Raw genomic sequence first — 56,696 nt, 5'->3', positions numbered from 1 at the left:
CCAAGTACCGAACGCGGCACAATCGCCACGCCAATGCCGGCTGCCGCGCAGGCAATGATGGCGTGATACGAGCCCAGCTCCAGCACCCGGCGCGGCGGGCTGCCGCTGGCGCCGAACCAGGCTTCGAGCCGGCCGCGGTAATTGCAGCCGGACTCGAACGACAGCATGGTGCGGGTTTCCAGGTCGGCCGCGCTGTGGATGGGCGCATGGCGCTCGCGGGCGATCAGCACCAGTTCTTCCTCGAACGCTGGCAGCGACGCCAGCGCCGGATCATCCAGCGGCTGGGCCACAAAGGCGCAGTCCACTTCGAAGCGCGCCAGCGCCTGCAAGGCCTGGCGCGTGGGGCAGGTCACCAGTTCCAGTTCCACGTCCGGCCACGCCTGGTGATAGGCGGCCAGCACGGCGGGCAGGCGGCTGGCCGCCGTGCTCTCCATCGAGGCGATGCGCAGGCGGCCTTGCGGCCTGGCTGGCAGCACGGCCTGGCGGGCTTCTTCGGCCAGGTCCAGCACGCGGCGGGCGTAGTTGAACAAAGTCTGTCCGGCCGGCGTCAGCACCATGCGCTTGCCGTCACGCAGGAACAGATCGACGCCGAGCGAGGCCTCCAGCTGGCGAATGCGGGTGGTGACATTGGACTGCACGCGGTGCAGGCGGGTGGCGGCGCGGGTGATGCCGCCTTCCTCCACGACAGAGCGAAAGATTTCCAGGGAAGCCAGGTCCATTGCGATCCCCTTGCAGGATGTGACGATGAAGTGACGGCGAACAAAAGATCATCTCAAAAAAAGATGATTTAGTTCTCAATTATTCATTTTTCGGTTCGCCGGCCCGAGCGTAGCATGCGCCTATGAAATCCACATCCACACTGGCATCACGCGCCGCCGCCGCGCCGGCGCCGGCACAGCCTGGCGTGCGGGCCGTGGCCCTGGCGGGGCTGGTGGCGCTGGGCGTGGCGATGGGCGTTGGCCGCTTCGCTTTTACGCCGCTGCTGCCCATGATGCTGCACGACGGCAGCGTCACGCTGGGCGAGGGCGGCTGGCTGGCTACGCTGAACTACCTGGGCTACTTCGCCGGCGCGGCCGCTTGCCTGTTCATCCGGCCCGACCCGGCGCGCATGGTCCGGCTCGGCATGGTGGCTACCGTCGCGCTGACGCTTGGCATGGCGGCGCCCGGCGGCATGGCGGCCTGGGGCCTGTGGCGCGCCGCGGCCGGCGTGGCCAGCGCGATGGTCATGGTCTACGGCTCGGCTTGGTGCATGCACCGGCTGGCCGAACTGGGCCGGGCGTCGCTGGGTGGCGTGATCTTTTGCGGGCCGGGCATTGGTATCGTCATCACGGGCGTTTCCGTCTTTGCCATGGTGAGCGCCGGCTGGCGGGCCAGCTGGGGCTGGCTGGCCTTCGGCGCGCTCGCGGTGCTGCTGGTCAGCGCGGTCTGGCATGTCTTCACGCCCGCGCCGCGCACCGCGCACGCAGCCGGCCCGGCCGCGCCGGCGCAAGCGGCGCCGCGGCTTGGCCGCGAGACCTGGCTGCTGACCTTCGCCTACGGCCTGGCGGGCTTCGGCTACATCATCACGGCCACGTTCTTGCCGGTGATCGCGCGCCAGGCCATGCCGGACTCGCTGTGGGCAGACCTGTTCTGGCCCATCTTCGGCGTGGGGGTGACCATTGGCGCTTTCGTCGCCTCGCGCGTCAGCACGGAGCGCGACAATCGCCGGCTGCTGGTCTTTACCTATGTGATGCAGGCGATCGGCGTGGCCATCGCGGTGGCCTGGCCAACGGTGGCGGGTTTCGCGCTCAGCAGCATGCTGGCCGGGTTGCCGTTCAATGCGCTGGTGTCGTTCGCCATGCGCGAGGCGCGCCGGTTGTGGGGCGCACAGGCGCAGCGCCTGATGGGCCTGATGACCGCCAGCTACGGCCTCGGCCAGATTGTCGGGCCGCCGCTGGCCACGGCGCTGGTGGCACGCACCGGCGGCTTCGCCGCCTCGCTTGGCTGCGCCGTGGCGGCCCTGTTGCTGGGTGGCGCGATCTTCGCCTGGATGAGCCGGCAACAACGCAGATAATCCGGCTCTTCCAAGCTGCCGGCGCACGCCCTGACGCGGCGCCGGCCTTGCGCTACAGTATCGCCTTTGCCGCCCCCGGCGCCGGTTGGCTGAACCGGCGCGCGGCATCCGCGCGGCGCAGGAGCCGAATCATGTCCTTTGCCTTGCAGCCCGCCCGTGCCGCGGGCGCCACTCAATCCGTCACGCAAGCCGAGTCGCGCATGCGCGTCGACCTGGCGGCGGCTTACCGCCTGTGCGCCCGGCAAGGTTGGGACGACCTCATCTACACCCATATCTCTGCAGCCGTGCCGGATGAGCCCGATCACTTCCTGATCAATCCGTTCGGCTTTGCCTTCGACGAAATCCGCGCCAGCGACCTGGTCAAGATCAATGGCCGCGGCGAGGTGGTGGGCGACAGCACGCATGCGGTCAACGTTACCGGCTTCGCGCTGCATGGCGCGGTGCATGCAGCGCGCCCCGATGCGGTGTGCGTGATGCACCTGCATAACAGCGCTGGCGTGTCGGTATCGGCCCAGGCCTGCGGTCTGCTGGCGCTCTCGCAGCACGCTTTGCGCTTCTATGGCCGGTTGGCCTATCACGACTACGAAGGCCTGGCGTTCACGCCCGCCGAGGGCGCGCGGCTGACCGCGTCGCTCGGCCAGCATCCCGCCATGCTGCTGCGCAACCACGGCACGCTGACGGTTGGCCGGACCGTGGCCGAGGCGTACGTGCTGATGGCGACGCTCATCAAGGCCTGCGAGATCCAGCTTGGCGCGCAGGCTGGCGGACAGGTCGTGCAGCCGCCGCATGCGCTGGCACAACGGGCGTCCGAGCAGCTTGACGACGGCGGCGCCGTCGAGGGCGAACTGGAATGGCCGTCGCTGTTGCGCAAACTCGATAGAATCGATGTTTCGTACCGCGATTGACTTTGACGGGTGCTGGCAGATCCCTGCGCGCATCGCCAGGGCAATCCGCAACGGACAACGAAAAACAAAACGACAACAGGAAACAGGAAGCAAGCCATGCCGACTTACCACGTAGAACTCTTCGAAGGCCGCACCATCGAGCAAAAGCGCAAGCTGGTCGAGGAAGTCACCCGCGTCACCTGCGAGACGCTCGGCTGCTCGGCCTCGGCCGTGGATATCATCATCACCGACATCAAGCGCGAGAACTGGTCCACCGGCGGCCAGCTGTGGGCTGACAAGAAGTAAGCCACGCGCAGCGACGCAACAAGCCCCATACCAGAAACCGCCCCGGGCCAAAGGCCACAAGCCCCGACGCCCATGGCATGCGCCACGCCACCCGCCACGGATCACCCCATGCAGCATTTCGCCTCCGATAACTACGCCGGCTTCTGTCCGGAATCGCTCAAGTATTTCCTCGAAGCCAACGGCAGCGGCCACGAGCAGGCCTATGGCGACGACTCTTGGACGCAAAAAGTTTGCGACCGGATCCGCGACCTGTTCCAGACCGATTGCGAGGTGTTTTTCGTCTTCAACGGCACCGCGGCGAACTCACTGGCACTGTCCGCGCTGTGCCAGTCCTACCACTCGGTGATCTGCCATGAGCTGGCACATATCGAGACCGATGAGTGCGGCGGCCCGGAGTTTTTCTCCAACGGCTCCAAGCTGCTGACCGCGCCGGGCGCCAACGGCAAGCTCACGCCCGATGCGGTGGAAGCGCTGGTGACGCGCCGCTCCGATATCCACTATCCCAAGCCCAAGGTGGTGTCGCTGACGCAGTCGACCGAGGTCGGCACGGTGTACACGGTGGAGGAAGTGCGAGCCATTGCCGCCATCGCCAAGCGCCGCCAGTTGCGCGTGCACATGGATGGCGCGCGCTTTGCCAATGCCGTGGCTTCACTCGGTGTGCATCCGTCCGAGATCACCTGGCGCGCAGGGGTGGACGTGCTGTGCTTCGGCGGTACCAAGAACGGCCTGCCGGTGGGCGAGGCCGTGGTGTTCTTCGACCGCAAGCTGGCCGAGGATTTTGCTTACCGCGTCAAGCAGGCCGGGCAACTGGCTTCCAAGATGCGTTTTATCTCGGCCCCGTGGCTGGGCTTGCTCGAGAACGATGTGTGGCTCGGCAACGCCCGCCATGCCAACGCCATGGCGCAGCTGCTGCATGAGCGCATTGCCAGCATCCCGGGCGTGCGCATCCTGTTCCCAACCGAGTCCAACGCTGTCTTTGCCGAGCTGCCGCTCGCGGCCATCGAGGCGCTGCGTGCCAAGGGCTGGCGCTTCTATACGTTTATCGGTGCCGGCGGCTGCCGCTTCATGTGCTCGTGGGATCTGCAGCCGGAAACCGTCGAGGCGCTGGCCGCGGATATGCGTGTGGCCTGCGGCGCGTGAAGGCCGCCGCCCTTATAAAATGACAACATAACAAGACGACAAAAACAGGAGCTCCCGCATGGCCGTTTACCGATACTGTCCGCAATGTGGTTCGCCGCTGGAATTGCTGCCGCATTCCGGCCGCGAACGTGATGCCTGCATCCAGCCAGAGTGCGGCTTTGTCCACTGGAATAATCCGCTGCCCGTGCTGGCCGCGGTGGTGGAATATGAAGGCAAGCTGCTGCTGGCGCGCAATGCCGCGTGGCCGGAAAAAATGTTCGCGCTGGTGACCGGTTTCATGGAGCGCGACGAGACGCCGGAGCAGGGCGTGGCGCGGGAGCTCAAGGAAGAAACCAACCTGGACGCGCACTCGGTATCGCTGATCGGCGTGTACGAGTTCATGCGCAAGAACGAGCTGATCATCGCCTACCATGTGCAGGCGAGCGGCACCATCGCGTTGTCCGAGGAGCTGGCCGACTACAAGCTGGTGGCGCCCGAGGACATGCGGATCTGGTCGGCGGGCACGGGCTTCGCGGTGGCCGACTGGCTGGCCTCGCGTGGCCATCCGGTGCGGTTCTTCGATCGCCAGACCGGCGAGGACATTCCCGACCCGCGCCGGCGCGAAGGCCTGGGGCAGCCGGGCGTTTCGCTACAATACCGGCCATAATCATCAGTCATCGATGCGACAGCGGCAGGCACGGTCCCAATGGCCTGGTGGCTACTAGCGGCCACAATGGGCCATGCCGGGCCCTGAGCGCACAGAACCAAGGAAGAGAGGAATGGAGTTCCAGAAAGAAGTGGATGCGCGCGGCCTGAACTGCCCGCTGCCGATCCTGCGCACCAAGAAGGCGCTGGCCGACATGCCCAGCGGCGATGTTCTCAAGATTCTCGCTACCGATCCCGGCGCCACGCGGGATTTCCAGGCGTTCGCCAAGCAGACCGGCAACGAGCTGCTGTCGCACCAGGAAGTGGACAAGGTCTTTGTGTTCTACATGCGCCGGCGTTAATTCAACGACCGCTCGATGCGAGCGCCCCCCGCGCCAAATGAAAAAAGCCGCGTTTGCGGCTTTTTTCACGGTTCCGGATCTTCAGGTGCTCAGATGCTATCAATGCGCGCACGCAGGTAGGTGCTGAATTCGTCCATCACCTCCGGGTGCTTGAGCGCAAACTCCACGGTGGCCTTCAGGTAGCCCAGCTTGCTGCCGCAGTCGTAGCGCACGCCCTTGTAGCGGTAGGCCAGCACCTGTTCCTGGCTGAGCAGGGACTGGATGGCATCGGTGAGCTGGAACTCGCCGCCCGCGCCCGGCTTGAGGTTGCGGATATGGTCGAAGATGCGCGGGGTCAGGATGTAGCGGCCGACCACGCCCAGGTTGGACGGTGCGTTCTCCGGCGCGGGCTTCTCGACGATGTTCGAGACCTTGATCACGCCTTCGTCCCATTCGCGGCCATCCACCACGCCGTAGGAGCGGCTCTGCTCCGGCGCGATCTCTTCCACGCCCAGCACCGAGCAGTTGTAGTGGCCGTACAGGTCCACCATCTGCTTCATGACCGGCGGATTGCCATCCAGCAGGTCATCGGCCAGCATCACGGCGAACGGTGCGTCGCCCACCAGCTTTTCCGCGCAGAGCACGGCATGGCCAAGGCCGAGTGCCTCGGGCTGGCGCACATAGAAGCATTCCACGTGCGACGGCTTGATCGAGCGCACCAGGGAGAGCAGCGCCTGCTTGTTCTTTGCCTCGAGCTCCGCCTCGAGCTCATAGGCCTTGTCGAAGTGATCTTCGATGGCGCGCTTGGAGCGGCCGGTGACGAAGATCATCTCGGTGATGCCGGCAGCCATGGCTTCTTCCACGGCGTACTGGATCAGGGGTTTGTCGACCACCGGCAGCATTTCCTTCGGGCTTGCCTTGGTAGCCGGCAAAAAACGAGTGCCGAGACCGGCTACCGGGAAGACAGCCTTGGTGACGCGGGTTTCCATATCGGTTTTCCTTATCAATTCGGTGTAGACAACCCTGCTGGTAATGCAAAGCTCATGCCGGCAATCGCTGTAGTTGATCCTGCAGCTTGACCAGCGTCTGTTCGAAATCCGACAGACGCTGGGTTTCTTGCGCGACGACGGCGGGCGGTGCCTTGGCGACGAAGCTCTCGTTGGACAGCTTGCCACGGCACTTGCCGAGTTCGGCGCTGATGCGCTCTATTTCCTTGGACAGGCGCACGCGTTCCGCGGCCACGTCGATTTCGATCTTCAGCAGCAGATGGTTGCCGCCGACGATGGCCACCGGCGCGCCGGCACCTTCCGCCATCAGGGCATTCTGATCTTCGAATACCTTGACCTCCGAAAGCTTTGCCAGCGCCTGCACATAAGCCTGGGCCGACGTCAGGAACGCGCTGTCGCCCTCAGCGTACAGCGGAATGCGCTGGGCCGGCGAGATGTTCATTTCGCCGCGCAGGTTGCGGCAGGCGTCGACCACGGCCTTGAGCTGAGCGGTCCATTGCTCGGCGGCCTCGTCGATCTTTGCCATGGCGGGCAGGGGATAGGCCTGCAGCGCCAGCGTCTCGCTGCCGTCGCCCTTGGCGCGGCCGGCCAGCGGCGCTACCTTCTGCCACAGTTCTTCGGTGATGAAGGGGATGATCGGGTGGGCCAGGCGCAGCACGGTTTCCAGCACGCGCAACAGCGTGCGGCGGGTGGCGCGCTGCTGCGCTGGCGTGCCGTTCTGGATCTGGACCTTGGCCAGTTCCAGGTACCAGTCGCAGTACTCGTCCCAGACGAATTTGTAGATGGCGCTGGCGATATTGTCGAAGCGGTACTCGGCAAAGCCCTTTTCCACTTCGGCTTCCACGCGCTGCAGCAGCGACACGATCCAGCGGTCCGGCTGCGAGAAATGCAGGTAGCCGTCGGGGCCGCAGTCGTTGCTGCACGGGCCCATGCCGCAGTCGTGCCCTTCGGTGTTCATCAGCACGAAGCGCGTGGCGTTCCACAGCTTGTTGCAGAAGTTGCGATAGCCTTCGCAGCGGCCGGTGTCGAAGTTGATGTTGCGGCCCAGCGTGGCCAGCGAGGCGAAGGTGAAACGCAGTGCATCGGCGCCAAACGCCGGAATGCCCTCGGGGAACTCCTTCTTGGTCTTTTTCTCGATCTTGGGCGCGTCCTTGGGGCGGCGCAGGCCGGTGGTGCGCTTCTTGAGCAGCGGCTCGAGCTCGATGCCGTCGATCAGGTCGACCGGGTCCAGGGTGTTGCCCTCGGACTTGCTCATCTTCTTGCCTTCCGAATCCCGCACCAGACCGTGCACATAGACGGTATGGAACGGCACCTTGCCGGTGAAGTGCTTGGTCATCATGACCATGCGCGCCACCCAGAAGAAGATGATGTCGTAACCGGTAACAAGTGCCGACGACGGCAGAAAGTGTTGCAACGCCGGCGTCTCGGCGGGCCAGCCCAGCGACGAGAAGGGCACCAGGGCCGAGGAGAACCAGGTGTCGAGCACATCGTCCTCGCGGCGCAGCGGCCCGGTGCTGCCGGCCGCGCGCGCCTGGGCCTGCGCCTCTTCCTCGGTACGGGCGACGAAGCACTTGCCGGCCTCGTCGTACCAGGCCGGGATCTGGTGGCCCCACCACAGCTGGCGCGAGATGCACCAGTCCTGGATGTTCTCCAGCCACTGGTTGTAGGTGCTGTTCCAGTTATCGGGGATCAGCTTGATCTCGCCGCTCTGCACGGCGTCCAGCGCCACTTCGGCAATCGAGCGGCCCGGGTGGTAGGTGCCTTCCGGCGCCGGCTTGCTCATGGCGACGAACCACTGGTCGGTCAGCATCGGCTCGATGGCGCTGCCAGTGCGCTCGCTGCGCGGCGTCATCAGCTTGTGCTTCTTGACCTCGGCCAGCAGGCCCTGGGCATCCAGGTCCGCCACGATGCGGGTGCGCGCCTCGAAGCGGTCCAGGCCGGCATAGGCGGCGGGCGCGTCGGCGACGATCTTGGCGTCGAGCGTCAGGATGGACAGCTGCGCCAGCTTGTGGCGCTGGCCAACCGCATAGTCGTTGAAATCGTGAGCGGGAGTCACCTTGACCACGCCGGTGCCGAATTCGCGGTCGACGTAGTCGTCGGCGATCACCGGGATATCGCGCCCGGTGAGCGGCAGGCGTACAAACTTGCCGATCAGGTGCGCATAACGCTCGTCTTGCGGGTGCACCATCACGGCCACGTCGCCCAGCATGGTCTCGGGGCGGGTGGTGGCCACCGTCAGGTGGGTCAGGCCGTGCACGGTATCGGCCTCGGCCAGCGGATAGCGGATGTGCCACATCGAGCCATCTTCCTCGACGTTGTCCACTTCCAGGTCCGACACCGCGGTGCCCAGCACCGGGTCCCAGTTGACCAGGCGCTTGCCGCGGTAGATCAGGCCTTGCTCGAACAGGCGCACGAAGACTTCGGTGACCGCCTTGGACATTTCCGGCGACATCGTGAAGTACTCATGGCTCCAGTCGATCGAGGCGCCCATGCGGCGGATCTGGCGCGTAATCGTCGAGCCGGACTCTTCCTTCCACTCCCACACCTTCTCGACGAACTTCTCGCGGCCCAGCTCATGGCGCGAAACGCCTTGCGCTTCCAGTTGGCGCTCCACCACGATCTGGGTGGCGATGCCGGCGTGGTCGGTGCCCGGCACCCACAGGGTGTTTGCGCCGCGCATGCGGGCATGGCGGGCCAGGCCGTCCATGATGGTCTGGTTGAAGGCATGGCCCATGTGCAGCGTGCCGGTCACATTGGGCGGCGGCAGCTGGATGCAGAAGTCCGGACGGTCCGGATCGAGGGTCGGCTTCGCGATGCCGCGCTTCTCCCACTCTGGGCCCCACTTGGCCTCAATGGCGGCGGGTTCGAAGCTCTTGGCAAGGGACTGGTCTTGGGCGGTCATGCTCGGATGTCGATGATTACGTCGGATTCTGCGGGCCAGGCGGGCAGGGGCAACGCGCCGGGAAAACGTCAAATTATAGGGGAGGCGGGTGGGGGGTGCGCGATTTCGGCCCTGGCCCGGGCGAGCGGCGTCATTTTGCCGATGCTTTGCGCTGCGTGAAAGTGCTCTGCTTACCTCTCGCGAGGGGATCCGCCGCGCTTTTTTGCGCCATTTTGCTTGGTTCCCGGCCCCCCTGCCGGACGATCCCCCTGTCCGGCGGCCGGGGCCGCGCGGGCACGAGGGGCGCCCCGGTATAATTCGGGGCACTCCACAAGGCCTCCCCGATGTCCGACCTGCTTGCCAATCTCAATGCCGAACAACTAGCCGCCGTCACTTTGCCTGACGAGCCGGCGCTGATCCTGGCTGGCGCGGGCAGCGGCAAGACGCGTGTGCTGACCACCCGCATCGCGTGGCTGATCCAGAACGGCCGGGTGTCACCCGCCGGCCTGCTGGCGGTGACCTTTACCAACAAGGCCGCCAAGGAGATGATGACGCGGCTGACGTCAATGCTGCCGATCAACACGCGCGGCATGTGGATCGGCACGTTCCACGGGCTGTGCAACCGCATGTTGCGCGCGCATTATCGCGATGCCGGCCTGCCGCAGACCTTTGCCATCCTCGACAGCCAGGACCAGCTCTCCGCCCTCAAGCGCCTGCTCAAGTCGCTGAACGTGGATGATGAGAAGTACCCGGCCAAGAACCTGCAGTACTTCATCAACAACGCCAAGGAGCAAGGCCTGCGCCCGGCCGATGTGGAGGCCAACGACGACTTCAATCGCCGCTTTGTCGATCTCTACGCCGCCTACGATGTGCAGTGCCAGCGCGAGGGCGTGGTTGATTTCGCCGAGCTGCTGCTGCGCTGCTACGAGCTGCTGCGCTACAACGACGCGATCCGCCAGCACTACCAGCACCGCTTCCGCCATGTGCTGGTGGACGAGTTCCAGGACACCAACGTGCTGCAGTACCGGTGGCTCAAGATGCTGGCTGGCTTTGGCACGCAGAACCCGGCCGCGGTATTCGCGGTTGGCGACGACGATCAGAGCATCTACGCGTTCCGTGGCGCCAATGTCGGCAACATGCGCGACTTCGAGCATGAGTTCCGCGTGCGCCACATGATCAAGCTGGAGCAGAACTACCGCTCCCATGGCCACATCCTGGATTCGGCCAACCACCTGATTGCCCACAATTCGCGCCGCCTGGGCAAGAACCTGCGCACCGATGCCGGCCACGGCGAGCCGGTGCGGGTGTACCAGGCCGGCACCGACGGCCAGGAGGCCGGCTGGATCGTGGAGGAAATCCGTGACCTGATCGCACAGGGCATGAGCCGCTCGGAGATCGCCATCCTCTACCGCAGCAATGCCCAGTCGCGGGTGATCGAGCACGCGCTCTTCTCGGCCAGCATTTCCTATCGCGTGTACGGCGGCTTGCGCTTCTTCGAGCGCGCCGAAGTCAAGCACGCGCTGGCTTACCTGCAGTTGCTGGAGAACCCGCGCAACGACGCTGCCTTCGGCCGCGTGGTGAATTTCCCCACGCGCGGCATCGGCGCGCGCTCGCTGGAAGCCCTGCAGGATGCGGCGCGCCAGTACAACTGCTCGCTGGCCGAAGCCGTGGCCTTCGTGCCTGGCAAGGCCGGCAGCACGCTGGGCGCCTTTGTGCGGCTGATCGAGCAGATGCGCGCCGAGACGCGCCGCATGACGCTGCCGGAAACAGTCGAGTACGTGACCAACACCAGCGGCCTGATCACGCACTACCGCGCGGAAAAGGAAGGCCAGGACCGCATCGAGAACTTGCAGGAACTGGTGACGGCGGCGCAGGCGTTCGTGACGGAGGAAGGCTTTGGGCTGGACGCACTGGCCAGTGCGATTCCGGTCGGGCGCGATGGCGCGCAGCCGCTGCCCGCGCTGGCCGAGGGCGACCAGGCCCAGCAGGTGCTGGATCCCGAGGCGCTGCCGGTGGTGATGACCCCGCTGGTGGCCTTTCTCACCCATGCCTCGCTGGAAGCCGGCGACAACCAGGCGCAGGCGGGCCAGGACGCCGTGCAGATGATGACGGTGCATGCCGCCAAGGGGCTGGAGTTCAATGCGGTCTTCATCACCGGGCTGGAAGAAGGGCTGTTCCCGCACGAGAACAGCGCCACCGAGGCCGACGGGCTGGAGGAAGAGCGCCGCCTGATGTACGTGGCCATCACGCGCGCGCGCGAGCGGCTCTATCTCTCGTTCGCGCAAAGCCGCGTGCTGCATGGGCAGATGCGCTACCACGTGCGCTCGCGCTTCTTCGAGGAGCTGCCCGAGGAATCGCTCAAGTGGCTGATGCCGCCTGCGCAGGCCTATGGCGGCGGCGGTTCGCAGCGCCGCCAGCAGAACGAGGGCGGCTGGGGCCGCGACTGGTTCAAGAAGGCCGAGGACGTTCCCTATTCGGGCACCCAGCCTACCGGCGGCATGGACACCGGCAACGGCTATGCGGATGCCAAGCGCCAGGCCGGCTCCGGTTTGCGTATCGGCCAGAGCGTGTTCCACAACAAGTTTGGCGAAGGCGTGATCGCCGGGCTCGAAGGCGAGGGCGATGCCGCCCGCGCGAACATCAAGTTCAAGCGCCACGGCGCCAAATGGCTGGTGCTGTCGGTCGCCAAGCTGGACCCGATCGACTGAGCGGGCGGGCTGGCGGCCAGGCAGCGAGCGGGATGGGGTTTAGTCCAGCTGGATGTTGCCTTCCTTGATCACCTTGGCCCATTCGGTGGTCTGGGCCTGGACGAATTTCGCCGCCTCGGCGGGCGTGCCGGCCACGATTTCCCCGCCCAGGCTGGTCACGCGCTCGCGATTCTCCGGCAGGTTGATGACCTTGCGGATCGCATCCGACAGGCGCTTGACGATCTCCGGCGGCGTGCCCGCCGGCAAGAACACGCCATTCCACTCGTAGACTTCATAGTGCGGCACGCCTGCCTCGGCCAGCGTCGGCGTGTCCGGCAGGATGGCCGTGCGCCTGGCGCCGGTCACGCCGAGCACGCGCAGCTTGCCCGCGCGCACATGCTGCAGGCCCGACGCCGTGTTGGCGAAGAACACCGGCACCTGCCCGGCAATCACATCGGCCATGGCCGGGCCGCCGCCCTTGTACGGCACGTGCAGCAGGTCCAGTTTCATGCGCTGCGCGAACAGCGCGCCCGCCAGGTGCTGGGCCGAGCCATTGCCCGAGGACGCATAGGCAATGCTGCCAGGCTTGGCGCGTGCCATCGCGACCAGCTCCTGCGTGGTCTTGGCCGGGAACCGCGGGTTCACGACCAGCATGTTGGGATACAGCGCCAGCACCGAGACCGGGATGAAGGACTTGACCGGGTCGTAGGGCAGCCGCTTGTAGAGCGAGGGGTTGGCGGCAAACGAGGCGGCGTCGAGCAGCACCGTATAGCCGTCCGGCGCTGACTTGGCGACCAGGTCCGTGCCGATCTGGCCGCCCGCGCCGGGACGGTTGTCCACCACGATGGTCTGGCCCAGTTCCTGGCCCAGGCGCGGCGAGATCATGCGGGCCATGGTGTCGGCGCCGCCGCCGGGCGCGTAGGTGACTACCAGCCGGATGGGCTTGGCCGCGGGCCAGGCCTGTGCGTGCGCAAGACTGCTGGTGCCGGCGGCGAGCCAGCACAGGGCGGTGGCGCAAAGACGGATCGGGAATCGCATGGGTCTCCTCGGAGTGTGTAGGTCTGGGTGCTGCGCCGGGCCGCGCTTGCGGTGGCGTGGCGCGCGGGTTCGGCGCGGGTTCAGCGAACCTCGGCGCGATAGTGGAAATCGTCGGCATTGCCCAGCGTCTGGCGGAACTCCACGCGCCGGCCAGCCAGGTCAAACGCCACGCGGCTGACCGCCAGCGCGGGATGGCCTTCTGGCAGGCTCAGTTGAGCAGCCTCGCGCGCGCCAAGCCGGGTGAAGCGCAGGTCGTCGACGGCGCGGCCGACCGTGACGCCGCAGCGCTCGGCATACATCGGGTAGAGCAGGGGCGCGAACTCGGCCGGCTTGAGCGCGGCCAGCGCGCCGAACAGCGGCGCCGGCAGCCAGATGGTCTCGAGCAGGCGGACCTGGCCTTCCCAGCCGCGCTGGCGCAGTACGCGCAGCACCGGCGTGCCCGCAGCCAGGCCAAGCTGCATGGCGACATCCGCTGGCGCCGCCAGCGTGCGCAGCGACACGATGCGCGACTCGGGAATCTCCGAGCCGGCGTCGCCAAAGCGGAAGAACCGCGCCATGGTGGCGCCGGTCAGCGCGCCGCGCACAAAGGTGCCGCGGCCATGCACGCGCTCCAGCAAGCCTTCGTCCACCAGCGCCTGGATGGCGGCGCGCATGGTGCCCAGCGCCACGCCGTAGTGCTCGGCCAGTGCGCTCTCGGCCGCAATGGCGGTGCCGGAAGCCCATTCGCCGGCCAGGATGCGGCCCTTGAGCGCGGTCGCGATGCGGGCCCAGCGCGGTGCCGCCAGGCTGGCTGGCGTGGCGTCGAGGCCGGCTCCCGTCGGTTCGGGCAGGGCGGAACGGTCTGGCATTCGTGTCTCCATGCGTGCCCCGGCGGCGGTGCCTTTGCGGGGAGAGCGGTGGCTCTAGTCATCTATAGGACTAGAGCATAGAATGGAGGGGCGCAGGTGTCAACCGGCGCTACCATTCATGGCGGCATGCGCCGTTCCTTGGGTCAGAACATGTTCCAGATCGATTCCCATTTCCACGTGTTTTCCGCCAATGCCCCCGCCGTGGGCGGGGCGCGCTACCGGCCCGCCTACGGCGCAAGCCTGGCGCAGTGGCAAGCCATCTCCGGGGCGCATGGCGTGCGCGCGGGCGTGGTGGTGCAGCCAAGTTTTTTCGGCTGCGACAACAGCGAGCTGGAAGCAGCGCTGGCGGCTTCGCCCGCGCTGCGCGGTGTTTGCGTAGTGGGCCCGGAGGCATCCGCTGGCGAGCTGGCGCGGTTGCACGGCCTGGGCGTGCGCGGCCTGCGCTGGAATATGGTGGGGCGGCACGACGACGCATCATGGCGCGATGCGCGCTGGCCCGCGCTGCTGGAGGCGGCCCACGCGCTGGGCTGGCACCTGGAGCTGCACACCGATCCGGGCCGGCTCAACGAGCTGCGGGCCTGGTTGCCGGCGGTGCCGATCGCGCTGGTGCTGGATCATTTCGGCAAGCCCGCGCCCGGCGCGCAGGCAGACGCGCCGATGCTGGCTTGCGCCGCGCACTGGCGCGGGCAAAGGGAGGTCTACGTCAAGCTGAGCGCGCCGTATCGCGTGGCGGCGGACCTGGCCGGCGTGGTGGCTGGCTGGCACCACTGCCTGGGCGAGCAAGGCTTGCTATGGGGATCGGACTGGCCCTGGACCAATCACGAGGCCGAGGCCGGCTATGCCGGCCTGCAGCGCAAGGTGTGGGAGTGGCTGGGCCCGCTGTGCGAGGCGCCGGACCGAAACGCGGCCCGGCTGTTCGGCCTGCGAGCCGCGTGACCAGCCTTCAGGCGGCCAGGTCCGGCCTGCCGGCGGCTTCTTCCGGCACGACATTGAAGCAGCCGCGGTAGGTGGCGTAGAACGAGCAATACATGATCGCCAGCATCAGCAGCGAGTACGGCGTGACCAGGAAGGACAGCACCGCTTCAGCCCCCAATGCGCCGAACAACGCCTCCAGGAAGAACGGTACCGCCACCAGCAGGACCGCGAACACCACGCCATAGGCCAGGAACGCGCCACGGTTGCGCCAGCACGCGGTCCAGCTGAAGAATAGTGCCTTGACCGGCGGCACGTTGTGCCACGCGGTGAGCAGCGGCGCAAACCAGAACAGCATGGCAATCGGCGTATACAACGCGGCCCCGATCATCAGCGCGAAGTAAAGCTGCCGCACGGATTCCGCCGACGGCGCTTCTTCCTTGAGCAGGATCGGCACCAGCGTGCTGATGTCCACCAGGCTGCCCGCGATGAGGCTCAACACGAAGACCAGGCCTGCATAGATGCCGCCCAGCACCAGCAGGTTGCGGCTTGCCTGCTTGCCGTTGCCGCGAAATCCCGCCAGTAATACGGTCGGCAGCACGCGCTTGTTCAGGATCACCTCGCGGCAGGCGGTCATGATGCCGACCGACAGGCCCGGGGTGACCACCAGCAGCGCGATGATGCCGATCAACGGCACGAACACGGCCAGTTGCGCCGCGATCAGGTAGACAAACAACAGCATCAGGAAGGCGAGCGGGTTCTTGCGGAACAGCCAGACACCCTGGCGGAACCAGACATAACCTTCCTTGGCGGAGACTTCCAGTAATTGCATGACGGTCAGGTCCAGGGCAGCGCGGCAGCTTCGATGCGCCGGCGCAGGATGCGTTCAAAGTGGGTCGGGTCATGCGGTTGCAGCATGTCGGCCTCGCGTGGCAGGTAGAAGTCCCACAGGCGGGAAATCCAGAAGCGCAGTGCGCCGGCGCGCAGCATGTCGCGCCAGTGCCGCGCCTCGATGGGGCCCAGCGGCCTCACGGCATGATAAGCCCGCAGCAAGGCCTGGCCACGGTCGGCGTCGAGCGCGCCGCTGGCCAGGTCGATGCACCAATCGTTGACGGTGACGGCCAGGTCGAACAGCCACTTGTCGTTGCCGGCGAAGTAGAAATCGAAGAAGCCGCCCAGTTTCTCCTGCCCGGCGGGGCCGTCCTCGAACAGCGCGTTGTCACGGAACAGGTCGCAATGGCAAGGGCCGCCGGGCAGCGCCGCGTAGTCCGCGCCGCCGAAGAAAGCGGTCTGGTGGGCCAGTTCCTCGCGCAACAACGCTTGCTGGCCGGCATCCAGGAAGGGCAGGATCTCGCCTTCTGTTTGCTGCCACCACGGCAGGCTGCGCAGATTGGGCTGCTGGCGCGGATAGCTCTGGCCGGCAAGGTGCATGCGGGCGAGCATGTCGCCGACTTGCGCGCACTGCCCCACGCCTGGCGCCAGCTGCGAGCCGCCCGGCAGGCGCGTGACGATGGTCGCCGGCTTGCCCTTGAGCGCCCGCAGGATCTCGCCGTCGCGGCCCGGGATGGGCGCCGGCACGCGGATGTCGTGCGCGGCCAGGTGGGCCATCAGGTGCAGGTAGTACGGCAGTTGCTCGAACGTCAGGCGCTCGAAGATGGTCAGCACGTACTCGCGCGTGACGCCGTCCTGCTCCATGGTCAGGAAGAAATTACTGTTCTCGATGCCCGAGGCAATGCCGCGCAAGTCGCGCATTTCGCCCAGGTTGTAATCAAGGAGCCAACTGGCGATCTCGTCCGGCGAGACCGTGGTGAATACGGCCATACTTTTTGTGTGAATCGAAACGGATGGTGGCGGGCGCAAGCAGAGCTTGGCTTTCGCGGCATGGATGCCGGAAGCGCCGGCGCGGCCCCGCCGTGATCATCTGGCGGGGTCGTGTGAAATCGGAAAACAGAAAACGAGAAGCAGAAAGCGAAACCCAGGACCCGGGAGCCGGGGTGCTAAAACCCGGCACGCCGATGCTCAGAATTGCAGCACTTTGACCGATGGTACGCGGTTCGTGTCGTGGTCCCGGATCTTTGGCGAGCTGTCTTCCGGCTTGCTCATCTGGTATTTGGTGCCCATGCCGGACTTGACCTCGATATCGGTGGCCTGGCCTTTGTTCTTGTATTCCCGGATCTGGGTGCCATCCCGCTCATTGAGCTGGAAGCTCGGTTCGCGCGGCTGGTTCAGCTGGGTCTTGGCCGGCGAGGTGATCGGCCGGTCATTGATCTGGTTCAGCTCTTGCTGGGTCAGCGCGCCGCCTGCCTGCTCGGCCGGCTGCGCCATCACCGCGGCCGGGGCGCCAAGCGCCACCAATGCCGCAAAAGCCAGCGCGCGCAGGGCGGCCGGACGGGGGGCTCCAAGCGGCTCCGGCGCTTGCGCGCGGGCGGTGGCCAGGAGTGAGGGGGAGGTCATTGAAGGCTCCTGCGCGGTGCAGCAGGCCGGGGGCATGCTGCGCCACAAATGGCGCTGCAGCCCGGCGGCGCCGGGCTTTGGCAGTGTGTCAGGCTTCCATTCTAGCAATTCCTGCCCGCGCCGGGCCCCCGCGGTGACCCGACGGGCACCTTTGCGGGGCGGGCGGCGCGCCCGGAAGCCGCCTGGCGGGCTTGTCCTGCCTGGCTTACAGGTAGAACATCTCTTCCTTGGGAGGAATCGGGTTGTCGCCGCCGCGCTGCTCGTAGTACTCATACACCGCTTCGAGCACTTCGTGCGGCTCGTCCACGATCTTCATCAGGTCGAGGTCGTGCTCGGCGATCAGGCCCATCGGCAGCAGCGTGAAGCGGAACCAGTCAAGCAGGCCCTTCCAGAAGCGGCTGCCGAACAGCACCACCGGCACGGCGCGGGACTTGCCGGTCTGCACCAGCGTCAGCACTTCGGCCAGCTCATCCAGCGTGCCGAAACCGCCCGGCATCACGATAAAGGCGTCCGAATTCTTGACGAAGGTGACCTTGCGCGTGAAGAAGTGGCGAAAGCGCATGGCGATGTCCTGGTAGGGATTGCCTTGCTGCTCGTGCGGAAGCTCGATGTTCAGGCCCACGCTGGCCGACTTGCCCGCGTGGGCGCCCTTGTTGGCTGCCTCCATGATGCCAGGGCCGCCGCCCGAGATCACCGCGAAGCCAGCGTCGGAGAACAGGCGGGCGATCTCGATGGTGCGCTGGTAGTAAGGCGAATCCTCGCGCAGGCGCGCGCTGCCGTAGATCGAAACCGCCGGGCGGATCTCGGAAAGGTACTCGGTCGCCTCGATGAACTCTGCCATAATCGTGAACATTTGCCACGAAGCGCGCGCCTTCTTTGCTGTCGCGCGGTCTTCGTCGGCCAGCGCACGCAGGCTGGGAATCATCTTGCGTGGGTTGGCGCGGATGCCGGCGGCGGGAGACGTATCTCCCGGGCCATCGGCAGCGGCGCCGACCGTCACGTTCACGTCCATATCGGCCGCGGTGGTAATACCGCCTTGCGCGGCCTGCTTGAGGGCCGCCGCCGGATTATCGGCGCCGGCTGCGTCGGAAGGGGGGGCGGCGTTCGCACCGCCTGCGGCGGCACCAGTCAATTTTGAGTCCATGGGAATGTCGGATAGTCCAAAAACACTCTTGCTCGTCGATGGGTCGAGCTATCTGTATCGTGCGTATCACGCTCTGCCGGACCTGAGGAACGCAGAGGGCCTGCCCACAGGGGCAATCTACGGCATGATCAATATGCTGCGCAAGCTGCGCAGCGATTTCCCGGCAGAGTATAGCGCCTGCGTGTTCGACGCCAAGGGTAAGACCTTCCGCGACGACCTGTACCCGGCCTACAAGGAGCATCGCCCGTCGATGCCCGAGGACCTGGCCAAGCAGATCGAGCCGATCCACGAAGCGGTGCGTGCGCTGGGCTGGCCCATCGTGGTGGTGGAAGGCGTGGAGGCGGACGACGTGATCGGCACGCTGGCGCGCCGGGCCACCGCCGAAGGCATGCGCACGGTGGTCTCCACGGGTGACAAGGACCTGGCGCAGCTGGTCGACGGCCATGTCACGCTGGTCAACACCATGAGCGGCGAAATCCTCGACCCGCCCGGCGTGGCCGCCAAGTTCGGCGTGCCGCCGGCGCGCATCGTCGACTATCTCTCGCTGATTGGCGACGCCGTGGACAACGTGCCCGGCGTGCCCAAGGTGGGCCCCAAGACCGCGGTCAAATGGCTGACCGAGTACGGCACGCTCGACGATGTCATGGCCAATGCCCCCGGCATCAAGGGCGTGGTGGGCGAGAACCTGCGCAACACGCTGGCGTGGCTGCCCAAGGCGCGCGAGCTGGTGACGGTCAAGACCGATTGCGACCTGACGAGTTCGTTGGCCGACTTCCACCGGCTCGAGGGTGGCAGCGAGGACAAGGACAAGCTGATTGACTTCTTTGCGCGCTATGGCTTCAAGACCTGGCTGCGCGAGGCCACCGGCGAAAGCCTGCCCAACCCGCGCGCCCAGGCACGCGCAAGCGCGGCGCCGCCCGCGGCCGGCGGTGCCGCGGCGGGAGCCGACGCGGGTCCGGCCCAGGGCGGCCTGTTCGACAGCGCCCCGGCCCCGGCCCAGATCCGCTACGAAACCGTGGCCACCGAGGCGGCGCTGGAGGCCTGGATGCGGCGCATCGAAACCGCGCCGCTGGTGTCCATCGATACCGAGACCACCTCGCTGGAGCCGCTGCAGGCCCAGCTGGTCGGCATCTCGCTGTCGATCGAGCCGGGCGAAGCCTGCTATATCCCGGTGGCGCACCGCGGCCCGGATGTCGTGGGCCTGGAAGCCTATGGCCAGCTCACGCGCGAGGCCGTGCTGGCGCGCATGCGCGCCTGGCTCGAAGACCCGTCGCGCGGCAAGGTCGGCCAGAACCTGAAGTACGATTCCCATGTCTTTGCCAATCACGGCGTCAGCCTGCGCGGCATCGTGCACGACACCATGCTGCAGAGCTACGTGCTGGCGTCCCACCGCAATCATGGCATGGACAGCCTGGCCGAGCGCCTGCTCGGCCTGAAGACCATCAGCTACGAGGAAGTGTGCGGCAAGGGCGCGAGCCAGATCGGCTTTGACCAGATCGACATCGCGCGCGCCACGGAGTACGCGGCCGAGGATGCCGACGTCACGCTGCGCCTGCATCGCAACATGTACCCGCAGGTCGAGGCGTTGCCGGGGGTGCATTACGTCTACGAGAAGATCGAGATGCCGGTCTCGGTGGTGCTGCAGAAGATCGAGCGCAACGGCGTGCTGATCGACGCCGAGCGCCTGGGCGCGCAAAGCACGCAGCTCGGCCAGCGCATGCTGACGCTGGAGCAGGCCGCGTACGAGGCTGCGGGCCAGCCGTTCAACCTGGGCTCGCCCAAGCAGATCGGCGAGATCCTGTTCGGCCAGATGAAGCTGCCGGTGGTCAAGAAGACCGCCAGCGGCGCGCCGTCCACTGACGAAGAGGTGTTGCAGAAGCTGGCCGAGGATTACCCGCTGCCCAAGCTGCTGCTGGACTACCGCGGCCTGGCCAAGCTCAAGTCCACCTACACCGACAAGCTGCCCAAGATGGTCAACCCGGCCACCGGCCGCGTGCATACCAGCTACGGGCAGACCACCGCGGTGACCGGCCGGCTGGCTTCCACCGAGCCCAACCTGCAGAACATCCCGGTGCGCACCGAGGAAGGGCGGCGCATCCGCGAGGCCTTTATCGCCGGGCCGGGCAACGTGATCGTGTCGGCCGACTACTCGCAGATCGAGTTGCGCATCATGGCCCATATCTCTGGCGACGAGAACCTGATGCGCTCCTTCGCCGAGGGCGAGGACGTGCACCGCGCCACCGCCGCGGAGATCTTCGGCGTGGCGCCGGATGCCGTCAGCAGCGAGCAGCGCCGCTATGCCAAGGTCATCAACTTCGGCCTGATCTACGGCATGAGCGCTTTCGGCCTGGCCGGCAACCTCGGCATCGAGCGCGAGGCTGCCAAGCACTACATCGACCGCTATTTCATGCGCTATCCCGGTGTGGCGCGGTACATGGAAGAAACGCGCCAGACCGCGCGCGAGCAGGGCTTCGTCGAGACCGTGTTCGGCCGCCGCCTGTGGCTGCCGGATATCAATGGCGGCAATGGCCCGCGCCGCCAGGGCGCCGAGCGCGCCGCCATCAACGCGCCGATGCAGGGCACGGCCGCCGACCTGATCAAGCTGTCGATGATCGCGGTGCAGGACTGGCTGGAACGCGACGGCCTGGGCACGCGCCAGGTCATGCAGGTGCACGATGAACTCGTGCTGGAAGTCCCGCAGGCCGAGCTGGAACTGGTCAAGGTGAAGCTGCCGGAACTGATGTGCAACGTGGCTGAACTGCGTGTGCCGCTGGTGGCCGAGGTTGGCAGCGGCAGCAACTGGGAGGAGGCGCACTAAGCTCGCGGGACGGCTTTCGGGGCCGCCCCGGGATTGCACCCGTCCCGGTATTCCTGCATCCTGGTTTCGATTGAAGCGACCGCTGAATCGGTGAATGGCGTCTTGCCAGTTGTGCTGCTGTGCAGCAGACTGATGAAACGCCGAGGTCACTGGCTTGCGTCAGGCCCCGCAAAAGAATATCGACGACACTGGGTAGATCATGAGCACAGAGGGAAGGGCGCATCGCATCATCGTAGTCGGAGGAGGAGCAGGCGGGCTCGAGCTGGTCACGCGGCTGGGCGACAAGCTCGGCAAGGGCGGGGCCGCGCAGGTGGTACTGGTGGACCGCTCCCCCACGCATATCTGGAAACCGCTGCTGCATGAAGTTGCCGCCGGCAGCATGGATCCCCACACCCATCAACTCGAATACGTGGCACAGGCCCGCTGGCATCACTTCGAATTCCAGCAAGGCGAGCTGACCGGCATCGACCGGGGCCGCAAGACCATCTCGGTGGCGGCCTGTGTCGACCTCGACGGCACGGAGCTCTTGCCCGCCCGCGATCTTTCCTATGACACGCTGGTGCTGGCGATTGGCTGCGTCACGCATTTCTTCGGCGTGCCCGGCGCTGCCGAGAACGCCATCGCGCTCGACACCGTGGACCAGGCGGAGCGCTTCCGCCGCAAGCTGATCTCGGCCTGCGTGCGCGCCCAGAACGGGCGCGGGCGCATCGGCGAGGACGGCCGCCCGCGCGTGGACGTTGCCATCATCGGTGCCGGCGCCACCGGTGTCGAGCTCTCTGCCGAGTTGCGTAATACCGCGCACGTGCTCAGCGCTTACGGGCTGCATCAGCTCGATCCGCGCCGCGATGTGCGCATCCACGTGGTCGAGGCCGGCCCGCGCATCCTGCCCGCGCTGTCCGAGCGCGTGGCCACCGAAACCACCAAGCTGCTGCACAAGCTCGATATCGAAGTGCTCACCGCCGAGCGCGTGACCGAAGTCACCGAGGACGCGGTGCTGACCGCCAGCGGCAAGCGCATCGACGCCGACCTGACGGTGTGGGCCGCCGGCATTACCGCGCCGGCGGTGCTGTCCACCCTTGGCCTGCCGGTCAGCCGCATGGGCCAGATCATCGTCAAGCCCACGCTGCAAAGCGAGGCCGATCCCGATATCTTTGCCTTTGGCGACTGCGCCAGCTGCCCCTGGCCCGAGAAGCAGGGCGCGGTGCCGCCGCGGGCCCAGGCCGCGCACCAGCAGGCCACGTTCCTCTACGGCGCGCTGCGCGCGCGCCTGGCCGGCAAGCCGCTGCCGTCGTTCGGGTTCAAGGACCTGGGCTCGCTGGTGTCGCTGGGGCATTTCAGCGCGGTCGGCAGCCTGATGGGCGGCCTGATCGGCGGTTCCATGTTTATCGAAGGGTTGATGGCGCGCGTGATGTACAGCTCCCTGTACCGCATGCACGTCATGGCGTTGCACGGCGCCGTGGGCATGGGGCTGGATACCGTGACCCACTGGCTGCGCAGCAAGACCAGCCCGCGCGTCAAGCTGCACTGACACGGGCCGGTGCGGGGCGAATCGGACTGCGAATCGCCCCGCTTGCCGGCTGCGTGCGCTGAACTCCATGTTTGCTTAGAATCGGATCTCGCCACGGCGGCGGTGCCACCCCGTGCGCTGTCCATCCAGATTCGCCATCCATGCCAGACAGGAGACCGCATGCTGAAGCCAGAAGTTGAAAGCCTCGTACCCAGCCAGTCCTTTGACCGCCGCGCCTTCGTCAAGACGGCGCTGGGTTCGGCTTTTGCCGCAGCAGCCTTGCCCGTGATGGCACAGGCCATCAAGACCGATTTCGCAGGCCTTGCCGCCGGCGAGGTGACGATTCCCTCGGGCGGCTTCAACATGCCGGCGTACCGCGCCCAGCCGGAAGGCAAGACCAACCTGCCGGTGGTGCTGGTGGTGAGCGAGATCTTCGGCGTGCATGAGCACATTGCCGACATCTGCCGGCGCTTTGCCAAGCTGGGCTATCTCGCCATCGCGCCGGAGCTGTTCGCGCGCCAGGGCGACCCGAGCAGCTTCGGCACCATCCAGGAGCTGCAGGCGAAGCTCATTTCCAAGGTGCCCGACGAGCAGGTGATGGGCGATCTCGATGCTGCCGTGGCTTGGGCCAAGGGCAACGGCGGCGATACCAGCCGGCTCGCCATCACCGGTTTTTGCTGGGGCGGGCGCATTACCTGGCTGTACGCCGCGCATAGCCAGCAGATCAAGGCCGGCGTGGCCTGGTATGGCCAGCTGGTGGGCGAGCCAACCCCGATCAAGCCACGCAACCCGATTGACCTGGCCGGCCAGCTCAAGGTGCCGGTGCTAGGCCTGTATGGCGGCAAGGACACCGGCATCACGCAGGAGCAGGTCGAGAAGATGAAGGCAGCGCTGGCGGTATCGGGCGACCCCTTTGCCAAGGCTTCCACCTTCGTGGTCTACCCGGAATCCGGCCATGCCTTCAACGCGGACTACCGTCCGAGTTACCGGGAAGCCGATGCCAAGGACGGCTGGCAGCGCTGCCTGGCGTGGTTCAAGCAGCACGGGGTTTGAGGCGCGGCCCGCCCTAGCGCACGTTTGCAGCCGTGGCCCGGCGCCGCCGGCCACGGCTTGTGCCGCGGGATTTGCAAAACCGGCTGCAATCTACGTACAATGCGGGCTTCGTTTCTTGCAACAGTGTTGCGTTTGAGGTCGATGCTGCTCTCCAAGAGCGGAATGCCGATCCCAGGAGCCCATCATCGATTCCACGCTTGTCTACATCCTGCTTGCCGCCACCATCTCGGGGGTGGGCAGTATCTTTGGCGCGGCGCTGTTGTCGCTGACCGTGGCTTCCCGCGTGGTCGAGCGCATGGTGAGTTTCTCGGTGGGGGTGCTGCTGGCCACGGCGCTGCTGCATTCCCTGCCCGAGGCGTTCGAGTCCGGTGCTGATCCGCGTGCCTTGTTCGGCACCTTGCTGGCCGGCCTGCTCGGCTTCTTCCTGCTGGAGAAAGTCGCGCTGCTGCGCCACTCGCATCATCACGAGGGCGATGGGCACCACCATCACCACGGCCATGACCGAGAGGAGGCTGGCCGTAGCGGCATGACCATCCTGGTGGGCGATACCTTCCACAATTTCGCCGACGGCATCGTGATCGCCGCGGCCTTCCTGGCGGATCCGCATATTGGCCTGGTTACCGCGCTGGCCATCGCCGCGCACGAGATCCCGCAGGAGGTGGGCGATTTCATCGTGCTGCTCAATGCCGGGTTCTCGAAGGCGCGTGCCTTTGCCTTTAACCTGCTGTCCAGCCTGGCGGCCATCGCCGGCGGCGTGGTGGGGTATTACCTGCTCGACCAGATGAGCGGCTGGATTCCCTACGTGCTGGTGATTGCTTCAAGCAGCTTCGTCTATATCGCCGTAAGCGACCTGATGCCGCAGATGCAGCGCAAGCCGCGCTGGCGCGAATCGATCATCCAGGTCGTGCTCGTCGCCACCGGGATCTGCGCCATCTTCTTCATCACCAATGGCGTGCACGAAGTGCATGGCCATGGCCATGCACATGGCGTGGCGGCTGCCGCCAGATAAGCTGGCCCGGGCGGCTTGCGCCGCCCGCCATCAGGACCCGCTTGCCACTGGCCGCGCCGGGTCGGCGCACCACTCGCTCCACGAGCCCGGATAGAGCGCGGCGCCCGGCATGCCGGCCACCTCCAGTGCCAGCAGGTTGTGGCAGGCGGTCACGCCCGAGCCGCACTGCATGATCGCCTCGCTGGCCGGCTTGCTGCCCAGCACTTGCCCGAACTCCTGGCGCAACGCGCTAGCCGGCTTGAAACTGCCGTTTCCCTCCAGGTTGTCCTTGAAGAAGCGGTTGGCCGCGCCGGGGATATGCCCACCCACCGGGTCCAGCGTTTCGTTCTCGCCACGGAAGCGGTCTGCCGCACGGGCGTCCACCACCAGCCGGGTCGGGTTTGCCAGGTTCGCCAGCACGGCATCGGTATCCACCATGGCGACCAGCGAGGCCTTGCGCGTCAGGTTGCCCGGGGTTTGGGGCTCTGGCGTGCTGCCCGACTCGAGCGGCAGGCCTGCCGCCACCCACGCATTCTTGCCGCCATCCAGCACGGCCACCGCGCTGTGGCCCAGCCAGCGCAACAGCCACCAGGCGCGCGCTGCGTACATGCCGCCCTGCGCGTCGTAGGCAATGACCTGGGTGTCTTCGTCTACGCCCAGCACGCGCAGGCGCGCGCTCAGCGTGTTCGGGTCCGGCAGCGGGTGCCGGCCGTTGGTGCCGGTCTTCTCGCCGGACAGTTCGTTGTCCAGGTGCAGGTAGAAGGCGCCGGGAAGATGGCCCAGGTGATAGGCCTCGCGTCCGGCGGCCGCGTTGGCCAGGTCGAAACTGCAGTCGATCAGGACGCTGTGGCGGCTGCCGTCGTCGCGCAGCGCGCGCAGGTCCTGGCTGGAGATCAGGGTGGTGAACATGGCGTAACCTTGGATTGGGATAGTCGCGCTGCAACGGCACAGGCGGGCGCGGGCGGCGGGGTGAGCACGCTCCGCCACCCCAGATCCTACACCTCGGGGTGCACTTCCGCCTCGGCCGACTTGACCGGGGTATCGGCGGTTGGCTGCCGGTTGGAGCCTTCGCGCGCCCGCGTCAACGTGGTGGCGATGCCGCTGGCAATGATGAGTGCCATGCCAACCCAAGACAGCCAGTTGAGCTGGTCGCGCCAGACAATCATGCCCCACAGGCTGGAGAACACGATGCCGGCGTATTGCAGGTTGGCGGTGAGCAGCGTGTTGCCGCGCTTGTAGGCGCGCGTCATCGCGGTCTGGCCGAGCGTGGCCAGGATGCCGATGGCCAGCAGCAGGCCCGCGCCGCGCCAGGTGTGGGTGCTCGGGCCGGTGTACAGCATCCACGCCAGGCCTACCACCATCCCGACTGCCGAGAAATAGAACACGATGCGGCCTTCGGGCTCGCCCAGCTGACCGAGCTGGCGCACTTCGACATAGGCCAGCGCGGTGAACATGCCGGAGATCAGGCCGATCAGGCCGCCGGTGAGCTGGTTATGGCCGACGGAAGGCTGCAACAAGCAGATGACGCCGCCGAACGACATCAGGATGGCGCCGATCAGCTTGCGGTCCGCGCCGCCGGTGCCGGTCAAGGCCGCGCCGGCGCCCAGGATCAGCGCGATCCAGACCGGCGACATGTAATTCAGGGTCATTGCCGTGGCCAGCGGCAGCATGGTGATCGAGGTGAACCACAGCAGCAGGGCGGTCACGCCGAACAAGCTGCGCTTGATATGCATGGCCATGTGCGGTGTGCGCACCGACGTGCCGGATGAAGCCAGCACCGTCCACATGATGGCCACGCCGATCAGGCTGCGGTAGAACACGATCTCGCCCGTGGCATAGATCTCGGATGCCAGCTTGACGCCCACCCCCATTAACGAGAAGGCGAAGGCGGCGAACAGCATCCAGAGCGATTGCATGGTGGGGCGAAAGGAAGAATGGACAGCGCGCGAAACGGCTCCTGGCGGGGGCGGGGAACTGGATCGCGAAAGGCTCCGCATGGGGCGGATGGCCGGCATGGCAGGCGGCGAGGCGCCGGGCGCACACCGGGAGCGGCGATTGTATCAGCGAGTGTGCACCGCACCAAAGGCAAAACGGACCGCCTGGGCGGTCCGTTTTGCTTGCTTGCTTCGTCGCTGCGCTGCGCTGTCGATGCCGTGGCCCGCTGGGCCTTGGCTGGCGGGTCAGTCCGTAAAGGACATGGCGCGGCGATACCATTCATGAAAGTGCTGCATACCGTCCTCCATGGGCGACTGGTACGGGCCGGTCTCGCTGACGCCGCGTTTGGCCAGCGCCCGGCGCCCGGCATCCATGCGCTCGGCGATCTCGTCGTCCTCGATGCAGGTTTCCATGTAGGCGGCGCGCTCGGCCTCGACGAACTCGCGCTCGAACAGCGCGATTTCCTCGGGGTAGTAGAACTCCACGACGTTGCGCGTCTTGTTCGGCCCGAGCGGGTGCAGGGTGGAGACCACCAGCACGTTCGGATACCACTCCACCATGATGTTGGGGTAGTAGGTGAGCCAGATCGCGCCGTACTTGGGCAGCACGCCGTTGTTGAAGCGCAGCACGGCCTCATGCCACTTCTGGTACGTGGGGCTGCCCGGGCGCTTCAGGCCCGCGTGCAACCCAACGGTCTGGACGCTGTGCCAGTCGCCGAACTCCCAGCTCAGGTCGTCGCAGGAGACAAAGCTCCCGAGGCCCGGGTGGAACGGCACGACGTGGTAGTCCTCCAGATACACCTCGATAAAGGTCTTCCAGTTGTAGTTGCACTCGTGGATCTCGACGTGGTCGAGCAGGTAGCCTTCGAAGTTCAGGTCTTCGGCCACGCCCAGGCGTGCCAGGTCGGCCCGAACGTCGCGCTGGCCCTCGAACAGCAGGCCGTTCCAGTTCTGTAGCGGCGAGCGGTTCAGATGGACGCACGGACGCTCGGCGAAATGCGGCGCGCCGAGCAGTTCGCCCTTCAGGTCGTAGGTCCAGCGGTGCAAGGGGCAGACAATGTTCTTCGCATTGCCGCGGCCATTGAGCATGATGGCCTGCCGATGGCGGCAGACATTGGACATGAGCTCGATCCCGTCGGCATTCCGTACCAGGATGCGGCCCTCGTCCTCGGCGGCCAGTGCCTGAAAATCGCCCGCTTCGGGGATCATCAGTTCGTGGCCGACATAGCCCGGGCCCTTCTTGAACAGCAGTTCCAGTTCTTGTTGATGCAGTGCCTCGTCGATGTAGACGTTTACGGGCAACTGCGTATCAGCCGGCACCAGTTTCAGCGCGGTGCTGAGATTGGACATTATCCCCACTCCCTATGACAGGCGAAAGCAGTGAACAACCCAACCATCGAAAAAGAAATCGATATGGGAAAGACAGTCAGCCGCGCCCTGGCCCGCTTCTGGACCGACAGATGGAGATCGCGCTGACGAACCGCGGATTGTACCCGAGCGAAAAAGTTAAGGGACTGATTATTTAGCCTTTTTAGCGAAAAAGTCGACCCGGGTCGTCATGGAGGTGTCGTTCGGGGCGCATTCGGAAAGACGACCCAAGCGCACAAGTCACTTTCCGGCAACGCTGTCCATGCCCCTTGTTGCATGGGATGCGGGCAATGTCCCGCTTTGGCGTAAAATCCCAGCTTCCCCAGATTCAATGTCCGCAATGCCAAAGACTACGAGCTCCCCGGCCCAGGCCGATCCGGCCGCGACCGACCAGCGGTCCGCCTCCGCGCCGCCCGCCTCCTACGAGGCCGCCATGGCCGAACTGGAGGCACTGGTAGCCAGCATGGAGGGCGGCGCCTTGCCGCTGGAAGATTCTTTGGCCGCGTACAAGCGCGGGGCCGAACTGGTCAGGTACTGCCAGCAGATGCTCGAACGCGTGGAACAACAGGTTAAAGTGCTGGAGGGCGATGTGCTCAAGCCCATGGCCGCCGACGCCGGAGACCTGGAATGAGCGAATCGCATCAAACTACCGAAGCTACCGAAGCCGGCGATTTCGCTGCCTGGATGCGCGCCACGGGCGCCAGGACCGAGGCCGCGCTCGACGCCGGGCTGCCGGCTGCGCAAACAGTGCCTTGCACGCTGCACGAAGCCATGCGGTATGCTGTGCTCGGCGGTGGCAAGCGGGTTCGCCCCTTGCTGGTGCACGCGGCGGGTGAAGTGGCGGGCGCTGCCCCCGAGGCCTGCGACGCGGCAGCCAGCGCGGTGGAGATGATCCACGCGTACTCGCTGGTGCATGACGATATGCCCTGCATGGACGATGACGATTTGCGTCGTGGCCGTCCCACCGTGCACAAGGCCTACGATGAAGCGACGGCGCTGCTGGTGGGCGACGCGCTGCAGACCCAGGCCTTCGTGGTGCTGGCCGAATCGGCCTTGCTGGCCTCGCTCGATGCTGCCGCGCGCCTGCGCCTGGTAGCGGAACTGGCCCGGGCCTCCGGCTCGGTGGGCATGGCAGGCGGGCAGGCGATCGACCTGCAGCATGTCGGCCTGGCCATGTCGCTGGAAGAACTGGAAGGCATGCATCGCATGAAGACCGGTGCGTTGCTGCGCGCCAGCGTGCGCATGGGCGCCTGCTGCGGTGCCGTGGACGAAGCCGGCCTGGCCGCGCTTGACCGCTACGCCGCAGCCGTGGGCCTGGCGTTCCAGGTGGTGGACGATATCCTCGACGTGACCGCGGATACCGCCACGCTGGGCAAGACCGCCGGCAAGGACGCCGCAAACGACAAGCCGACCTACGTGTCGCTGATGGGGCTCGAGCCTGCACGCCAGTTGGCGCAGCAGCTTCGGGCCACGGCGCACGAAGCGCTGGCGGTGTTCGGCGCGCGCGCCCGACGCCTGGGCGAACTGGCCGATCTCATCGTGCTGCGCTCGAATTGAATGGATACGCAGGAAAAACCGACAACCGGGCACAAGAATCCGGCCGCCGAACGGACATCATGACCTACGCACTGCTCAAAACTATTGACGACCCCGCAGCCCTTCGCAGGCTGGACCGCCGCCAGCTCAAGACACTGGCTGACGAACTCCGCGCCTACGTGCTCGAATCGGTGTCGCAAACCGGCGGCCACCTGTCGTCCAACCTGGGCACGGTCGAGCTGACCATTGCCCTGCACTATGTGTTCAATACACCGGACGACCGCGTCGTCTGGGACGTGGGGCACCAAAGCTATCCGCACAAGATCCTGACCGGTCGCCGCGACCGCATGCATTCGCTGCGCCAGTGGGGCGGCATCTCGGGCTTCCCGCGCCGCTCGGAGAGCGAGTACGACACCTTCGGCACCGCGCATTCCTCCACCTCCATCTCGGCTGCGCTGGGCATGGCGCTGGGCGCCCGCACGCTGGGCGAGAAGCGCGTTTCCATCGCCGTGATCGGTGACGGCGCGATGACCGCCGGCATGGCCTTCGAGGCCATGAACAACGCCGGTGTCTACAAGGACCTGCCGCTGCTGGTGGTGCTCAACGACAACGACATGTCGATCTCGCCGCCGGTGGGCGCGCTCAACAGCCACCTCGCGCGGCTGATGAGCGGCAAGTTCTACGCGGCCACCAAGAAGGGCATCGAGCGCGTGCTGTCGGTTGCCCCGCCGGTGCTCGAGTTCGCCAAGCGCTTCGAGGAACATGCCAAGGGCATGATGGTGCCGGCGACGCTGTTCGAGGAGTTCGGCTTCAACTACATCGGCCCGATCGACGGCCATGATCTCGAATCGCTGGTGCCGACGCTGCAGAACATCCGCCAGCGCGCCCTCGAAGGCGGCGGCCCGCAGTTCCTGCACGTGGTTACCAAGAAGGGCCAGGGCTACAAGCTGGCCGAGGCCGACCCGATCCTGTACCACGGTCCCGGCAAGTTCAACCCGGCCGAAGGCATCCGCCCGTCGACCAAGCCCGCCCGCAAGACCTACACGCAGGTGTTCGGCGAATGGCTGTGCGACATGGCCGCCGCCGACCCCAAGCTGGTGGCGGTGACGCCGGCCATGCGCGAAGGCTCCGGCATGGTCGAGTTCGAGAAGCGCTTCCCCAGCCGCTACTACGACGTGGGCATCGCGGAGCAGCATGCCGTGACGTTCGCCGGCGGGCTGGCCTGCGAAGGGCTCAAGCCCGTGCTGGCGATCTACTCCACGTTCCTGCAGCGCGGCTATGACCAGCTGATCCACGACGTGGCGCTGCAGAATCTGCCGGTGGTGTTCGCACTCGACCGCGCCGGCCTGGTCGGCGCCGACGGCGCTACCCACGCAGGTGCCTACGATATCGCGTTCCTGCGTTGCATCCCCAACATGATGGTGATGACGCCGGCCGACGAGAACGAATGCCGCCAGCTGCTGACCACCGCGTACCAGCAGGATTGCCCGACCGCCGTGCGTTACCCGCGCGGCGCCGGCACCGGTGTGGCGACCGGGGCCGCGCTCACCGCGCTGCCGGTGGGCAAGGGCGAGATGCGCCGTACGGGCGGCGCGCGCGCCGGCCAGCGCGTGGCCTTCCTGGCATTCGGCTCGATGCTGCATCCGGCGCTGGGTGCGGCCGAGGCGCTCGACGCCTCGGTGGCCAACATGCGCTTTGTCAAGCCGCTCGACGAAGAACTGGTGAAGAAGCTCGCGAGCGAGCATGACTACCTCGTCACCGTTGAAGAAGGCTGTGTGATGGGCGGCGCAGGCAGCGCGGTGCTCGAAGCGCTGGCTGCCGCCGGTATCGCCATGCCGGTGCTGCAGCTCGGCCTGCCTGACCGCTTCGTCGATCATGGCGACCCGGCCTTCCTGCTGTCGCAGTGCGGGCTGGATGCCAAGGGCATCGAGCAATCGGTGCGCGAGCGCTTCAACCTGGCCCAGCCTGCCGTCGCCACCCGCGCGGCCTGAGCCAACGGCGCGCCCGCGGCTTGCGGGCGCGCCGGTTTTCCTGATGGTTTCCCGATGCCATCACCCGTGCTCCCCGTACGGGTATCGTCCCGCTCGTGGGCAGTCAAAGGCAAATTCCCTTAGAATCCAAGGTTCTGTGTTCGCAGCTGCGGGAAGCCATCGGCTTTGCCATCCCCGCGGTTTCACACTCGTTGCGCGGCAAGGTTGACTGCGAAAAATGCCGCGACCGTAGAGGAAACCTGATCGATATGAATGACATCAATCCCGCCTTTGTGATGCCCGACGTGCAGTCGAGCCTCGATACCCGCCAGATCCCCATCCAGCGGGTTGGCGTGAAGGGCGTGCGTTACCCCCTGTCGCTGAAGACGCCGGCCGGCGTACTGGCCACCGTCGGCACCTTCAATCTCGACGTGCATCTGCCTGCCGACCAGAAGGGCACGCACATGTCGCGTTTCGTCGCTTTGCTGGAAGAAGAACGCGAGCCGCTGGAACTGGCGAGCTTCCGCACGCTGCTCGACAAGATGCTGCTCAAGCTGGAAGCCGAGGCTGGCCGCATCGAAGTGACCTTCCCGTATTTCATCAACAAGACCGCGCCGGTATCCGGCGTGCAATCGTTGATGGACTATGAAGTCACGCTGATCGGCGAAGTGCGCAACGGCGCCACCAAGGTCTTCCTGAAAGCCCTGGTTCCGGTCACCAGCCTGTGCCCGTGCTCGAAGAAGATCTCGCAGTACGGCGCGCACAACCAGCGCTCGCACATCACCATGAACGTCGAGCTGGCGGCCGACCTGCCGGTCGAGGCGCTGGTGCGCATGGCCGAAGAAGAAGCCTCGTGCGAGTTGTGGGGCCTGCTCAAGCGCCCGGACGAGAAGTTTGTCACCGAGCGCGCTTACGAGAACCCCAAGTTCGTCGAGGACCTGGTGCGCGATATCGCCATGCGGCTGAATGCGGACGATCGCATCGTGGCCTATGTGCTGGAGGCCGAGAACTTCGAGTCCATCCACAATCACAGCGCCTACGCCGTGATCGAGCGCGACAAGCGCGCGCAGTAAGCCCGCTGTGCCTCAGTAAAAAAGCCACCGTGAGGTGGCTTTTTTACTGCATCGAGGCGTTCGCTTCAGGCGGCGGGGCGCTCCGGCAGCCGGATGTCCGACAGCTCCCAGCGCGGCGTCACGCCGTAGCCGTAGTCGCGCTTGGCCAGCTCCGGCGCGGCTTGCAGGCGCATGGCGCCGGCGAAGGCGATCATGGCGCCGTTGTCCGTGCAGAAGGCCAGGTCCGGATAGTAGACCTCGATCTTCTTCTGCGCGCCAAGCTGGTTCAGCCGCTCGCGCAGCTGCCGGTTGGCGCCCACGCCGCCGGCCACCACCAGGCGCCGGTGGCCGGTCTGCTTGAGCGCGGCCATCGACTTGGCGGCCAGCACGTCGACGATGGCATCGACAAAGGAGCGCGCCAGGTTGGCCCGGTCCTGCTCGCACACATTGCCCAGCTTGCGGGTTTGCGTGAGCACGGCGGTTTTCAGGCCGGCGAAGGAGAAATCGAGGGTGCCCGAATGCAGCATCGGACGCGGCAGGGCGTATGTGCCGGGCACGCCGAATTCAGCCAGCCGCGAGACTTCCGGGCCGCCCGGGTAGCTCAGGCCGAGCAGCTTGGCGGTCTTGTCGAACGCTTCTCCGGCGGCATCGTCCAGGGTCTCGCCCAGCAAGGCGTAATCACCGATGCCGCGCACTTCCATCAACTGCGTGTGCCCGCCCGAAACCAGCAAGGCAACGAACGGGAATGGCGGCGGATTGGCTGTCAGCAGCGGCGACAGCAGGTGGCCTTCGAGATGGTGCACGCCCAGCATCGGCACGTTCAGTGCGAAGCCCAGGGCGTTGGCCACCGACGCACCCACCAGCAGCGCGCCGGCCAGGCCGGGGCCTTGGGTGAAGGCAATCGCGTTGATGTCGGCGCGGGTGCGGCCGGCTTCGTCAAGCACCTGCTGCAACAGCGGCAGCACGCGGCGGATATGGTCGCGCGAGGCGAGTTCAGGCACGACGCCGCCGTAGTCGCGGTGCATGGCGATCTGCGAATGCAGGGCGTGGGCGAGCAGGCCGGATTGCGTGTCGTAGAGCGCGAGGCCGGTTTCGTCGCAGGAGGATTCGATGCCGAGGACAAGCATGGGAGAGGCAAGGCCGGCATCAAGCGAGGCCGGCAAATCAAGGGGTTGGAGCGGGCTGACGACCATCGGGCCGGCAGCCGGGCATGAGGCCAGCAGGGTAGCACAGCGGCGCTGGCCATGCTTTTCGCTACAATCGGCGCTTCTTCCGCGGGCACTAATCAGGCATTCATTGGGCAAGACAGACATGGGCAGCAAGCAGACCACAGAGGCCGGCCAGGCCGGCGCGCGCGCAGGGCGCTTCGACGTGGCGGTGCTTGGCGCCGGGGCCGCCGGCATGATGTGCGCCGCTGTGGCGGGGCAGGGGGGCGCCAGCGTGGTGCTGATCGACCACGCCACCAAGGTGGCGGAGAAAATCCGCATCTCCGGTGGCGGACGCTGCAATTTCACCAACCTGCAGGCGGGGCCGGCCAATTTCTTGTCAGCTAATCCGCACTTCTGTCGTTCCGCGCTCGCTCGCTACACGCCGCAGGATTTTCTCGCGCTGATGCGCAAGCATGAGATCGACTGGCACGAGAAACACCGCGGCCAACTCTTCTGCAACGACAGCGCCGAGCAGGTGATCGAGATGCTGCGTGCCGAATGCGGCGAGGGCAACGTGCACTGGCGCACCGGCTGCGGCGTGGACGAGGTCAGGCGCGAGGGCGACGATTTCCTGCTGATGACGGCAAGCGGGCCGGTGCGGGCCGGCGCGCTGGTGGTGGCCACAGGCGGCCTGTCCATCCCCAAGATCGGCGCCACCGACATCGGCTACCGCATTGCCCGCCAGTTCGGGCTGGGCGTTGTCGAGACGCGCCCGGCGCTGGTGCCGCTGACGTTCGACGGGCAGGGCTGGGCGCCGTTCGTGCCGTTGGCCGGCGTGTCGATGGAGGTGGACATTGCGACGGGAAGCGGCAAGACGGCCGGCGCCTTCCGCGAGGACTTGCTGTGGACCCATCGCGGCCTGTCCGGCCCGGCCGTGCTGCAGATTTCCAGTTTCTGGCGCCCTGGCACGCCGATCACCATCGACCTGTTCGACGGCAACGACGCCAGTGAGTGGCTGCTCGAGCAAAAGGGTGGCAGCCGCAAGCACCTGGCCAACCTGCTCGCCGAGCGCCTGCCGGCCCGTCTGGCCGACGCCTGGTGCGCGGCAGCGGGCCTGAACGGCGCGCAGCCGCTGCACGATATGCCGGATAAGGCACTGCGCCGGCTCGGCGCGGCGCTCAACAGCTGGCAACTGGTGCCGGCGGGCACCGAGGGCTACCGCAAGGCGGAGGTCACGCTCGGCGGCGTGGACACGCGCGCGCTGTCGTCGGCGACCATGATGGCGCGCACCGTGCCCAACCTGTATTTCATCGGCGAGGTGGTCGACGTCACCGGGTGGCTGGGCGGCTATAACTTCCAGTGGGCCTGGGCATCCGGCGTGGCCGCCGGGCAGGCGGTGGCCGAGAACGCAAGGGCCATGGTGGCGGGGACGGCCTGAGTGTCGTAAGCAATATGGCGGCAAAAAAACCGCCATACGGGCTTGACAGCGCCTGTGCTACACTTGTAGCTTTCGTAAAACCGCTAACAGCTGCTACTTATTTCAGCAAAATGACCACGATCCACCTTAAAGAAAACGAGCCGTTTGAAGTTGCCATGCGTCGTTTCAAGCGCACCATCGAGAAAAACGGCTTGCTGACTGAATTGCGGGCTCGCGAGTTTTACGAAAAGCCGACGGCGGAGCGCAAGCGCAAGAAGGCTGCCGCCGAAAAGCGCCACTACAAGCGCATCCGCAGCCTGATGCTGCCGAAGAAGATGTACTGAGCGTACCCTTCGCGTTCCGCATCAAAACCCGCTGTGGGCAACGCTCCGGCGGGTTTTTGCATTGGCGGCCCGACGGCCGGCGTTGCGCCCGGCCGGCACCGTCCCGCCCTCACTTTCCTGGAATAATGCGATGTCCCTCAAAGCCCGTGTAACCGAAGACATGAAGGCCGCCATGCGTGCCCGCGAGACCGAGCGCCTCGGCACCATCCGCCTGCTGCTGGCCGCCATCAAGCAACGGGAAGTGGATGAGCGCATCGAGCTCGACGACACCGCCGTGCAGGCCGTGATCGAAAAGCTGATCAAGCAGCGCAAGGACTCCATCTCCCAGTTCACCCAGGCCGGCCGCACCGACCTGGCTGACAAGGAGAGCGCGGAAATCGAAGTGCTCAAGGTCTACATGCCGGCGGCCCTGTCGGATGCGGAAGTGGCCGCCGAAGTGCAGGCCGCGGTCACGGAAACCGGCGCCACCGGCCCGCAGGACATGGGCAAGGTCATGGCCGTGCTCAAGGCCAAACTGGCCGGCCGTGCCGACATGACCGCCGTCTCCGGTCTGGTCAAGGCTGCGCTGGCGGGGCGTTGACCGGGGCGGGGCGCTAGCTGGCACTTGGCGGCGGGAGGCTGCGGAGTACAGCTAAAGGCACTTTTTGCCAGGCACCCCTCGCCGGCGCTGGCTGCAATCCGTTGCGTCTGCACTACAATGTAGTGTTAAGAGGCCGGAAAGCGCAGTGCCGGTCACGCACTTCATGAACCAGATATCGCCGCTGCCCGGTTCCACGGGCAGTTCGGCCATAGGACGACAAGCCGGGTGATTCCGCAATCCTTCATTCAGGACCTGCTCAACCGTGTCGACATAGTCGATGTGGTGGGCAAGTACGTGCAGTTGAAGAAGGGCGGCGCCAACTTCATGGGGCTCTGCCCCTTTCACAACGAGAAGTCGCCGTCGTTCACGGTCTCGCCGACCAAGCAGTTCTATCACTGCTTTGGTTGCGCGGCGCATGGCTCGGCCATCGGCTTCCTGATGGAATACTCGGGGCAATCCTACCCCGATGCAGTACGCGAGTTGGCGCAATCGGTCGGCCTGTCCGTGCCCGAGGAGCGTGACCGGCTGGCGCCGGCCCAGCGTGCCGAAGTGCAGGCGCGCTCGCTGGCGCTGTCCGATGCCATGACCCGCGCGACCGAGTTCTACCGCAAGCAGTTGCGCAGCGCGCCGCAGGCGATCCAGTACCTCAAGAGCCGCGGCCTGACCGGCGAGATCGCGGCGCAGTTTGGCCTGGGCTATGCCCCGGACGACTGGCAGGGGCTGGAGCCGGTGTTCGGCAATTACCGCGACGATGCGATCGCCGGGCCGCTGGTGGAAGCCGGCCTGATGATCGAAAGCGCCGAGAAGCGCGACGCCGACGGCAAGCCGCGGCGCTACGACCGTTTCCGGGACCGCATCATGTTTCCCATCCGCAGCACCAAGGGCCAGGTGATCGGCTTTGGCGGGCGGGTGATGGGGCAGGGCGAGCCCAAGTACCTGAATTCGCCGGAAACGCCCCTGTTCAGCAAAGGCACCGAGCTGTATGGCCTGTTCGAGGCCCGCCATGCGATCCGGGAAACCGGCTATGTTTTGGTGGTCGAAGGCTATATGGACGTGGTGGCCCTGGCGCAACTGGGCTTTGCCAACGCCGTGGCCACGCTGGGCACGGCCTGCACGGCGGTGCATGTGCAAAAGCTGTTGCGCCAGACCGATGCCGTGGTGTTCTCGTTCGACGGCGACGCCGCCGGGCGCCGCGCGGCGCGCCGGGCCCTGGAGGCCTGCCTGCCGTACGTGGCGGACAACAAGACCATCCGCTTCCTGTTCCTGCCCGCCGAGCACGACCCGGACAGCTATGTGCGCGAGCAGGGCACCGACGCGTTTGCCGCGCAGGTGCGCGATGCCATGCCGCTGTCGCGCTTCTTGCTGCAGGTGGTGTCGGAGGGGCAGGAGCTGCGTCAGGCCGAAGGGCGCGCCCGCGCCCAGTACGAGGCCAAGCCGCTGCTGCAGTCCATGCCCGCAGGCGGCCTGCGGCTGCAGATCGTGCGCGAGCTGGCCGATGCCACCGGCACCACGCCGGCCGAAATCGAAGCCGTCTGCGGGCTGGCGAGCGACCCGGCACGGGTCGGGCGTTTTGCCCAGCCGCGGCCGCGCACCAAGCGCCAGGCCCCCACCGGGCTGGAGCAGCGGGTGCTGCAGTTGCTGATGCGCTACCCGCAGCTGTCGAGCCGGCTCGACGCCGATAGCCGGGCCCTGCTGCTGGAAGACGAGCAGGCCGATGCCGAAGTGCTGGCGCATCTGGTGTCAGCGTGCGACGAGTTGCGGGGCGAGGTGAACTTCGCGGCCTTTAGCGAGCATCTCGCGCAGTCGCCGTACGCCGAGGTCTACGCCAATGTGCGCGCCGCGGTACTGCGCGAAGAGATCGATGAGGAGCCTGCCGAGCAGGAGTTCGATACCGCCATCGCCAAGCTGCTGGCGGGGCCGTTGCGCCGCGAGCTCGACATGCTCCAGCAGTCGGTGATCATGGGCACCGCGGATGAGCAAGGCAAGAGCCGCATGCGATGGCTGGTCAGCGAGATCAATCGCCGTCGGCAGTTGGGTTGAATCGGGCTGAATCCTATTGACCGTCCGGTAGGTCGGGCAAGGTGGGTGGTGACAAATAAGTGAAGGTTTGGCGCGGCCTGGCTACGCTTAAGCCTTGATTTTTCAGGTGAAAACCTCACCTGTTAGGAAGCCGGCTAATTGCTAGTGCTACAATAGCCGGTTTGGATAGCGAGATCTTTCTCTCCCCTTCTGGTGAAAGTGAGCGTGCCAATGGCAAAGGCCAAAGCAACCGAAAAGGTTTCCACTAAAACTCCCCAGTCGGGGAGCGGCAAGGCGTCCGTGAAAACAACGGCGGCTGCGAAGACAGCTGCGTCAGTCAAGGCGCCAGCCCAGCCTGTGCCTGCCAAGACAGCTCTGAGCGCCAAGGCGCCCGCAGCGTCCACTTCCACCGGGATCCACCTATCCGAAAACCTGAAGCCCTCGACTTCGGCACACGAGAGCGGCGATAGCGCCAATACAAGCGGCAAGAACGCCGCATCTGTACCTGTGAAAGGCAAGAGTATTACCGTGGCGAAACAGCAGAATACCGAAGTCGAGAGCAAGAAAGCGGCAGCGACCAGCGCCAAGACCGGAGACGCCAAGCCAGGCGCCGCCGAGCCCGAGGCCACGCCGAATGCCACAACTTCCGCCCCCGTTGCATCCGAGCGTCCCGCCGCTCCGGCAGTCAAGCCGGAGCCGAAGAAGCGTGGCCGCAAGCCCAAGGCCGGAGCGCAGCGCGACGACAGCACACCAGACGACGTGACTGAAGAGCTTTACGAAGACGAGATCCCCGCGGCAGCAACGCCGACTGCCGCGCCCAAGAGCGACAAGCAAAAGGCTCGCGACCGCAAGGCCAAGGAAAAGGCTCTGCTCAAGGAGTTCGCCTCGACGCAGCAGGGTACCGAGGAAGAACTGGAAGTACGCCGCCAGAAGCTCAAGGCGCTGATCAAGCTCGGCAAGTCGCGCGGCTACCTGACGTACGCGGAAATCAACGATCACCTGCCGGACGACATGGTCGATTCGGAAACGATCGACACGCTGGTCGCCACGCTCAACGACATCGGCATTGCCGTCTACGAACAAGCGCCGGACGCCGAAACGCTGCTGCTCAACGACAACGCACCGTCGGCCACCAGCGAGGAAGAAGCTGAGGAAGAGGCTGAGGCAGCACTTTCAACCGTTGACTCGGAGTTCGGCCGCACCACCGACCCCGTGCGCATGTACATGCGCGAGATGGGCACGGTGGAGCTGCTGACGCGCGAAGGTGAAATTGAGATCGCCAAGCGCATCGAGGCCGGCCTGAAAGACATGGTGATGGCGATCTCCGCCTGCCCGGTCACGATCTCCGAGATCCTGGCCCTGGCCGAGCGCGTTGCCAGCGATGAAATCAAGATCGACGAGTTCGTCGACGGCCTGATCGACCCGAACGCCGCGGACGTGCCCGTGGCCCCGCCGGCTCCGGCCGTGGTGGCGGCTGCCGAGGAAGACGAGCTGGAGTCTGACGGCGAGGAATCGGACGAAGACGAGGATGAGGATGCTGGCGGCCTGGCTGCCTCGGCACGCCAGCTCGAAGAACTGAAGCTGGCCGCGCTGGAAAAATTCCGCGTGATCGCCGAGCAGTTCGACAAGATGCGCCGCTCGTTCGAGAAGGAAGGCTACAAGTCCAAGTCCTACGTCAAGGCCCAGGAAGCCATCCTGAACGAGCTGATGAGCATCCGTTTCACTGCCCGCAACGTCGAGCGCCTGTGCGACACGCTGCGTGGTCAGGTGGACGAGGTGCGCAAGCTCGAGCGCTCCATCCTGAAGATCGTGGTGGACAAGTGTGGCATGCCGCGTGCGGATTTCGTCGCCCGTTTCCCGGGCAATGAGACCAACCTCGAGTGGATCGACACGATTATCAAAGACGGCAAGCCGTACAGCACCATCGTCGAACGTAATGTGCCGGCCGTGCGCGAGCTGCAGCAAAAGCTGATCGACCTGCAGATGCGCGTGGTGCTGCCGCTCAAGGAGCTCAAGGAAGTCAACCGCAAGATGAGCGAGGGCGAGAAGCGCGCCCGCGAAGCCAAGCGCGAGATGACCGAGGCCAACCTGCGCCTGGTGATCTCGATCGCCAAGAAGTACACCAACCGCGGCCTGCAGTTCCTCGACCTGATCCAGGAAGGCAATATCGGCCTGATGAAGGCGGTGGACAAGTTCGAATACCGCCGCGGCTACAAGTTCTCGACCTACGCGACGTGGTGGATCCGCCAGGCCATCACCCGCTCGATCGCCGATCAGGCGCGCACCATCCGTATCCCGGTGCACATGATCGAAACGATCAACAAGATGAACCGCATCTCGCGCCAGATACTGCAGGAAACCGGCAACGAGCCGGATCCGGCAACGCTGGCCGAGAAGATGGAGATGCCGGAAGACAAGATCCGCAAGATCATGAAGATCGCGAAGGAACCGATCTCCATGGAAACGCCGATCGGTGACGACGACGACTCCCATCTTGGCGACTTCATCGAAGACACCAACACGCTGGCCCCGGCCGAAGCGGCGCTGCACGGCTCCATGCGCGACGTCGTCAAGGACGTGCTGGATTCGCTCACGCCGCGCGAAGCCAAGGTGCTGCGCATGCGTTTCGGCATCGAGATGAGCACGGACCACACGCTGGAAGAAGTTGGCAAGCAGTTCGACGTCACCCGCGAGCGGATCCGTCAAATAGAAGCCAAGGCATTGCGCAAGCTGCGTCACCCGAGCCGCTCCGATAAGCTAAAGAGTTTCCTTGAAGGCAGTTGATCGGTATCATGCCGGTCTGACTTTCCAGGGCCTCTAGCTCATGCCTGGTTAGAGCAGCGGACTCATAATCCGTTGGTGCCGTGTTCGACTCACGGGAGGCCCACCATTGTTGAAAAAGCCCCGCAGATTCCTGCGGGGCTTTTTCTTTGCCGCGGCGTTTGCGCGGACTTGCGAATCGTGGCCCGGCCACCGCTGCATTGCAGCTATACAGCCGCCTTATCGCCGCTTTATTGCACCCTTGTCGCCGCGTCGGACTTTGGCTAAGCAGGCCGCGCTATTTGTCCATGCCGGCAGTGGGCGATTTCTTCTGGCTTGGCGCCTTGCCAGCAGGCTTCTTGGTAGAAGCCTTTGAGTCGGTGAGCGCCGAGGCCGTGTTCTGGTTGGCACCCTGGGTGTACGGGTCAAACTTGTCGTTGGCCTTTGCGGTGTCTGGCACGTAGCCGTCCTTGTTGGTAGCGCGTTCGGCGTCGGGTACGTAGCCGTCTTTATTGGTCGTGCGCTGAGGGTCCGGCACATAGCCGTCCTTGTTGGTGCTACGCATGTTGTAGTCGTAGCGATCCGCTGGATTTGCGGGGCCTGCGGCGTAGACGGTACCCGGCAGGAGAACTGCAATTGCCACTGCGATAGCGATCTTCATGGATGACTCCTTCCAATCAAAGTCGATGTAAAGCCGACGACCCTCGCGCGCTCACCTGGCGCAACGGTCCGCCTATCAGCGTAGCCGTCAGGCTTGCAGAATTCCAGTGATCATTTTTTGCCGCGCGCCTGTGGTTGAGCCCATGTATTGCTGTTGCAGGCGACGAGTTCCGAAAGGGGGGGGGGCTTGCTAGCGGAAGTGCATTGCGTTCAGCGCCTGAACACGCAAGGCGGCATTGCGCCCGCTCAGGCCCGCACCGAGGCAGGCGCGTTCGCTCCGATGGCGTTGCCGTCCGTGCCGCTCGGGCGAGCCGCGCAGCACCAGGCCTTCATAGCTTCTGCACGGCGGCCAGGTCGAATATCTTCGCCCAGCGCAACGCTTCCTTCCGGCTTGCCATCGGGATCTGCCAACTGCCCTGCGCCTGGTGTTCAAGGCGCAAGGCAAGCACCCATGCGGTGCCGTTCTCCAGCGCGGCGGCACTCGCTATATCCGCAAAAATAAACTTCGCCTGCTGTCCGTCGACATCCAGCGCGCCACGCTTGCGTTCCGGATCCACGCGCATCGTCCCCCACGCGCCCTCCAGCGACAGGATGCGCTCGCCCTTGATCTTGACGCCGTGGATCGCGCGGTAGCGGCGGACAAGGCTTGCGACGAATGCCACGAGCAGCGCCGCGCAGAACAAGACGGCAGCGGTTCCGGCGATCGCGCCATAGGCTGCGGCCACCGTGGCGTACAGGCGGACCGCGCCGTAGATGAGGGCACCGATCAAGGCGAGGCCGGCGATGATGAATGGCACGTCTTTTCCTTTAAAGAATCCGTGGTGAATGAACTAGCTTGCGGCCGCTAACGTGGCTATGGCCGTTGCGGCGTGACCGATGTGCCGAAGGTGTTGCCCATGCGGTGGCTGGTCGCCGAATAGTTGAACAGCCCCAGGGCGTTGGAGGGACGCTCCACGATGGCCTCGGACGCCAGCTTGCGCTCCGAGGGCGGCTGGCCGGGGGCGGGCTTGGGGCTTAGTCTCTGCGTCAGGCAAGGAAACGATGGGGCCCGCATGCCATTGACTTCGACCTCGACGCAGCGCGCCGTGCCATCCCCGGTTGGTGGGGATACCTCCGCAGCGAGTAGCGGGCAGGCCGCGCCAAGGCTACCTGCGGCAATCACTACAGCGTTCAGCCATCCGCGCATTTCGTGCTCCGTCTTCATTGATTGCCAACCACGCCATTGACGATATGCCTGAAGTGTAGCGCTCCATTCCGGGTGGCGCGGCATGCAATTGCCCTGCGATATCGCCGCCGTCGAGGCGCATCGCCATGCTCCGCGCCAGCACATGAAGCTTTCGTGACAAACGACATTCGGCGCGCGGGCCGTTCGTCTAACCAATCGTACGCGGCGCTGAAATGATGACCGCTCATCATGGCCTCATCGGATGCGATCGCTTACGACTTGCCTCTGGTCGAGGCGCCGGCGCAAGGGAACGACGGCAATTGTTTCGCAAGGGATTGAGCAAACACATGCATGACAAGAACAAGAACGATGCGTCCGCGCGCTGGAGGGCGCTATGTCTGGCGGTGCTAGGACTAGGGACGCAGGGAACCGCGATGGCGCAGGCCCCCGCTGCCACCGAGGCGGCAACGCCTGGCGTGCAGGCCGATGCGCAACGGCGCGTCGACATCAACGAGTACATCGTGCGTGGGAACACGGTGCTGGATGCGCGCGCGATCGAGCGCGCGGTCACGCCTTACCTTGGGCCGAAGCGCACGATGAAGGATATCGAGGGCGCGCGCGATGCGCTACTGGCGGCCTACCAGGCCAAGGGGTTCCAGTCGGTGTACGTGGACCTGCCTGAGCAGCAGGCGGTCGGCGGCGTGGTCTTTCTGCAGGTGAGCGAGACCAAGGTGGGCCGAGTGCGTGTGGTGGGAGCGCAGTACAACTCGCCGGTAGAGGTGCGCGAGCAGGTGCCCGCGCTGGCGCCGGGCACGGTGCCGGACTTCAACCAGGCGCAGACGGAGCTCACTGCCTTGAACCGGACCGCGAACCGGCAGGTGATGCCGCTGGTCAAGCAGGGCGCGCTGCCTGGCACCATGGACGTTGACCTCAAGGTCGAGGACAGCAGCCCGTGGCGGGCGAGCGTGGGCCTGAACAACGACTACAGCGCGGATACCAAGCAACTGCGGGCCACGGCTTCGCTGGGCCACGACAACCTTTGGCAGCTGGGGCACAGCGCCTCGGTCAGCTTCTTTGGCGCCCCGCAGGACCTGAACCAGACCCAGGTGTGGTCTGGCTCGTATGTGGCGCCGCTGCGTGGCACTAACTGGGGCCTCGAGGCTTCTGGCTACAAATCGGACAGCAACGTCGCGACGACGGGCGGCACGAACGTATTGGGCAAGGGCCATGCGGTTGGCGTGAAGGCCACCTACACCGTGCCGAACACCGGAGCGTGGTGGCACGCATTCAGCGCGGGCGTGGACTTCAAGGACAACGAAGAGGTGACGCGCCTGGGCAGCACCGGCAATACGGTCCCGCTCAAGTACGCGCCGATCACGCTCGGCTACTCGGGCTTCGGCCAGACGGAGCGCGGCACCTATGGCCTGAACCTGTCGCTGGTCGCGGGCACGCGCAGCTTCCTTGGCTACGGCAGCACCGCGCTGCAATTCGACAACAAGCGCTACAAGGCGTCGCCGAGCTTCATGGTGCTCAAGGGCGATACCAATGGCGCCTACACCTTCGCGGGCAACGCGCAGCTGGGTTGGCGCCTGGCTGCCCAGATCACGGATTCCCCACTGGTCTCGAACGAGCAGATCGCAGCCGGCGGCATGAACTCGGTGCGCGGCTACCTGTCCGCCGAGTCCACCGGAGACTATGGCGTGGTCGGGTCCGTGGAAATGCGCACGCCACCGCTGGCCTTCTTCACTTCCGTGGTTGAAAACTGGCGTGCTTACCTGTTTGCCGATGCCGGCCAGGTCCGCCTGCGCGATCCGTTGCCCGAGCAGAACAGCAATTTCTCGCTCGCCTCGGTAGGTGTGGGCACCACGTTCCGCCTCGGCCAGAAGGTCACCGGGCGCCTGGACCTGGGCTATCCGCTCAAGGACGGGCCACGCACGCAGCGCGGCGACCCGCGCGTGAACTTCAGCGTCACCGCCAGCTACTGAGCGCGTGCAGCGCGCCGTTTCCAACCTGATACATCGACTCCCGACGAGCTAACCGAGAACCACTGTCATGCGACGCATCCTTTTGCTCGTGCTCACGCTGCTGAGCACACTCCTGCCGGACCTGGCCCATGCCTGGTGGCAGCCCGACTGGGCCTATCGCAAGCCGATCACGATCGACGCCGGCCCCAAGGCCGGCGCGATCGGCGGCGATGCCGGGCGTACCCCGGTGCTGCTGCGCCTGCATACCGGCAACTTCAGCTTTGAAGGCGTGAGCGAGACCGGCGCCGACCTGCGCTTTGTCGCCGCCGACGACAAGACCGTGCTTAACCACCAGATCGAACAGTTCGATCCGCTCCTGGGCATCGCGCTGATCTGGATCGACGTCCCGTCGGTCTCGGCCGCCGGCCCGCAGCAGTTGTGGATGTACTACGGCAACGCCAAGGCGCCGGCATCGGGCAATGGCCAGCGGACCTTCGACCCCGACTACACGCTGGTCTACCACTTTGCCGAAGGCAGCGTGCCGGCGCGCGACACCACGGCTTACGGCAACCACAGCCAGACCGCCGTGGTGAGCGTCGATGGCACGGTCATCGGCAAGGGCGCGCAGCTCGGCGCCGCCCCGCTGGTGCTGCCGTCGTCCCCATCGCTGGCGCAGGCAGCCGGCGCGCCGTTCGGCTTCTCCGCCTGGGTACGCCCCGAGAAGCTCGGCCCGCAGCAAGTCGTCTATGCGCGCCGCGATGGCGCTGGCGAACTCGTCATCGGCATCGACCAGGGCGTGCCGTTCGTGCAGGTCAATGGCCAGCGCAGCAATCCCGGCCAGCCCGTGCAGGCGGGGCAGTGGTCGCACCTGGCAGTCAAGTCCGATGGCAAGAGCGTGTCGCTGTATGTCGGTGGACGTCCTGCCGCATCGCTGGCAACCGCCTTGCCGGCGCTGAACACGCCGGCCACGCTCGGTGCCGACGCGGCGGCAGGGGCAGCGCCCAACGCGCCGGCCGCGGCTACCGCGCTGAGCCCGTTTTCCGGTGCCATCGATGAAGTGCGTTTGTCCAAGGTCGCGCGCCCGGATGCGCTGATCCTCGCCGACGCCGTATCGCAAGGTGCTGAATCGCGCCTGGCCGTGTTCGGCGCGGACGAGCAGCAGGCCGGCAAGAGCCATTTCGGTTTCATCCTCGCCGCCATGCCGCTGGACGCCTGGATCGTGGTGGGCCTGCTCGGCATCATGATGGCGCTGTCGTGGGCCATCATGATCAGCAAGGGCCGCAGCTACGGCGCCACCTCGCGCGCCAACGCTGCATTCATGGTGCATTTCCGCGAAGCGGCCGGCGCGCCGCTGGACCAGCTGGCCAAGAGCAACCGCGTACCCGAGGCCGTCAAGGCGGATTCGTCGCTGTGGCGCTTGTATGAAATGGCGGTCGAAGAATTGCACCGCCGCCATCAGATGGGCTACGACCTCAACGCAGTCTCCGACGCGACCATCAGCGCGATCCGCGCGGCCATGGATGGCGTGATGGTGCGCGAGAGCGAGCGCATGGCCAAGCGCATGAACTGGCTGTCGACCACCATCGAAGGCGCGCCGTATGTGGGCCTGTTCGGCACCGTGATCGGGATCATGCTGGTGTTCGTCGTGGCGGCCATGGCCGGCGCGGTGGATATCAACTCGGTGGCGCCGGGCATGGCCGCGGCCTTGCTGTGTACCGCTGCCGGGCTGGGCGTCGCGATTCCCGCGCTGTTCGGCTACAACTGGCTCGCCTCGCGCTCGGACTCGATCGGCGCCGACATGGCGGTGTTCGTGGACGAGTTCGCCACGCGCCTGGCCGAAGAGCAGGGCGAGGGACGTCGCGTCCCCGCCGCCCTGCACCGGGCTTAAGGGGAGCGCGCGGCCATGGCATACGCAGCCAAATTCGGCACCAAGAAGCGCACGGGCGGCATCAACATCACGCCCTTCGTCGACGTGCTGCTGGTGGTGCTGGTGATTTTCATCCTGACCAGCAATGCCAGCATTCCGGGCATCAAGGTGGACCTGCCCAAGGCGAGTTCGTCGGTTGCGCTGGAGAAGCCCAAGACCAAGGCCATCACGATCGACAACGCGGGCCAGGTGTTCCTCGACGCTTATCCGGTGACGCTGCCTGAGCTGGAGGAGCGCTTGCGCACGGAGAAGGCGCTCACGCCGGATTTCCCCGTGATCGTGCGGGGCGACGCCGCCGTGCAGTACGCGAAGGTGGTGGAGGTGCTGGACCTGCTCAGGCGCATCGACCTGAACCAGATCGGCCTCGTCACCGGCAAGCCGGCGTGAGGAGAGTCGGGTGAAACATCGTGATCCAACTCCTCCTCCCCGGCAGCGCGCCATCGCCTTGTGGCGCCGCTGGGGCGGGCTGATCATCGGCGCGCTGGTCATCATCGGGCTGGCCGTGCTGGTCTGGCGCCTGCTGTCCGACACGGCCAGCACCAAGCGCGAGGTGGCGGCCACGCCGATGCTGGTGCTGCCACCGCCGCCGCCGCCTCCCGAGCCCGAGAAGCCGCCCGAGCCGGTGCCGGAGAAGGTCAAGCCGGAGGTGGTCGAGCCCGAGCCCAAGCCGGCGGACCCGCAGGAAGCGCCAAAGGACGACGCACCCCCAAGCCCGTCGAAGGATCTCGGCGACCCGGTCACGATCGACGGCGCGGCGCAAGCCGGCACGGATGCATTCGGCATCCAGGCCGGGCGCGGCGGCGGCATGACCGGCGGTGGCGGCGGGCTGGGCAGCCGGTCTTACGCGAGCTACGTCTCGGGTGCCTTGCAGCAGGCTTTCGCGCGCGACCAGCGCACCCGGCAGCTGGCGTTCGAGGACATCCGCATCGAGCTGTGGCTGGACGCCGACGGCCGCGCCACGCGTGTGCAACTGGTGCGCGGCACCGGCAACGCGCAGACCGATGAAGCCGTGCTGGCCATGGTGCGCGATTTCCGGGCCGACGAACGGCCGCCGGCGTCGCTGCGCTTTCCGATGCGCATGTCGATCAAGGGGCGCCGGCCGTGACGCGGCCTGCAGGCCGCCGCCGCATGCCTCACCGCATGCCCTACCGCATGCCCTACCTATTCCACCTCATTCTCGTGAACGAACCGATGAACCATCCAGCAAACTCCCGGCGCCATGCGCAGCCGGCCCGCAAGACCCACGCGCTGGCCGCCGCCATGGCGATCGCGCTGCTCGGCGCAAGCGGCGCGGGCTACGCGCAAAGCGCGGCACCCGCCGATAGCACCATGGTCAAGCTGATCCGTGGCCTGATGCAAAGTGGCGCCCTGAAAAAAGATGCCGGCGAAGCCTTGCTTGCCCAGGCCCAGACCGAAGCCATGGCGCAACAGCAGGCGCAGCGCTTGGCCTCGGCATCGGCCACCGCTGCCGGCGGCATGCGCGTGGAGCCGGGCGACGTGCGCGTGCCCTATATTTCCGACACCGTGCGCGACCAGATCCGCGACGAGGTCAAGGGTCAGGTCATGGCCCAAGCCCAGGCCGAAGGCTGGGCGGCACCGAACGAAACGCCGGAGTGGACCAAGCGCATCCGCATCGAAGGCGACGTGCGCGTGCGCGACGAATCGCGCTTCTATTCCAGCAACAACAGCGATATCGCCATCGACTGGGCGGCCATCAACCAGGGCAGCGGCTTCGATGTCAACCCGAACACCAATCTCTCGCTGCCGCCGCTGGTCAACACGCGGCAGAACCGCGTGAGCCTGCTGCGTGCCCGCGCCAGGTTCGGCGTGCTGGCCGATATTTCCGACAGCACGCACGCGGGCATCCGCATTGCCACCGGCAACGACGACAGCCCGGTGTCCACCAACCAGACGCTGGGCGGCGGCCTGGCCAAGAAGAACGTGTGGCTCGACCAGGGCTGGCTGTCGTACAAGCCGGCCGAATGGGTCAACCTCACCGCCGGCCGCTTCGGCAACCCGTTCGTGTCGTCCGACCTGCTGTTCTCGAACGACCTGAACTTCGACGGCCTGGCCGCCCAGTTCGACAAGGCGTTGCCCAACCGGGACGTCGCGCTGTTCGGCACGCTCGGCCTGGTGCCGCTCGAGTATTCCTCCGACAGCTTCCCCAGCCGCAGCCAGAACAAGGCGAGCAGCGAGAAGAAATGGCTGCTGGGCGCACAGATCGGCGCGAGCTGGAAGCTCAACAACGACAACCGCCTGCGCGGTGCGCTGGCGTACTACGACTTCCGCAACGTCAGCGGCCAGGTGTCGCAGCCTTGCGCGCTGTACGCCGGCGCCGACGGCTGCAGCACCGACTGGTCACGCCCGGCCTTCATGCAGAAGGGCAACACGCTGATGCTGTTGCGCAATATCGCGCTCAATCCGCTGGATCCGGCTGGCACGCCGCAGCCGCAATACGTGGGCCTGGCCTCCAAGTTCCAGTTGCTGGACCTGAACTTCCGCTGGGAAACCAAGGTGGCGGGCAGCCTCGGCCTGCGCATGGATGCGAACTACATCCGCAACCTGGCCTACGACGAGGGCGGCATGTTCTCGCGTGCAAACGGCGGCATCGTCAATAACTTCGGCGGCAGCGGCGGCACCAGCCGCGCGGACTTCAAGAGCGGCGGCAACGCCTATATGTTCCAGGCCACGCTGGGCAAGCCCGTGACGCTTGCCAGGGGCGACTGGAACATGCTGCTTGGCTACAAGCGCATCGAGCCGGATGCCATGCCGGACGGCTACAACGATTCGACCTTCCACCTGGGCGGCACCAACGCACGCGGCTACTACGTGGGCGGCTCGTACGCGCTCGACAAGAACACGTGGGTGACCGGCCGCTGGACGTCGACCAAGGAGGTCTATGGCCCGCCGCTGGCGATCGATATCTTGCAGGTCGAGATCAACACGCGCTTCTAGGAGGGATACCGTGTCATCCACATCACGCTTGCGCGGCGCCTGGCGTCCACTGGCGCTCGCCGCCAGCTTCATGATGGCCGGCGCAGCGGCTCACGCCCAGCCGGCCCAGACCATGGAAGAGCGCCTGCGCGCCCAGTTGCGCGTTACCACCACGCAGCTGCAACAGGCGCAGAACGAACTGGCCGCGCTCAAGGCCGGCGCGCCACATGCCGGCGCCGCGCCATCCGGCGCGGACGCCGACGCGAAGAAGGAACTGGAGCGCGCCCGTGCCCAACTCGCTGCCGAGCGCCAGGAGCGCGAGCGGCTGAGTGACAGGAACCAGCAGGCGCAACAGCAGGCACAGGCGGTTGCCGAGAAGGCGAGCACGCAGATTGCACAGTACCGCAACGCCTATGACGAACTGCTCAAGCTCGCGCGCGCGGCCGAGGCGGACCGCCAGCGCCTGGCCCTGGAGGCCAAGGCCCAGCATGCCACCGTGGCGCAGTGCGAGGCCAAGAACGCGAAGCTCTACGCAGTGGGCCAGGAGATCCTGCGCGCCTACGAGACGGTGGACCTGGGCACGGTGATGATCGCGCGCCAGCCCTTCGCGGCGCAGAGCCGGGTGAAGTTCGAGCAGATCGCGCAGGAGTATGGCGACAAGCTGTATGAAGGGCGCTTCGCGGCCGGCGCCGCGGCAGCCGCCGACGCACCCGCGCAGGCGGCTGCCGATGTCAATGCTGCGGCGAGCACGACGAGCGTCACGAGCACCACGGGCGCGGCAGAGGCGCCACGCCCATGACGCGCAAAGCCAGCAACGGACCGCGTATGGCGGTGGCGCCGAGCCTGCTGTTGCTGGGGCGTGAGTGTTTTGTCATGTTGCTGCGATGTCATGAGGCGCGCGGGCCTGCGCGCGGGCAAGGCGATGCCGCCGGCCCGCGCAGGCGTTCGCCCGCGCTCCCGGAGAAAAAAGGTAAGACACAGATGATTCGAATGAAATCACATGCCCAGTCCATGCTGCCGCCCGTGCGCGCGGCCATCGGCGTCCTGCTGGCCTCGTGGCTGAGCGCAGCGCCGGTGCAGGCCGCGGAGCCCGCCACGGCAAGCGGTCCGGTGGTGGCGCGCGCCGGCTCGGTCACCGTTGGCCAGGATGATGTGGAGCGGCTGCTGCAGGGCCTGCCGGAAGCGGACCGCGCCGCAGCCAGGAGCAACCGCGCGGGCATCGAGAACTGGCTGCGCCAGCGCCTGGCCAGTGAAGCGCTGCTGCGCGAGGCACAGGGCAAGGGCTGGGCGGAACGGCCTGAGGTAAAGGCGCGCGTCGATGCCGCCATGCGCGAGATCTCCGCGCGGATCGTCGCCTCGACCTACCTGGAGTCGGTCGCGCAGCTGCCGGCGGGCTATCCGTCCGAGCCCGAGGTGAAGGCGGCCTATGAAGACGGCAAGGCGAACTTCCAGGTGCCCGCCACCTACCGCGTGACGCAGATCTTCCTGGCCACCCAGGGCAGCGATGCCGCGGCCATGGCCAAGGTGCGCGACGAAGCCCGCAAGCTTGCCACGCAGGCACGGCAGGGCGATTTCGCGGCGCTCGCCAAGAGCCGCTCGCAGGATCCCCGCGGTGCCGAACGCGGCGGGGAGGTCGGCGCGCTGCCGCTGGCGCAGATGCTGCCGGAAGTGCGCGACACCGTTGCCAGGCTCAAGGTTGGCCAGGTGAGCGACCCGGTGCAATCGGCCGCGGGCTTTCATGTGATGAAGCTGCTGGACACGCAGGCTGGCCGCATTGCCACGCTCGACGAGATCAAGCCGCAGCTGGTGGCGGCCATGCGCCAGCAACGCCAGCAGCAGCTCGTGCAGGCCTATATGGCAAGGCTGGTTGCGCCTGGCGCGGCCAGCATCGACACCGCCGCGCTGGATGCCGTGCTGCACAAGGCGAACTGAACAGGACGCGGGCGCGGATCGCGGCGCCCGGTCACGCAAGCCTCAATCCCGATCCAAGCTCCAATCCAAGTCCCAATCTTTTAATCACCAGGATACCCATGAACACCACCGCAACCCAGATCGACACCTCGGCAGACAGCCAGCCCGCACTGCTGATGGCAGTGACTTCGGAGCAGGTCGGCGATGCCATCAAGGCCGCCGGCTGCGCCGTGACGGCCATCGAGCAGGACGGCGTGCTGCGCCTGCACAGCGCCAGCCACGGCGTTGGCTTCCAGGTCCTCTGGGGCAACTCGCTTGCGCCGGATGCGTACCTGGATTTCACGCTGAGCTGCCCGCTGCGGGTGCAAGGCGGCGCGTTGCCCGAGGGGGTGCTGGGCGACTGGCATCGCGCCAAGCGCTTCGCGCGCGTCGCGCAGCACGGCGAATTCCTGGTGCTTGAGATGGACGTGGTGATCTCCGGCGGCGTGGGCCCCGACTATCTCACCGTGGCACTGCAACTGTGGACGCAGATGATGGGCCAGTTCTTCCTGCATCTGCGCAACTTCCAGCCGGCGGTATCGGATGCAGGTGCAGGTGCAGGTGCTGATGCAACTGCCGATGCAACTGCGGATGCTCCTGTGCAGGAAGAGGCAGCCGCCGCGTGATGATCAACGCACGGCCAATCAGCAGGCATTTCAGTTGCACCATGACGAAAGACAGGAACTTCGATGCATTCCCCGATTGAGCCAAGCCGGCAGGCCAGTCCTGCCGCGCGCAAGCTGGCCGTGCCCCAGAAGATGTGGCGGCGTTTGCTCCGTACGCTGGGGCTGGTGGGCCTGGGCCTGGGCCTGGGCGCGGCGTCTTCCGCCGCCGCCCCGGCGCAGCCGTTCCCGCAGCACTGGATGCGCTATGCGCAACTGGCCAGCACGGAGTTCCAGGCGCGGCTGGGCGACCCGGCCGACGCGAGCGCCCTGCGCATGCAGGATTGGATGCAGGCCCGCGCGCTGCCGTGCGCGTCGTTGGTGATGCGTGTGTGGCTTGCTCCCGATGGCCGCGTGGCGCGCATGGAGTTCGACTCGCTGGGCGATCCGCAGGCCGACGCGGACCTGCGCGCGGTGCTGATGACGAAGGCGCTGCCCGAGCCGCCGCCGCCGGATATGCGCCAGCCCATGGTGCTGGAGCTGGGGCTGGATGGCGCGCAAGCGAGCTGAGGTGGCGATGGCTTTCGACCTGGGCCGCCGCAGCGGATTCGCGCGGCGCTCGCTGGCTTTTGCCGCCATGGCGCTGCTCTTTGCGCTGGCGGCAGGCACGGCCGGATGCGCGCCGCTGCAGGCGGCGTCGTGGCGAGCCGCGCCCGATTTCTCGCGGCTGGTCCGCGAGAATGGCCCGGCGGTGGTCAACATCGGTGTAGCCCGCGAGGCATCGCCCGATCCGCTGCGCGGGCGTGCGCAGGGCCAGGACAATGTCGACGAGACCAGCCTGGGCTCGGGCTTCATCCTCAGCGGCGACGGCTATATCCTCACCAACGCGCACGTGGTCGCGCGCGGGTCCCTGGTCAGCGTGAAGCTGACCGACCGGCGCGAGTTCAAGGCCAGGCTGATCGGGCTGGATGCCGTTGCCGACGTCGCCCTGCTCAAGATCGACGCCACCGGCTTGCCGACGGTGAAGATCGGCGACGCAGCGAGCATGGAAGTGGGCAGCTGGGCCCTGGCCATCGGCTCACCCTATGGTTTCAGTCACTCGGTCACAGCCGGCATCGTCAGCGCCAAGGGCAGGGTGCTGCCCGGCGCCGAGTACATGCCCTTCCTGCAGACCGACGTGCCGGTCAATCCCGGCAACTCCGGCGGCCCGCTGTTCAACCTCAAGGGTGAGGTGATCGGCATCAATTCCCGCATCTACAGCCGCAGCGGCGGCTATCAGGGCTTGTCGTTCGCCATCCCCATCGATGTGGCCATGCGCATCAAGGACCAGTTGCTGCGCCAGGGCGCGGTGACACGCGGGCGTATCGGCGTGGCGGTGCAGGAGGTCTCGCAGGCCCTGGCCGATTCGTTCCGCCTGCCCCGGCCCGCGGGCGCGCTGGTGAGCTATGTGCAGCCCGGCGGGGCCGCCAGCCGGGCCGGCCTGAAGCCGGGCGACGTGATCCTGCAGGTGGGCGCGCGCGACGTGGTGCAGTCCGCCGATGCGCTGATCTTCATCGCGGACCTGGCCCCCGGCGTTGCCGTCCCGCTGCGCCTCTGGCGGGACCGCGCCGCGCTCGTGCTGGCGGTGCGGCCCGATCGCTTCGACGCGCCACGGGTGGCGCGCCCAGCCGCGCCCGGGCACGCGCCGCTGGGCCTGATGGTCAGGCCGTTGTGGGCGCAAGAGCGGCAGGTGCTGCGTACCGACGGCGGCCTGCTGGTGCAGCGCGTGAACGCGGCCGCGTCGCGCGCCGGCATGAACGCCGGCGACGTGATTCTCGCTGTCAACGGCCAGCCGGTCGACAGCATCGAGGCGCTGGCCGACGAGGCCAGCGCGGCGGACGGTGCCGTGGCGCTGCTGGTCCAGCGCGGCAACGCACGGCTGTTTGTCGCGATCGAGACGCGGCAGCCGGCGGGTCCCGCGCAGGAGGAATGAGCCATGTCACGGCTGTGGGCGCCAGGCATTCACGGCGGCGTCACATTGGATCCCTACGATGCGCACGGATATGCACTTGGGCCGAGCGCCCGATGCGGCAAGGACTCCTCAACGCACATGGCATTGGATCGTGATGGCACGTTTGGCCGCATCCCCCGGTGCGCGCGCACTGGTTGTCTATATGGCGGTCCTGGCGCTATGCCTGGCCTGCCAGCAGACCCGCGCCCAGCAGCCCGCCAACCGCGCCGGGGGCGAGATGGCATTCGACTTGCCGGCGCAGCCGCTCAGGCAAGCGTTGGCGCAATACGACGCGCAGACCAGCCTGTCCGTCTTCTTTTCCTCCGAGCTGGCAGCGGGGCGAACCTCGACTGCCGTCCATGGCACCTTCAGCCCCGAAAACGCCCTGCGCAAGATGCTCGAGGGCACGGGGCTGAACGTGCAGGCAACCGCGGCCGATGCCTTTGTGCTGGTGCCCGCGCCGCGCTACGCGGACACGGTCGTCGCGCAGCCCCCGGCCAGCGCGGCGCGGCAATATGACGGCGCTGTGCAGTCGCAGGTCTATCAGGCGCTCTGCGCGCGGCCCGCACTCGCGCTCGGGGACTATCGCCTTGCGCTCTATGTGCAGCTCAACGCGGCCGGCCACGTTGCGCACGCGCGCCTGCTGGACACCACCGGCGACAAGGCACGCGATGCGGCCATCATCGAGACCGTGGAGCACGTCGATGTGGGCCAGCCGCCCGGGGATCCGGCCAAGGCATTCGTGCTGCTGGTCAAGCCGGTGCGCTGTGATGCGGCGGCGGCCCGCTCCGGCGCCTGCCGCCCTGCGGCCGGCAGGCGAGCCGATAGATGAGCGACTCCAGCCGCTCCAGCTTGCGCGAGCTGCTCGCGCAACGCTACGACGACCTCAAGCGCCGCCTGACATGGCGCCTGGGCTCGTCCGAGCTTGCCAGCGATGCGCTGCACGATACCTGGGTGCACCTGGAAGACCGCAAGGAGCAGGGCGAGCCGGTCAAGAGCCCGGCCGCCTACCTGATGCGCATGGCCACCAACCTGGCGCTGGACCGGCTGCAGCGCGAGCGCCGTTACATGAGCGCCGAAGAGATGGAGACGCTCATGGCCGAGATTGCCGACCCCGCGCCCGGCCCCGCGCAGACGGTTGCGGCGCGTGACGAGGTCGAGGCCGTTGCACGCCTCATCGAAAGCATGCCGCCACGCCGGCGGGCGATCTTTCTCGCGGTGCGGGTCGATGAGCTGTCGAACCAGGAGGCTGCGGTGCGCTTCGGCGTGTCGCCGCGCCTGATCGGCCTGGAGCTCAAGCGGGCCCATGAGTACTGCATGGCCCATAGCCCCAAGCATGGATGAAAAAAAGCATGCCGATCTGTTGCTTCCCAACCGTCTTGTCTATGTCCACGGGCAAACCACGGTGGCGGCTCGCTTGATGCCATGACACGAATGATGAATCCTTCGCTACAACCGGAACGCACGCTTGACGCGATCGAGCGGCAGGCGCTCACCTGGATGCGCCGCGTGGCGGCGGGCGAGATGACACAGGCCGACGGCGTTGCGCTGCGGCGCTGGTGCTTGGCGGATCCCGCCAACCAGGCGGCTTTGTCCGTGGCACGGCAGCGATGGGCGCAACTGGGCGAGGCCAGCCGGCTGGTGGTGGCCCGCAATCCGGCCAGCCTGCGTTTTGCCGGGACGCCGCGCGCGCCGAACTGGCAGCGGCGTGCATTTCTCGGCGGCGCCATGAGCGCGGCGGCCGCCGCGGCGACGGTGGCCGTCATCCGGCCGCCGCTGGGCTTGTGGCCTTCCGTGGAGGAGATGCGCGCGGACTACCGCACCGCGACCGGCGAGCAACGCCGGCTGGCGCTGGCCGAGGATGTCACCGTCGAGCTCAATACGCGCACCAGTATTGCCGTGCGCTCCGGAGCGGGGCGTGTGCAGGGCATCGACCTGATCGCCGGCGAAGCCGCCGTCGATACCCTGAATGCGCCGCGGCCGTTCGCGGTCGTGGCCGGGCCGGGACGCGCGTTCGCGCAGAGCGCCCGGTTCGAAGTGCGGCTCACGCCGGCCGGCGCATGCGTGACTTGCGTCGAGGGGACCGTGCAGGTGGCGCATGCCACAGGCATCGCGACGCTGAGCGGCAAGCAGCAACTCAGCTACGATCGTGCTGCGTTCGGGCGCATCCTGCATGTCGATCCGACAGGGATGCCGGCGTGGCGGGATGGCTACCTGCGGTTTGCCGATGCGCCGTTGCGTGAGGTGGTTGAGGAGATCAATCGCTATCGGCCGGGTAGGGTGGTGCTGCTGGATACGCGGGTGGCGGGCAGGCATGTGACGGGGCGGTTTCAGATTCGGTCGCTGGATAAGGCGATTGCGCAGATGCAGCGCTCGCTTGGGCTGGAGGTGCGGTCGTTGCCGGGGGGGATCGTGTTGCTTGGTTAGCGCGGTGTTCCATGCCGTTTGGAACTTGATTGGCGATTGGCCGCATGCGCTTCAGCAGGAGGCGCGCGAGCGCTCTTGGTCCCGATGAAGGGCTTGGGGTTGGTGTTGCGGTGAGCGTGAAGACATCGTGCCGCAGGGTTGGTCGCGGTTTCGTTTCTCTTGGCGGCGTTGGTTTTTGGACCCAAAAGCCATACGACATCCCCCTGCGGGGGCTGCCGGTCACTCTTCTTTGCGTCGGCAAAGAAGACTAACGAGAAGAAAGCC

51 protein-coding genes and 1 tRNA gene (1 of these 52 running past the window's edge) are annotated in these 56,696 nt (G+C 66.4%); 35 read left to right on the top strand and 17 right to left on the bottom strand.

Annotated features, from left to right (window positions below; all coding sequences use genetic code 11):
- Positions 1-719: the 5' portion of a LysR family transcriptional regulator gene (locus AC1RWI_RS08580; protein WP_043348365.1), read on the bottom strand. 160 nt of this gene lie to the left of the window's left edge; only the first 719 of its 879 coding nucleotides appear in the window; its start codon is at positions 717-719; its stop codon lies beyond the left edge, outside the window.
- Between the two features lie 122 nt (positions 720-841).
- Between AC1RWI_RS08580 and AC1RWI_RS08575 the strand changes: the two genes are divergently transcribed.
- From AC1RWI_RS08575 to AC1RWI_RS08550, 6 genes are all read left to right on the top strand, one after another.
- Positions 842-2,053: a YbfB/YjiJ family MFS transporter gene (locus AC1RWI_RS08575; protein WP_043348360.1), complete on the top strand. Its 1,212-nt coding sequence runs from the start codon at positions 842-844 to the stop codon at positions 2,051-2,053.
- 131 nt (positions 2,054-2,184) lie between these two features.
- Positions 2,185-2,958: a class II aldolase/adducin family protein gene (locus AC1RWI_RS08570; protein WP_492865747.1), complete on the top strand. Its 774-nt coding sequence runs from the start codon at positions 2,185-2,187 to the stop codon at positions 2,956-2,958.
- A gap of 96 nt (positions 2,959-3,054) precedes the next feature.
- Entirely contained in the window at positions 3,055-3,243 is a 189-nt protein-coding gene (locus tag AC1RWI_RS08565) for a 4-oxalocrotonate tautomerase (RefSeq protein ID WP_043348354.1), read from the top strand.
- Positions 3,244-3,351: 108 nt separating this feature from the next.
- Entirely contained in the window at positions 3,352-4,383 is a 1,032-nt protein-coding gene (locus AC1RWI_RS08560) for a threonine aldolase family protein (RefSeq protein ID WP_492865745.1), read from the top strand.
- A 58-nt stretch (positions 4,384-4,441) separates the two neighbouring features.
- Positions 4,442-5,029 carry an NUDIX domain-containing protein gene (locus AC1RWI_RS08555; RefSeq protein ID WP_492865743.1) on the top strand — a complete coding sequence of 196 codons (588 nt, stop codon included), beginning with the start codon at positions 4,442-4,444 and terminating at the stop codon, positions 5,027-5,029.
- 112 nt (positions 5,030-5,141) lie between these two features.
- Complete coding sequence (locus AC1RWI_RS08550; RefSeq protein ID WP_043348346.1) at positions 5,142-5,369, top strand: sulfurtransferase TusA family protein; 228 nt, start codon at positions 5,142-5,144, stop codon at positions 5,367-5,369.
- 89 nt (positions 5,370-5,458) lie between these two features.
- Here the strand turns inward: AC1RWI_RS08550 and galU are convergent, their stop codons facing one another.
- Both galU and AC1RWI_RS08540 read right to left on the bottom strand, forming a co-directional pair.
- On the bottom strand, positions 5,459-6,337 hold the full coding sequence (galU, locus tag AC1RWI_RS08545) for a UTP--glucose-1-phosphate uridylyltransferase GalU (protein ID WP_043348343.1): 879 nt from the start codon (positions 6,335-6,337) through the stop codon (positions 5,459-5,461).
- A 52-nt stretch (positions 6,338-6,389) separates the two neighbouring features.
- On the bottom strand, positions 6,390-9,257 hold the full coding sequence (locus AC1RWI_RS08540) for a valine--tRNA ligase (RefSeq protein WP_492865741.1): 2,868 nt from the start codon (positions 9,255-9,257) through the stop codon (positions 6,390-6,392).
- 323 nt (positions 9,258-9,580) lie between these two features.
- Here AC1RWI_RS08540 and AC1RWI_RS08535 point away from each other — a divergent pair, with 323 nt between their 5' ends.
- Positions 9,581-11,944, top strand: coding sequence for a UvrD-helicase domain-containing protein (locus tag AC1RWI_RS08535; protein ID WP_043348335.1), 2,364 nt, complete (start codon positions 9,581-9,583; stop codon positions 11,942-11,944).
- 39 nt (positions 11,945-11,983) lie between these two features.
- Here the strand turns inward: AC1RWI_RS08535 and AC1RWI_RS08530 are convergent, their stop codons facing one another.
- Both AC1RWI_RS08530 and AC1RWI_RS08525 read right to left on the bottom strand, forming a co-directional pair.
- Complete coding sequence (locus AC1RWI_RS08530) at positions 11,984-12,961, bottom strand: tripartite tricarboxylate transporter substrate binding protein (RefSeq protein WP_043348333.1); 978 nt, start codon at positions 12,959-12,961, stop codon at positions 11,984-11,986.
- Positions 12,962-13,041: 80 nt separating this feature from the next.
- A complete protein-coding gene (locus AC1RWI_RS08525; protein ID WP_043348330.1) occupies positions 13,042-13,809 on the bottom strand; it encodes a GntR family transcriptional regulator in 768 nt (255 codons plus the stop codon).
- Between the two features lie 150 nt (positions 13,810-13,959).
- Between AC1RWI_RS08525 and AC1RWI_RS08520 the strand changes: the two genes are divergently transcribed.
- Positions 13,960-14,745 carry an amidohydrolase family protein gene (locus AC1RWI_RS08520; protein WP_052494644.1) on the top strand — a complete coding sequence of 262 codons (786 nt, stop codon included), beginning with the start codon at positions 13,960-13,962 and terminating at the stop codon, positions 14,743-14,745.
- Positions 14,746-14,752: 7 nt separating this feature from the next.
- Here the strand turns inward: AC1RWI_RS08520 and AC1RWI_RS08515 are convergent, their stop codons facing one another.
- From AC1RWI_RS08515 to AC1RWI_RS08500, 4 genes are all read right to left on the bottom strand, one after another.
- Positions 14,753-15,553 (bottom strand): BPSS1780 family membrane protein, encoded by an 801-nt coding sequence (locus AC1RWI_RS08515; protein WP_006159000.1) that lies wholly within the window; start codon positions 15,551-15,553, stop codon positions 14,753-14,755.
- A gap of 5 nt (positions 15,554-15,558) precedes the next feature.
- Entirely contained in the window at positions 15,559-16,542 is a 984-nt protein-coding gene (locus AC1RWI_RS08510) for a homoserine kinase (protein WP_043348327.1), read from the bottom strand.
- Between the two features lie 198 nt (positions 16,543-16,740).
- Complete coding sequence (locus tag AC1RWI_RS08505) at positions 16,741-17,175, bottom strand: hypothetical protein (RefSeq protein WP_043348323.1); 435 nt, start codon at positions 17,173-17,175, stop codon at positions 16,741-16,743.
- 205 nt (positions 17,176-17,380) lie between these two features.
- A complete protein-coding gene (locus AC1RWI_RS08500) occupies positions 17,381-18,319 on the bottom strand; it encodes an LOG family protein (RefSeq protein WP_063778417.1) in 939 nt (312 codons plus the stop codon).
- A 4-nt stretch (positions 18,320-18,323) separates the two neighbouring features.
- Here AC1RWI_RS08500 and polA point away from each other — a divergent pair, with 4 nt between their 5' ends.
- The 4 genes from polA to AC1RWI_RS08480 all read left to right on the top strand — a co-directional run bounded on the left by polA (position 18,324) and on the right by AC1RWI_RS08480 (position 24,706).
- A complete protein-coding gene (polA, locus tag AC1RWI_RS08495; RefSeq protein WP_492865736.1) occupies positions 18,324-21,137 on the top strand; it encodes a DNA polymerase I in 2,814 nt (937 codons plus the stop codon).
- A 199-nt stretch (positions 21,138-21,336) separates the two neighbouring features.
- Positions 21,337-22,665 carry an NAD(P)/FAD-dependent oxidoreductase gene (locus AC1RWI_RS08490; protein WP_043348317.1) on the top strand — a complete coding sequence of 443 codons (1,329 nt, stop codon included), beginning with the start codon at positions 21,337-21,339 and terminating at the stop codon, positions 22,663-22,665.
- Positions 22,666-22,824: 159 nt separating this feature from the next.
- Complete coding sequence (locus AC1RWI_RS08485; protein WP_043348314.1) at positions 22,825-23,697, top strand: dienelactone hydrolase family protein; 873 nt, start codon at positions 22,825-22,827, stop codon at positions 23,695-23,697.
- Between the two features lie 181 nt (positions 23,698-23,878).
- Positions 23,879-24,706, top strand: a complete 828-nt coding sequence (locus AC1RWI_RS08480; RefSeq protein WP_492865800.1) for a ZIP family metal transporter — start codon at positions 23,879-23,881, stop codon at positions 24,704-24,706.
- Between the two features lie 30 nt (positions 24,707-24,736).
- On the opposite strand, the gene AC1RWI_RS08475 is transcribed toward AC1RWI_RS08480, so the two are convergent.
- The 3 genes from AC1RWI_RS08475 to AC1RWI_RS08465 form a co-directional block, all read right to left on the bottom strand.
- Complete coding sequence (locus tag AC1RWI_RS08475; protein ID WP_492865733.1) at positions 24,737-25,594, bottom strand: sulfurtransferase; 858 nt, start codon at positions 25,592-25,594, stop codon at positions 24,737-24,739.
- Positions 25,595-25,680: 86 nt separating this feature from the next.
- Positions 25,681-26,601: a DMT family transporter gene (locus AC1RWI_RS08470; RefSeq protein WP_492865731.1), complete on the bottom strand. Its 921-nt coding sequence runs from the start codon at positions 26,599-26,601 to the stop codon at positions 25,681-25,683.
- Between the two features lie 264 nt (positions 26,602-26,865).
- Positions 26,866-27,969, bottom strand: a complete 1,104-nt coding sequence (locus tag AC1RWI_RS08465) for an aromatic ring-hydroxylating oxygenase subunit alpha (RefSeq protein ID WP_043348302.1) — start codon at positions 27,967-27,969, stop codon at positions 26,866-26,868.
- A gap of 358 nt (positions 27,970-28,327) precedes the next feature.
- On the opposite strand from AC1RWI_RS08465, the gene AC1RWI_RS08460 reads away from it, so the two are divergent.
- The 4 genes from AC1RWI_RS08460 to folE2 all read left to right on the top strand — a co-directional run bounded on the left by AC1RWI_RS08460 (position 28,328) and on the right by folE2 (position 32,566).
- A complete protein-coding gene (locus tag AC1RWI_RS08460; protein WP_043348298.1) occupies positions 28,328-28,618 on the top strand; it encodes an exodeoxyribonuclease VII small subunit in 291 nt (96 codons plus the stop codon).
- Complete coding sequence (locus AC1RWI_RS08455; protein WP_043348295.1) at positions 28,615-29,544, top strand: polyprenyl synthetase family protein; 930 nt, start codon at positions 28,615-28,617, stop codon at positions 29,542-29,544. The genes AC1RWI_RS08460 and AC1RWI_RS08455 overlap by 4 nt, the downstream gene beginning before the upstream one ends.
- Positions 29,545-29,603: 59 nt before the next feature.
- Positions 29,604-31,514, top strand: a complete 1,911-nt coding sequence (gene dxs, locus AC1RWI_RS08450) for a 1-deoxy-D-xylulose-5-phosphate synthase (protein WP_043348292.1) — start codon at positions 29,604-29,606, stop codon at positions 31,512-31,514.
- A gap of 248 nt (positions 31,515-31,762) precedes the next feature.
- Positions 31,763-32,566 (top strand): GTP cyclohydrolase FolE2, encoded by an 804-nt coding sequence (folE2, locus tag AC1RWI_RS08445; protein WP_043348288.1) that lies wholly within the window; start codon positions 31,763-31,765, stop codon positions 32,564-32,566.
- Positions 32,567-32,631: 65 nt separating this feature from the next.
- Here folE2 and tsaD read toward each other — a convergent pair whose 3' ends face one another.
- Positions 32,632-33,672, bottom strand: a complete 1,041-nt coding sequence (tsaD, locus tag AC1RWI_RS08440; RefSeq protein WP_043352164.1) for a tRNA (adenosine(37)-N6)-threonylcarbamoyltransferase complex transferase subunit TsaD — start codon at positions 33,670-33,672, stop codon at positions 32,632-32,634.
- A gap of 184 nt (positions 33,673-33,856) precedes the next feature.
- Here tsaD and AC1RWI_RS08435 point away from each other — a divergent pair, with 184 nt between their 5' ends.
- The 6 genes from AC1RWI_RS08435 (at position 33,857) to AC1RWI_RS08410 (ending at position 40,943) form a co-directional block, all read left to right on the top strand.
- On the top strand, positions 33,857-35,131 hold the full coding sequence (locus tag AC1RWI_RS08435; RefSeq protein ID WP_043348284.1) for a BaiN/RdsA family NAD(P)/FAD-dependent oxidoreductase: 1,275 nt from the start codon (positions 33,857-33,859) through the stop codon (positions 35,129-35,131).
- Between the two features lie 110 nt (positions 35,132-35,241).
- Positions 35,242-35,454 carry a 30S ribosomal protein S21 gene (gene rpsU / locus AC1RWI_RS08430; RefSeq protein ID WP_043348281.1) on the top strand — a complete coding sequence of 71 codons (213 nt, stop codon included), beginning with the start codon at positions 35,242-35,244 and terminating at the stop codon, positions 35,452-35,454.
- 130 nt (positions 35,455-35,584) lie between these two features.
- Entirely contained in the window at positions 35,585-36,034 is a 450-nt protein-coding gene (locus AC1RWI_RS08425; protein ID WP_043348277.1) for a GatB/YqeY domain-containing protein, read from the top strand.
- Between the two features lie 225 nt (positions 36,035-36,259).
- Complete coding sequence (gene dnaG / locus AC1RWI_RS08420; RefSeq protein ID WP_043348273.1) at positions 36,260-38,074, top strand: DNA primase; 1,815 nt, start codon at positions 36,260-36,262, stop codon at positions 38,072-38,074.
- 486 nt (positions 38,075-38,560) lie between these two features.
- On the top strand, positions 38,561-40,837 hold the full coding sequence (gene rpoD, locus AC1RWI_RS08415; RefSeq protein ID WP_043348269.1) for an RNA polymerase sigma factor RpoD: 2,277 nt from the start codon (positions 38,561-38,563) through the stop codon (positions 40,835-40,837).
- 27 nt (positions 40,838-40,864) lie between these two features.
- Positions 40,865-40,943: transfer RNA gene (locus tag AC1RWI_RS08410), tRNA-Ile, on the top strand.
- 168 nt (positions 40,944-41,111) lie between these two features.
- On the opposite strand, the gene AC1RWI_RS08405 is transcribed toward AC1RWI_RS08410, so the two are convergent.
- The 3 genes from AC1RWI_RS08405 to AC1RWI_RS08395 form a co-directional block, all read right to left on the bottom strand.
- Positions 41,112-41,474 carry a hypothetical protein gene (locus tag AC1RWI_RS08405; protein ID WP_043348266.1) on the bottom strand — a complete coding sequence of 121 codons (363 nt, stop codon included), beginning with the start codon at positions 41,472-41,474 and terminating at the stop codon, positions 41,112-41,114.
- 328 nt (positions 41,475-41,802) lie between these two features.
- A complete protein-coding gene (locus tag AC1RWI_RS08400) occupies positions 41,803-42,270 on the bottom strand; it encodes a hypothetical protein (protein WP_492865726.1) in 468 nt (155 codons plus the stop codon).
- 56 nt (positions 42,271-42,326) lie between these two features.
- Positions 42,327-42,659, bottom strand: a complete 333-nt coding sequence (locus AC1RWI_RS08395; RefSeq protein ID WP_492865724.1) for a hypothetical protein — start codon at positions 42,657-42,659, stop codon at positions 42,327-42,329.
- A 326-nt stretch (positions 42,660-42,985) separates the two neighbouring features.
- On the opposite strand from AC1RWI_RS08395, the gene AC1RWI_RS08390 reads away from it, so the two are divergent.
- The 13 genes from AC1RWI_RS08390 (at position 42,986) to AC1RWI_RS08330 (ending at position 56,432) form a co-directional block, all read left to right on the top strand.
- Positions 42,986-44,623 (top strand): ShlB/FhaC/HecB family hemolysin secretion/activation protein, encoded by a 1,638-nt coding sequence (locus AC1RWI_RS08390; RefSeq protein ID WP_082054909.1) that lies wholly within the window; start codon positions 42,986-42,988, stop codon positions 44,621-44,623.
- A 67-nt stretch (positions 44,624-44,690) separates the two neighbouring features.
- The gene (locus tag AC1RWI_RS08385; RefSeq protein WP_043348260.1) at positions 44,691-46,490 is read left to right on the top strand and encodes a DUF2341 domain-containing protein; all 1,800 of its coding nucleotides are present in this window, start codon (positions 44,691-44,693) and stop codon (positions 46,488-46,490) included.
- 15 nt (positions 46,491-46,505) lie between these two features.
- Positions 46,506-46,916 (top strand): ExbD/TolR family protein, encoded by a 411-nt coding sequence (locus AC1RWI_RS08380; RefSeq protein WP_006158977.1) that lies wholly within the window; start codon positions 46,506-46,508, stop codon positions 46,914-46,916.
- Between the two features lie 10 nt (positions 46,917-46,926).
- The gene (locus tag AC1RWI_RS08375; RefSeq protein ID WP_492865721.1) at positions 46,927-47,634 is read left to right on the top strand and encodes an energy transducer TonB; all 708 of its coding nucleotides are present in this window, start codon (positions 46,927-46,929) and stop codon (positions 47,632-47,634) included.
- 86 nt (positions 47,635-47,720) lie between these two features.
- On the top strand, positions 47,721-49,484 hold the full coding sequence (locus AC1RWI_RS08370) for a putative porin (protein WP_492865719.1): 1,764 nt from the start codon (positions 47,721-47,723) through the stop codon (positions 49,482-49,484).
- 10 nt (positions 49,485-49,494) lie between these two features.
- Complete coding sequence (locus tag AC1RWI_RS08365) at positions 49,495-50,262, top strand: hypothetical protein (RefSeq protein ID WP_492865717.1); 768 nt, start codon at positions 49,495-49,497, stop codon at positions 50,260-50,262.
- Positions 50,263-50,453: 191 nt separating this feature from the next.
- The gene (locus tag AC1RWI_RS08360) at positions 50,454-51,395 is read left to right on the top strand and encodes a peptidylprolyl isomerase (protein ID WP_492865715.1); all 942 of its coding nucleotides are present in this window, start codon (positions 50,454-50,456) and stop codon (positions 51,393-51,395) included.
- A gap of 98 nt (positions 51,396-51,493) precedes the next feature.
- Positions 51,494-52,039 carry a YbjN domain-containing protein gene (locus AC1RWI_RS08355; RefSeq protein ID WP_492865713.1) on the top strand — a complete coding sequence of 182 codons (546 nt, stop codon included), beginning with the start codon at positions 51,494-51,496 and terminating at the stop codon, positions 52,037-52,039.
- Positions 52,040-52,102: 63 nt separating this feature from the next.
- The gene (locus AC1RWI_RS08350) at positions 52,103-52,585 is read left to right on the top strand and encodes a YbaB/EbfC family DNA-binding protein (RefSeq protein WP_492865711.1); all 483 of its coding nucleotides are present in this window, start codon (positions 52,103-52,105) and stop codon (positions 52,583-52,585) included.
- A complete protein-coding gene (locus AC1RWI_RS08345; RefSeq protein ID WP_492865709.1) occupies positions 52,566-53,987 on the top strand; it encodes a trypsin-like peptidase domain-containing protein in 1,422 nt (473 codons plus the stop codon). Before AC1RWI_RS08350 ends, AC1RWI_RS08345 begins: the two co-directional genes overlap by 20 nt.
- Before the next feature lie 133 nt (positions 53,988-54,120).
- A complete protein-coding gene (locus AC1RWI_RS08340) occupies positions 54,121-54,837 on the top strand; it encodes an STN domain-containing protein (protein WP_492865798.1) in 717 nt (238 codons plus the stop codon).
- Positions 54,834-55,349, top strand: coding sequence for an RNA polymerase sigma factor (locus tag AC1RWI_RS08335; RefSeq protein ID WP_492865707.1), 516 nt, complete (start codon positions 54,834-54,836; stop codon positions 55,347-55,349). Before AC1RWI_RS08340 ends, AC1RWI_RS08335 begins: the two co-directional genes overlap by 4 nt.
- A gap of 81 nt (positions 55,350-55,430) precedes the next feature.
- Positions 55,431-56,432, top strand: coding sequence for a FecR family protein (locus tag AC1RWI_RS08330; protein ID WP_492865705.1), 1,002 nt, complete (start codon positions 55,431-55,433; stop codon positions 56,430-56,432).
- On the opposite strand, the gene AC1RWI_RS08325 is transcribed toward AC1RWI_RS08330, so the two are convergent.
- Positions 56,429-56,696, bottom strand: a 268-nt coding sequence (locus tag AC1RWI_RS08325; RefSeq protein WP_492865703.1) for a hypothetical protein, incomplete at its 5' end; no start/stop codon positions are given. The two genes, AC1RWI_RS08330 and AC1RWI_RS08325, sit on opposite strands and share 4 nt — an antisense overlap.

It is taken from the genome of Cupriavidus sp. MPR-AND1C (assembly GCF_058809705.1).
The sequence above is the reverse complement of the archived record's forward strand: the minus strand, read 5'-3'. Positions and strand labels throughout refer to the sequence as shown.

Coding starts and splice junctions, on each gene's coding strand:
- AC1RWI_RS08575 (WP_043348360.1), top strand. CDS start 842: ATGAAATCCACATCCACACTGGCATCACGCGCCGCCGCCGCGCCGGCG.
- AC1RWI_RS08570 (WP_492865747.1), top strand. CDS start 2,185: ATGTCCTTTGCCTTGCAGCCCGCCCGTGCCGCGGGCGCCACTCAATCC.
- AC1RWI_RS08565 (WP_043348354.1), top strand. CDS start 3,055: ATGCCGACTTACCACGTAGAACTCTTCGAAGGCCGCACCATCGAGCAA.
- AC1RWI_RS08560 (WP_492865745.1), top strand. CDS start 3,352: ATGCAGCATTTCGCCTCCGATAACTACGCCGGCTTCTGTCCGGAATCG.
- AC1RWI_RS08555 (WP_492865743.1), top strand. CDS start 4,442: ATGGCCGTTTACCGATACTGTCCGCAATGTGGTTCGCCGCTGGAATTG.
- AC1RWI_RS08550 (WP_043348346.1), top strand. CDS start 5,142: ATGGAGTTCCAGAAAGAAGTGGATGCGCGCGGCCTGAACTGCCCGCTG.
- galU (WP_043348343.1), bottom strand. CDS start 6,337: ATGGAAACCCGCGTCACCAAGGCTGTCTTCCCGGTAGCCGGTCTCGGC.
- AC1RWI_RS08540 (WP_492865741.1), bottom strand. CDS start 9,257: ATGACCGCCCAAGACCAGTCCCTTGCCAAGAGCTTCGAACCCGCCGCC.
- AC1RWI_RS08535 (WP_043348335.1), top strand. CDS start 9,581: ATGTCCGACCTGCTTGCCAATCTCAATGCCGAACAACTAGCCGCCGTC.
- AC1RWI_RS08530 (WP_043348333.1), bottom strand. CDS start 12,961: ATGCGATTCCCGATCCGTCTTTGCGCCACCGCCCTGTGCTGGCTCGCC.
- AC1RWI_RS08525 (WP_043348330.1), bottom strand. CDS start 13,809: ATGCCAGACCGTTCCGCCCTGCCCGAACCGACGGGAGCCGGCCTCGAC.
- AC1RWI_RS08520 (WP_052494644.1), top strand. CDS start 13,960: ATGTTCCAGATCGATTCCCATTTCCACGTGTTTTCCGCCAATGCCCCC.
- AC1RWI_RS08515 (WP_006159000.1), bottom strand. CDS start 15,553: ATGCAATTACTGGAAGTCTCCGCCAAGGAAGGTTATGTCTGGTTCCGC.
- AC1RWI_RS08510 (WP_043348327.1), bottom strand. CDS start 16,542: ATGGCCGTATTCACCACGGTCTCGCCGGACGAGATCGCCAGTTGGCTC.
- AC1RWI_RS08505 (WP_043348323.1), bottom strand. CDS start 17,175: ATGACCTCCCCCTCACTCCTGGCCACCGCCCGCGCGCAAGCGCCGGAG.
- AC1RWI_RS08500 (WP_063778417.1), bottom strand. CDS start 18,319: ATGGACTCAAAATTGACTGGTGCCGCCGCAGGCGGTGCGAACGCCGCC.
- polA (WP_492865736.1), top strand. CDS start 18,324: ATGTCGGATAGTCCAAAAACACTCTTGCTCGTCGATGGGTCGAGCTAT.
- AC1RWI_RS08490 (WP_043348317.1), top strand. CDS start 21,337: ATGAGCACAGAGGGAAGGGCGCATCGCATCATCGTAGTCGGAGGAGGA.
- AC1RWI_RS08485 (WP_043348314.1), top strand. CDS start 22,825: ATGCTGAAGCCAGAAGTTGAAAGCCTCGTACCCAGCCAGTCCTTTGAC.
- AC1RWI_RS08475 (WP_492865733.1), bottom strand. CDS start 25,594: ATGTTCACCACCCTGATCTCCAGCCAGGACCTGCGCGCGCTGCGCGAC.
- AC1RWI_RS08470 (WP_492865731.1), bottom strand. CDS start 26,601: ATGCAATCGCTCTGGATGCTGTTCGCCGCCTTCGCCTTCTCGTTAATG.
- AC1RWI_RS08465 (WP_043348302.1), bottom strand. CDS start 27,969: ATGTCCAATCTCAGCACCGCGCTGAAACTGGTGCCGGCTGATACGCAG.
- AC1RWI_RS08460 (WP_043348298.1), top strand. CDS start 28,328: ATGCCAAAGACTACGAGCTCCCCGGCCCAGGCCGATCCGGCCGCGACC.
- AC1RWI_RS08455 (WP_043348295.1), top strand. CDS start 28,615: ATGAGCGAATCGCATCAAACTACCGAAGCTACCGAAGCCGGCGATTTC.
- dxs (WP_043348292.1), top strand. CDS start 29,604: ATGACCTACGCACTGCTCAAAACTATTGACGACCCCGCAGCCCTTCGC.
- folE2 (WP_043348288.1), top strand. CDS start 31,763: ATGAATGACATCAATCCCGCCTTTGTGATGCCCGACGTGCAGTCGAGC.
- tsaD (WP_043352164.1), bottom strand. CDS start 33,672: ATGCTTGTCCTCGGCATCGAATCCTCCTGCGACGAAACCGGCCTCGCG.
- AC1RWI_RS08435 (WP_043348284.1), top strand. CDS start 33,857: ATGGGCAGCAAGCAGACCACAGAGGCCGGCCAGGCCGGCGCGCGCGCA.
- rpsU (WP_043348281.1), top strand. CDS start 35,242: ATGACCACGATCCACCTTAAAGAAAACGAGCCGTTTGAAGTTGCCATG.
- AC1RWI_RS08425 (WP_043348277.1), top strand. CDS start 35,585: ATGTCCCTCAAAGCCCGTGTAACCGAAGACATGAAGGCCGCCATGCGT.
- AC1RWI_RS08405 (WP_043348266.1), bottom strand. CDS start 41,474: ATGAAGATCGCTATCGCAGTGGCAATTGCAGTTCTCCTGCCGGGTACC.
- AC1RWI_RS08395 (WP_492865724.1), bottom strand. CDS start 42,659: ATGCGCGGATGGCTGAACGCTGTAGTGATTGCCGCAGGTAGCCTTGGC.
- AC1RWI_RS08390 (WP_082054909.1), top strand. CDS start 42,986: ATGCATGACAAGAACAAGAACGATGCGTCCGCGCGCTGGAGGGCGCTA.
- AC1RWI_RS08385 (WP_043348260.1), top strand. CDS start 44,691: ATGCGACGCATCCTTTTGCTCGTGCTCACGCTGCTGAGCACACTCCTG.
- AC1RWI_RS08380 (WP_006158977.1), top strand. CDS start 46,506: ATGGCATACGCAGCCAAATTCGGCACCAAGAAGCGCACGGGCGGCATC.
- AC1RWI_RS08370 (WP_492865719.1), top strand. CDS start 47,721: ATGAACCATCCAGCAAACTCCCGGCGCCATGCGCAGCCGGCCCGCAAG.
- AC1RWI_RS08360 (WP_492865715.1), top strand. CDS start 50,454: ATGAAATCACATGCCCAGTCCATGCTGCCGCCCGTGCGCGCGGCCATC.
- AC1RWI_RS08355 (WP_492865713.1), top strand. CDS start 51,494: ATGAACACCACCGCAACCCAGATCGACACCTCGGCAGACAGCCAGCCC.
- AC1RWI_RS08350 (WP_492865711.1), top strand. CDS start 52,103: ATGCATTCCCCGATTGAGCCAAGCCGGCAGGCCAGTCCTGCCGCGCGC.
- AC1RWI_RS08345 (WP_492865709.1), top strand. CDS start 52,566: ATGGCGCGCAAGCGAGCTGAGGTGGCGATGGCTTTCGACCTGGGCCGC.
- AC1RWI_RS08340 (WP_492865798.1), top strand. CDS start 54,121: ATGGCACGTTTGGCCGCATCCCCCGGTGCGCGCGCACTGGTTGTCTAT.
- AC1RWI_RS08335 (WP_492865707.1), top strand. CDS start 54,834: ATGAGCGACTCCAGCCGCTCCAGCTTGCGCGAGCTGCTCGCGCAACGC.
- AC1RWI_RS08330 (WP_492865705.1), top strand. CDS start 55,431: ATGACACGAATGATGAATCCTTCGCTACAACCGGAACGCACGCTTGAC.